The organism is Bradyrhizobium iriomotense, assembly GCF_030160715.1.
Classification (GTDB): Bacteria; Pseudomonadota; Alphaproteobacteria; order Rhizobiales; family Xanthobacteraceae; genus Bradyrhizobium; species Bradyrhizobium iriomotense.
In genome coordinates this window covers 1-56,276 of the sequence record NZ_BSOW01000019.1, presented here as the reverse complement: position 1 = coordinate 56,276, position 56,276 = coordinate 1, and the positions used below count along the sequence as shown (strand labels likewise).

Below are 56,276 nucleotides of genomic sequence, written 5' to 3'. Positions count from 1 at the left end.
TGCGAAATGCCGTGGTCCCGAGCACCCGCGCCATTTCCGCACCGGCGTGAGGGCGCTCTGCATTGGCCGGCGTGACTTGGCACGCCTCAGGCGCAACTGACGCGTCCTCCAAGGAATCGCGCGATATATGCTTGTTCATGAACGTATCCTCGCATTGGGGAGGCGATGCAGGTGGCGGGGCCGTGACCAGGCGCGGCCAGATTTGCTGCGTTGATTGCGAAGCTCAGCGCGCGTCGCGCGCCGGGCGGCGCCAGCCATTTCTCGAACCGGCTTGTTCCCGAAGGCTGAGAAAATGTGTACTGTTTCGGGCGGAAAAAACCTTGCAGTCGGCCTGAATTGCGATTGAGTTTTCCTTGGCTTCTTGTCCAAGAAGGATCAGAAGTGCCGTTTCTGTTCGAAGATTATTGCCTCGATGCTAATCGGCGCGAGCTCAAGCGAGGCTCCGAGCTCATCCCCATTGGACCGAAGGTGTTCGATCTGCTGCTCTTCCTGGTCCAGAACCGGGAACAGGTCGTGACAAGGGACGATCTTCTGGAGGCGGTGTGGCAAGGACGTATCGTGTCCGAATCCACGCTGACCAGCCACGTCAATGCCGTGCGCAAGGCAATCGGGGATACCGGCAAGGAGCAACGCCTGATCCGGACGGTTTCTCGCAGAGGCCTCCGGTTCGTTGGCAAGATCATCGAGGAAGAAATGCCCGCGCTAGCCTCGGTCACCGACCCAGGTACGGATCTTGGCGTTCAACATGGAAAGGACATTCAGGAGCCAATCAGGACCTTTGAGGTCGGTGCGCCTACTGAAACGCGAGAGGCTGCGCCAGTTCTTGCTGCCGAGGCCGAGAGCCCGCCTCCGCTGCCCGACAGGCCCTCCATTGCGGTGCTTCCGTTCCAGAATATGTCTGGCGATGTCGAACAGGAATACTTTGCCGATGGAATGGCCGAGGACATCATCACGGCGCTGTCCCGTTTCAAGGCGCCATTTGTCATCGCCCGAAACTCAAGCTTCACCTACAAGGCCCGCGCCGTCGACGTGAAGCAGGTGGGGCGTGAGCTTGGGGTGCGCTACGTGTTGGAAGGCAGCGTTCGCAAGGCGGCAAACCGAGTGCGCATTACGGGACAACTCGTCGATACCGCTACTGGAGCACATATTTGGGCCGATCGGTTTGATGGCGAGCTCGGCGACATCTTCGATTTGCAGGACCAGGTGACTGAGAGCGTTGTCGGGGCGATTGCGCCTGCGGTGGAAAAAGCTGAGATCGAGCGCGCCAAACGCAAGCCGACCACTAGTCTCGACGCCTATGCCCTCTATTTGCGCGGTCTGGCCCGGCTTCATCAGTTTGGGAACCGGCAAGCGAACGACGAGGCATTGCGTCTGTTCAACCGCGCGATCGAGCTCGACCCGGAATTTGCCACCGCCTACGGTCGCGCAGCCTCTTGCTACCTCATTGCTAGGATCAATGGCTGGATTCCGGACATAGCGAACGCGATTGCCGAAGTGAAGAAGCTCACCCAACGGGCAGTTGAGTTGGGCAAGGATGACGCGATCGCGCTCTCCGCCGGCGGGAATGCGTTAGCGTTTGTCGTTGGGGATCTCGGGGTAGGTGCCGGCTTAGTTGATCGTGCGCTCGCGCTTAATTCCAATTTGGCTGAGGCATGGAATTTCGGCGGCTGGGTAAAGCTCTGGCTCGGCGAGCCGGAATCGGCAATCGAGCGCTTCGCACGTGCCATTCGCCTGAGCCCACTTGATCCGTGGCTGATGGGCATGCGAGCCGGGACCGCGTATGCACATTTCTTTTTGGAGCGCTATGACGAAGCGGCATCATGGGCGGCAATGGCATTGCAGTGCAGTCCGGACTATCGACCTGGATTACGTATCACCGCCGCAAGCAACGCAATGGCCGGTCGACCGGAGCAAGCACGCAAGGCAGTGGCTCGGCTGCGAGAACTGAGCCCCACGCTGCGCCTTTCCAATCTCAAGGATGTGCTTGGCCCTTATCGACGTGCCGAGGACGTCGCGCGATATGAAGAAGGATTGCGGCAAGCAGGGCTGCCCGAATGACTATCTCGGCCAAGGTACTCGCCTTGGCAACGAGGTGATCTGCGCACAGGGGTAACCTTACCGGTATTGCATACGCCGAGATCCCGAAGGACAATTGATCGCGTAGGTCGAAGAGGTACGTCATGTTCGAAGGATGGGATGCGGTCGCGCTCGCCCGCGCACAATTCGCTTTCACGATGTCATTCCACATCGTGTTCCCCGCGTTCTCGATCGGGCTTGCGAGTTACCTTGCCGTGCTGGAAGCGCGGTGGCTTTTGACCGGTCGCGAGGTCTTCCTCAACCTGTTCAATTACTGGCTCAAGATCTTTGCGGTCGCCTTCGGTATGGGCGTAGTATCGGGCATCGTGATGGCCTACCAGTTCGGAACCAACTGGTCAGTCTTCGCCGACAGGACCGGTCCTGTGATCGGCCCGCTGATGGCCTATGAGGTGCTCACCGCGTTCTTCCTCGAGGCCGGCTTCCTCGGCGTGATGCTGTTCGGCCTCAAGCGCGTCGGCCCCCGGCTGCATTTCCTGGCCACGCTGATGGTCGCGATCGGCACGCTGATCTCGGCGTTCTGGATTCTCTCCTCCAATTCCTGGATGCAGACCCCGACTGGCTATGCGGTGAACGCCGATGGCCAGTTCGTTCCGGTGGATTGGCTCAAGGTGATCTTCAATCCGTCCTTTCCTTATCGCCTCGTGCATATGGTGCTGGCGGCCTACCTCACCACGGCGCTGGTGGTCGGCGCGGTCGGTGCGTTTCATCTGCTGCGCGACCCGCATCTCGCCGGCCCCCGCGTGATGTTCTCCATGGCAATGTGGATGGCCACCCTCGTGGCGCCGATCCAGATACTCGCCGGCGACCAGCACGGCCTCAACACGCTGGAGCACCAGCCCGTGAAGATCATGGGTATGGAGGGCCATTACCAGAGCCATCCCGATGGTGCGCCGTTGATCCTGTTCGGCCTGCCCGACCAGCAGGAAGGGAGAGTCAAATACGCCCTCGAAATTCCCAGGATGGGCTCGCTGATCCTGAAGCACTGGCCGTACGCTCCGATGCCGGGCCTCGACACAGTGCCACGCGAAAACTGGCCGCCGGTGCCGATCACCTTCTGGTCGTTCCGCATCATGGTCGGCATGGGCTTCCTGATGTTCGGCCTCGGCCTGTTCAGCCTCTGGTGCCGCTGGCGTCGAACGTTGTTCGACTCGCGGCTGCTGCATGTCTTTGCGGTTCTGATGGGACCGGCCGGCTTCATCGCCGTGCTCGCGGGCTGGATCACCACCGAGACCGGACGGCAACCGTTCACGGTGTATAATCTGCTACGGACTGCCGAATCCGCTTCGCCTCTGGCGGCCCCCGCCGTCGGCTCCTCACTGCTCGCCTTTGTCATCGCCTATTTCGTCGTGTATGCCGCCGGCCTGACCTATCTGTTGCGGCTGATGGCGCAGCCCCCGCATCCCGGTGAAGCCGGACCGCCGCACGAGATGCCGACACGTACGGCCGGCATCACGCCTGCGATCGAAGGGGTGATCCAATGAGCCTCGCCATCGACCTCGCGACGATTTGGGCGCTCATTATTGCCTTTGCCATTTTCGTCTATGTGGTGATGGATGGCTTTGACCTCGGGCTCGGCATTCTTTTTCCGCTGTTTCCGGCGAAAGCCGACCGCGACGTGATCATGAACAGCGTGGCGCCGGTGTGGGACGGCAATGAGACCTGGCTCGTGCTCGGCGGCGGCGGCGTGATGGCGGCATTTCCGCTCGCCTACGCCGTGCTGCTGCCCGCGCTCTACACGCCCATGATCGCGATGCTGATCGCGCTCGTCTTCCGCGGCGTCGCCTTCGAATTCCGCTGGCGCGCGCAGGCGGAACGCAACCCTTGGGACATTGCCTTTGCCGGCGGCTCGTGGCTTGCGGCGCTGGCGCAGGGCATCGCGCTCGGCGCCATCCTGCAGGGCGTCGACGTCGAGGCGCGGCAATATGCCGGCGGCTGGTGGGATTGGCTGACGCCGTTCTCGATCCTCACCGGCGTGTCGCTCGTGATCGGCTATTCGATGCTCGGCGCGACCTGGCTCGTCATGAAGACCGAAGGAACATTGCGCGACCGCGCCTATCGTCTGAGCTGGCTATTGTTGATCGCCATGCTGGGGGCGATCGTCGCGGTCAGCATCGCAACGCCGCTCCTGCATGTGCAATACGCGCAGCGCTGGTTCGCCTGGCCGAATATCATCTTCACCGCGCCGGTGCCGATCGCGGTCACCGCGATTGCCGTGCTGCTGCTCCGCGCGCTCGCCAACAAATACGACTACCAGCCATTCTTTCTGTCGCTTGCACTGTTTGCGTTGTCCTATGCCGGGCTGGGCATCAGCATGTATCCCTACATCGTGCCGCAGAGCATCACGATTTGGCAGGCAGCCGCGCCGGAAAAGAGCCAGATCTTCCTGCTGTTCGGCGTCTCCGTGCTCATCCCCCTGATCCTCGGCTATACCGCGTGGGCCTACTGGGTGTTTCGTGGCAAGGTACACCCTGGAAGCGGGTATCATTGATGCCGCCCGATCCGAATCCGCGCCCGCTCGCGCAACGGCTGTTGTGGTTCGCAGCGCTCTGGCTCGGGGGCGTCGGCACGGTGGCGCTGATTTCGTTCGCCTTGCGGCTCTGGATAGCCCCGAAATAATGCAGGTTCTGCGCGAGGGTTCCGGGGGCGAAAAATGCTGCGAGGTTTTCAAATGAGGCGGCGGCGTCACGGCGTCACGCCACCAAGTCCACGGGGACGCCGCCTTGCAAGGGGCACGGACGGCGCCGAAGCGCCCGCCTTCATTCCGCCTTCCCGCCCTTCAGCTTCGGCAGCGTCTCGACGATCTTCTGCTTGCCGTCGACGATCTCGGCCAGGAAGCTCGCGCGGTCGATGTCGCCATTCTGGTCCCAGGTCGCTTCCATCAGCATGCCGGGCGCCTTGTCCGGCGTCAGCGTCAGGCCTTTCATGGCCGCACCGAAGGCCTTGTTGTCGAACTTGCCGATCGTCTCGGTGACGTATTTGACGAGATAGACTGCGGTGTAGCCCTTGATGCCATTGTGGTCGGGCCAGTATTTGTAGCGCGCGCTGAATTTTTTCGCGAAGTCCTGGATCGCGGGGACCGGCGCATCGGCGGAAAGGCCGACATGGCCGCGCACGCCGTTGGCGGCGGGGCCGGCGAGCTCGACGACCTTCTGGCTGAGCAGCGTGGTCTCGCCGAACAGCGGCGTCGACAGGCCCTGCCGTCGCGCTTCGATCAGGAAGCGCGCGCTCTCCTCCTCGTTGGTGTAGACGAAGACGGCATCGGCCTTGGCACTCTTCAGCTTGATGACGTCGGAGCCGAAATCGACCTGGCCCTGCTCGGTCGAGATATCGGCCGCGACGTCGATATTGCGCGTCTTCATTTCCTTGACGAAATTGTCGCGGCCGCCCTTGCCGAAATCATTGTTGACCCAGACCACCGCGACCGACTTCACCTTGAGCTTGTCGTGCAGATAGTTGGCGATCTTCGGCATCGAGAACTGCTGACCGAAGGCGGTGCGGAACACCCAGGGATTGCCCTGCGTGGTGATGTCAGCAGCTTCCGCGCCGACGATCTGCGGAATCTCGGCCGCTTGCGTCAGCGCCATGTTGACCTTGACCGAGCCGGAGTAGATCGGGCCGAGCACCACATACGGGTCCTTGTCCAGGACCTTCTGCACCTGGGCGCGGGAGACGCCGGGATTGCTCTGGGTGTCGAGATGCTCGGTCGCGATCTTGCGGCCCAGGATGCCGCCGGAGGCGTTGATTTCGTCGATCGCCAGCGCAACGCCGTCGCGCCAATTGGTGCCGGAGACCGCGCCGGGGCCGGACAGCTCGACGACATCGGGGATGTAGACGGTCGTCTGCGCCTGCGCGAGACCTGCCCATAGCGACGCGGCGGCGACGATGCCGCTCCATTGTCCCAAAGCCTTCATGACGTTCTCCCTCCATTATTTGTTATGCTGATTGATCGGCGATGCTGTCGAAGCCGAGCAGTCGTGCCGGCGTTCGCCACAACAGGCGGTGCTGATCGGCCGGATCGGGAAAGAGCCGGCTCAGCACCGCGAGCAGCGGCCCATAATCCAGCCGCTCCGGGGCGCGCAGGAACGGATAGTCCGAGCCCCAGACGCAGCGATCGAGTGTGAAGGCCTCGACCAGCGCCGTGATGAACGGCCAGGCGTCTTCGTAGGGATGCGGCAGCTTCGAGAATTTGTAGTAGCCCGACAGCTTGATGTGCGCATCGCGCGTGCGGCCGATCGCCAGCAGCGCCTGGAAGGCTTTGCCGTTGAGGCCCTGCTCGACCGACGGCCGCCCGCAATGATCGATCACCAGCTTGACGTCGGACTTTTCGATCAGCGACAGCAAGGCGAGCAGTTGATCCTGCTCGACCTGGATCTGGAGGAACAGGCCGAAATCTGTCAGCTTCGCCAGGAGCGGCGCGGTGTTGCGATAATAATCGGTGCCGTGGAATGGAACGTTGAAGGCGACGCCGATCACACCGGCTGCCTTGAGCCGCTCCAGCTCCCTCACATCGACGTCGTTCTCGACGACCGCGACACCCCTGAAGCGGCCTTTCCCTTGCGCGAGCGTGTCGAGCAGGATGCGGCTGTCGCTGCCATAGCCGGTGTTGGTGGCGACGACGAGCGCGTGCCTGACATCGTAGACGTCGAGCACACGGAGCAGCTGTGCGGCCGGCGCGATCTCCTGCCCGCTTGGCCGATAGGGCGTGTCGGGCGCGTACCGAAACCGCGCGGGATCAATGGCGTGGATGTGGCAATCGATCTTGGGACACGCCGGCAGGGTCATGGCGAAGTGCTTCTAGAAGGTCGCTTCGATGGCCTTGATGAGCTCCGGTGTCACGTCGGGCATGACACCGAACCAGGCCTTGAAGGCGAGCCGCGCCTGGTTGAGCAGGAGGCCAAGCCCGTTCACGGTCTTGCAGCCGCGCGCGCGGGCCTCGGCCAAGAATGGGGTCTCGAGCGGCGTATAGATGAGATCCGCAACCAGCGTCGACGGCTTCAGCCGCGACAGGTCGATCTCGAGTGCGTCCTTGCCGACCATGCCGCGATCGGTGCAGTTGACGACCAGCGCCCTGTCCGCGACGGCGGCGCTGCGGTCGGCCCAGGCGAGAGTGCGGACATTTGCACCGAACTCTTTCGCCAAGGCTTCCGCCTTGTCCGCCGTGCGGTTGGCGATCAGGATCTCGCGCGCGCCGTTTTCGAGCAGCGCCACCACCACCGCACGCGAGGCACCGCCGGCGCCGAGCAGCAAAATCGGCCCCTCGTCGGCACGCCAGTCCGCACGCGCATCGCGCAGGCTCTGCACAAAGCCGTTGCCGTCATTATTGAAGCCGGAGAGCGTGCCGTCCTCTTCGACGACGATGGTGTTGACGGCCCCGATGCGGCGCGCGGTGTCGTTGACGCGCGTGAGCAGCGCCATCGCCGTCTGCTTGTGCGGCATGGTGACGTTGCAGCCGCGGAAGCCGAGGGCGACAAGGCCGGGCAGCGCGTCCTTCAGCCGCTCGGGCTGGACCGCGAGCGGCACATAGACGCCGCGGATGCCGTGGGCATTCAGCCAATGATTGTGAATCACCGGCGAGCGCGAATGCGCGACCGGCATTCCGATGATGCCGGCGAGTCCAAAGCCGCTTGCGGACATGCTTTCGATCCATCCTCCGTTGGCGCGACGCGCGCACTCATGGCCGCGCGTCGACCGGCCCTTACCTGCGCGAAAGGTGGCCGGCCGAACTTTATTCTTGGTCAACTGTACAAGACTATTAAGCGGAACGCCAATCGCAGGCAATATGAATCTCGGGCCCTACAAACGCGTCATGGCCGGGCTTGTTGTCCCGGGCATCCACGGTCTTCGTGCGGCGGAAAAGTTCGTGGATGGCCGGGAACAAGCCCGGCCATGACGATGTGGGATCATCTGCGCGAGCGCGCGAAGGTCGCGCGGCGGCACGCTCGCTCATTGCACCGGGTAGGCCTCGGTGCCGAGCTCCTTCAACAGCTGCACCCCCTGCGCCAGGTCCGGCGTCAGGAAGCCTTCGCTGAACTTGCCGACGATGAGACCAAGCAGCCGTTCGGCCTGCCCGGCCTTGCCGGCGTTCTTCCAAAGGCGCGCCAGGCTGATCGTGGTCCGGAGCTCCCAGGACAGAGCGCCCTGCTTGCGGGCGACGTCGAGCGAGATCTCATAGAGATCCTCGGCATCACGGGCCGAGGTCGGCCCGCCCTCGCTGAGCGTGATCTCGCCCTGCAACCGATAGACCTCGGCGAGGTAGAAGTGATCACCGGTGCGCCGCGCGGTTGCCAGCGCGCCGTCGAGCGCGCGCAAGGCCGCTTCGCGGAAACCGGCTGTCGCATAGGCCTCGGCCAACAGGCATCTGAACCAGCAGCCAGCGAGCCAGGAATCCATCGCCTCGTACTCGTCGAGGCCGACCCGCATCTGGCTCAGGCCGTCGTCGACCTCGCCGAGCTGCGTCAACGCCCAGCCGCGCAGGATCGCAGCCTGCTGCTTCCAGTGCAGGAAATTGTGCTCGGTGGCGATGATCATGGCGCGGTTGGCGTAATCGCGGGTGCCTTCGACGTCGCGCAGGTGCTGGCAGAGATAGGCGCCGAACACCAGCGCGAAGGCGAGCGTGAAGGGATGTCGCATCTTCTCGGCGTTGGCGATTGCCTGTTCGCTGTGCTGGCGGGCCGCATCGGAGCGGCCAAGGAACCACAGGAGATAGCCGAGATAGGACCGCGACACGACGCCGGGATCGGTGCCGTGCCGCACCACCAGGTCGGCGTGCAGATCCACGCTATAGAGGTTGATGCAGCGGTGCAGATGATGCTGGGACGCCGCGAAACGCCCGCGATAGAGCATGGTCATCGCGATGGCGCGATGGGCCTCCATGAGATAGCCGGTTTTCTGCGCGGGCTGCGCCCGCTCATTCCACCGCACGCGCTTGGCGAACTTCAACAGCTCGACGCTGAGATCGTGCGCGCGCGTCAGGTCGGCGCGGATGAAATGGCAGACCCAGAGGCCGCGCGTCGCCGCGAACGCCTTCTCCTCGTCGTCGAGCTGCCGGCCGAGCTCGAGCGCGCGGATGTAGTTCTCCTCGACCTCCTGCACCGCGTAGCCCTTGGCCGCGATCAGCGCGTTGCCGAGCGCGATGCGCAGATCGAGCTCGATCCGGTCGGCGCCCTGCATGCGCGCGTTGGCCTGCACGACGCTCAGGCCCCTGCGCAAGTGCCCGATCGCCTCCAGATTGGCGCCGGTCTTCGCCGCCTGCCTGCCGGCCTTCAGCCAGAAGTCCGCGGCGCCCTCGCTCTGGCCGGATTCGGTCAGATGATGGGCGAGAAGCTCGGGCTCGCGCGCGGTCTTCTCCGGATACATCTCGGCGAGCACCTGGGCGATCCGCGCATGCAGCTTGCGCCGCTCGCTGTGCAACAGGCTCGCATGCGCCGCGTTCTGGATCATCACGTGCTTGAACGCATAGAGCGCATCCGGCGGGTGGCCGTGGCGCACGATCAGGCCGGCTTCCTCCAGATGATCGAGCGCCGCCTCGATCTGGTCGGCCGGCGTGTTGGCGACGGCGTGCAGCGTCTCGTAGGAGAATTCGCGGCCGATGGTGGCGCCGATCTGCGCGATCTTCTTGAACGGGCCCATGCGGTCGAGGCGCGCCATCAGCGAATCCGTCAGCGTCGCCGGGATCGCGAGCTGCCGCCACTCGCCGGACAGCACGTAGCGGCCGTGCCGTTCGGTCAAAAGGTTGGATTCGAGGACGGTCTTGGTCAACTCCTCCAGGAACAGCGGCACGCCGTCGGTCTTGACGATGATCTCCTCGACGATCTCCTTGGGCAGCTCCCGGCCCGCGACGCGCTCGACCAGGGTCGTGCGCAATTGCCGGCTCAGGCGGTTCAAGACCAGCGTCGTGATGTGCGAATGCGCATTCCAGCTCGGCTGAAATTCCGACCGCGCGGTGATGACGACGAGGATCGGCTGGCCCTGCACCTTGTCGACCAGGAGATCGATGACCTCGCGCGAGGTCGGATCGATCCAGTGCAGGTCCTCGAAGGCGATCACCAGCGGCTGCTCGCGCGCGAGCCCGAGCACATGGCTGACGATGGCGGACACCGTCGCGTCCTTCTGCTGCTGCGGCGACAAATCGAGCGGCGGGTAACGATCTCCCGTCGCGATCGACAGCAGCGCGGCAAACAGCGGGGTCACCTGCGCGACGTCGCTTCCCGTGGCGGCCACTGCCGCCTCGAGATTGGCAAGTGATGTCGCGTTCGCATCCTCGCGGTCGAGCCCGAGCGCGAATTTGAGCTGCGCGCTGAACGGATGGAACGCGGTCGAAGTATAGTATGGAGAGCACTGGAACGAGACCTGCCCGTGCCGCTCGCCCGCGATGGCCGCAAAGATCTCCTGGACGATGCGGGACTTGCCGATGCCGGGCTCGCCGAACAGCACCACGACCTGTCCGTCGCCCTGTCTCGCCTGCTGCCAGCGCCCCGTCAGCAGCGAGACCTCCTCCTCGCGATTGACGCGCGGCGTCAGCCGCGCACCCATGGACGCGGCGAAGCGCGTCTCCACGCGCGAAGGCCGCACCACGTGCCAGGCCTGGACCTTCTCGGAAAGCCCTTTGAGCGCCTGGACGCCGAGATTGCGGTAGTCGAACTTGCCCTTGAGCAGCGACTGCGTGGAGGCGGAAATGACCACGCCGTTCGGCGGCGCCAATCCCTGGAGCCGCGCGGCGAGATTGACGGTTTCGCCGACTGCGGAATCGCGCTCCTCGGTGCCCTGCCCGACGAGATCGCCGACCACGACGAGACCGGTGGCGATGCCGATGCGCACCGCCGGCGCATGGCTGAGCGCGCCACGCGGCTCGATCGCGCGGGCCGACGACAGCACCCGCACGATCTCGAGCCCGGCGCGCACCGCGCGCTCGGCATCGTCCTCATGCGCGGTCGGATAGCCGAAATAGACCAAAATGCCGTCACCGACGAAGCGGGCGGCAAAACCTTCATAATGCTTGACCACGCGGACGCAGGTTTCGCGGAAGCTCGCGATCATGTCGCGCACGTCTTCGGGGTCGAACCGGGCCGAGAGCGGGGTCGAATCCACCATGTCGCAGAACATGGTGGTGAGCTGCCGCCGCTCGGCACCGACCTCGGCGCGCGCCGTGGGACGCGGGGCGGGCGGAGGCTCGGCCGGCTCGGGCGAGAGCAGCGTCGCCAATGCCCGGCGCAGCCGCTTGCGATCGCCGAGCGGCAGGCCGAGCTCCGCGAGATCGGCCTCCGTCAGATCGGGCAGCACGTCGAGATCGAGACGATGCTGTGCAAAAAGTTCGGTGTATTGGCCGAGCCCCGCGCCCTCGAGCCAGCCTTTCAAACCCGTTTCCGTCGCCGCGCCCGGCTCGGTCTCCAGCATGCTGCTTCCGTTCGACTGAACTCCGTCGAAGAGAATACGCCCTCAACTACAATTTTGAGAGCCAAAACTTCACCTCGGCCTGGATAGGTCTCACAGTTTTTTGAAGACTAGCTCAACTGGATCGAAAAGGCACGGCATCCACTCAGCCGGCATTTGCTCACGCAAAATCCGGTTTTTCACCGCGCGAGGCAGGCCTCACCGCGCCTCTTCAAACCCCGCGAGCACTGAGGTCAGATTCGCACCGAGGATATCGGAGAGATAGCCGCCCTCCTGCACGAACACGGTCGGCAATCCCATCCGCGCGATCGCCTGGCCGATACGGCGGAAGCCGGGCGTGGTGACGGCAAGCCCCTTCAGCGGATCGTGCTCGGAGGCGTCCAGGCCAAGCGCCACGACGAGCGCGCCGGGCGCGAACGCGTCGATCGCCGTCTTGGCGCGCGCGAGCGCCTGCATGTAGCCGTCGTCGCCCGTGCCGATCGGCAGCGGGATGTTGAGATTGGTGCCGAGCCCCGCGCCCTCGCCGCGCTCATGCGCATAGCCCCACACAAACGGATAGTACGCGACCGGATCGGCATGGATCGAGATCGTGTAGACGTCCGGCCGCGCATAGAAGATGCCTTGCGTGCCGTTGCCGTGATGCACGTCGACGTCGAGAATCACGACGCGCTCGTGCTTCAGCCGCAGATGCGCGGCCGCGACCGCGCTGTTGTTGAGGAAGCAGAAGCCGCCGGCCATGTCGCGATAGGCGTGATGGCCGGGCGGACGGCAGAGCGCGTAGGTCGCACCCTCGCCGTCCATCACGAGCTGCGCCGCGGTGGTCGCAACATCCGTCGCTGCGCAGGCTGCAGTCCAGGTGCCCGGCCCGATCGGCGCAGCGGTATCCGCGGTGTGCCAGCCGAGCTTGCCGACGATATGCGTCGGATAGGTCGCCGCATGCCGCACCGGATGGATGTTGCCGATCATCTCCGGACCGGAATCGCCGAGCGCGGTCCAGGCGTCCCAGGCCTCGGAGAGGAAGGCGAGATATTCCGGACTATGAACACGCGCGCGCGGCCCCTGCCCGAATGTGGTCGGCTCGACCAGTTGGTGCTTGCCGTCCTTCAAACCCTTGAGCAGCCGGTCCGCGCGCTCGGGCTGTTCGGTCGTGCGCTTGACGACCCCGCGCACAAGAAAGAATTGCGGATCGTGGCTGCGATGCAGTTCGGTGCAGACGGCTTTCACGTGGGCGGCTCCATTGCCTTGGGATCGCTGATGTCTCTTGATCCCGGCGGCGCTACGATGCAAGCAAGAACAATGCCGCATCTTGCGCACGTGCCTTGCGTGTAGCGCGGATCGTGGCTCAGCAACGGCCGCGTTGCAGGCAATGCTCGCGGCCCTGCTGATCGGTGCGGAAGGCCTCGATGAAGCCGCCCTGGCGCTGCGTGACGAAGACGGTCTTGCCATCGTCGCCGCCGAAGGCGAGGTTGGTCGGCTCCTTGCCTTTCAACGCGACCTCGCGCTGGACCGCGCCATTGGGCTTCATGACCGCGATCGTGCCCTTGAGAATGCGCGCGACATAGAGCCTGCCGCTGACGTCGGTGCGCAAGCCGTCGATGGTGTCGGGCTGGAACGTCTTGATCAGCTTCGCGTCGGTGAGCTCTGTACCGCGGATGGCGTAAGACCAGACCTCGCCGCTGTTGGATTCGCCGACATAAAGTGTCTTGCCGTCCGGGCTGAGATCGATGCCGTTGGTGGTGCCCATTGCGCGCGGCGCCGTCATGAGCTGGCCCTGCGCCGATCCGTCCGCAGCCTTGGCGATGCGCCAGACGTGCCCCTCGCGTCCCTTCCAGTTCGGATCGCTCGCATAGATCGTGCCGTCGCGCGCGATCGTGATGTCGTTGGGCTGCTTCATCTCGTCGGAATGAAACCAGAGTCGTGGCTCCGCGCTGCCCTTGGCAAGCGCGAAGATGTTGTGCCCCTTGTAGTCGGCGACGAACATGGTGCCGTCGCGATCGAAGCGGATGGAATTGCCGACGCTGCCTTGAGGCAGCTCCACGAACGCCTCGGAGGCCGCACCGCCCGCCGGCAACCTGCCGATCGTGCCGGGCTTGCCGAGATTGACCACAAACAGATTGCCGTCGAGATCGACGGCCGGCCCTTCGATGCCGAACGTGTATTCGCCCGCCGGCGTCACCTGCGCGCTTTCGAACAGTTTCGTCTGCGCAAGGGCCGGCGACGCCGCTGCGATCATGACAATGCTACTGCAAAGGCACCAGAAAGTTCTGCTGGATATAATAGCCATCGTCGTCGGTGCATTCGCCATTGAGATAGGGATCGGCCGGCCGGTAGAAGCGGCTGAAGCCGGCTTTGTCTACAGCGGTCCTTTGTGTCACGACGACGACCTTGGAGGCCGGTATTTCGCCGCATTCCTTGCCGCTGCGCGCTACGAATTTGCGCGTCGGCGGGCCGGGCTTGATGCGCATGCGCGCTCCCGGAACCATCTTCGCAACCAGCGAGTCCGCATAGTCGAGCAGCCGCGCGTAGCCCGGCTCGGTCCTCGCCAGCGCCTCGCCGCCCGGCGGCATCAATTTCTCCGCCCCGAGCCCGCGCAGGCGCGTGCGCAGCTTTCCGGACTCGGGATCGCCGGGATAGATCCAGCCGTCCTGCGACAGCATGAAGCGCAGCACGGCCTGATCCTTCTCAGCGTCGGGCTGGCCCTGCTTCAGCCCGAAATCCGAATGGCAGCCGACGCAGTGCTTTTCGACGAGCCCCTTGCGCAGCGCCGAGAGCCGGTCGCTGTTCTGCGCGTCCCGCGCAACGAAGGCGGCGAGCTGGTCGATCTGCGCCGCGCTGCGCATGTCGCAGGGGAGCGGCTCCGGCGCATTACCCTCGGCGCGATCGATGCGGATCACGGTCTGGTTCCTGTCCTCGACCAGCCAGATGGCGCCATCCTCCGCAACGGTGATGCCGACCGGCGCGCCCTGCGGCCGCGCGCCGTTGACGCGGTGCCAGCCGGAGATCAGCTCCGCGAAGGGCGCCGCCGCGACCTCGCCCGCCTCGGTCTGGAAGCTGCGCGTCGGCTCGGCGGCGCAGCTCGCATGGTAGCGGACCGGCGGCGGACTCATCTTGGGGAAGCCGTGATCGTCGACCTCATAGATCAGCAGGCGGCTGCCGGTCGGGCGATAGCCGTGAAGCGCGATCAGCAGCCTGCCCTCCAGCTCCGGAAATTTTTGGCCGTGATAGTAGAGCATGCCGAGCGGGGCGCCATGCGGCGGCAGAAGCGAGAACGGCTGCTTGTAGAGCGCGCCGTTGGTGCAGAGGTTCTTGTAAGGACCCGATTGCAGCACCAGCCTGAATTCCGGGCTCACCGTCGAGAGGTCGTAGCAATAGGGCCAGCCATAGTGCTTGCCCGGCTCGATCGCGTTGATTTCCTCGTTCGGCTTGAAGATGTCAGGCAGGTCGCGGCCGTTCTCGCCTTGCAGGAAGGCGTAGCCGGGATCGGGAAATTGCGGATGCAGTGTCAGCGCCATCGAGTTGCGCAAGCCGCGCGCATAGACCTGGTGCGGCGGATCGGGATCGGTGGGTTTCAATGCGGGGAAGATCCCGCCCGAGGGCGGCGTGAACATCCAGATCGCGGCGAGCGCCGAGGCGCCTTCCGCCGGAGCGCATGGCCGCGTGATCGGCGGGTGGGTGATGCAATCATCGCTGTGCGAACCGACATTGACGAACAGCCGCCCGGTGCGGTCGAACACGAACTGCTTGAGCGGGTGCGCGCTCTCCTCGAGCCTGGTGCCATCCGGCAATGTCAGCCGGCGGCCCGGCAGACGATGAAGGATGGTCTCGACCGTGCTGCGCGGATTGTCGGCCAGCGGATCGACGCGGAAGATCGTCTCGTCGGTGGAAGCATAGAGCTTCTTGTCGGGACCGATCACCAGACCAAAGGGATATTCGATCCCCGTGATGAGCTCCTTGATGCGCTTGCCCTCCGCCGCGCGGGGATCGAGCAGCAGCAGCCGGCCGTCGGTGTGGCCCCAGCCGCCCATGTCGGCGACCACGAACAGCTCATGACCGGGGATCTGGACGATCGATCGCGGGAACTTGAGGTGATCCTCTTCACTGGCGACGAGACCTGCGCAAAACCCCTGCTTCAGGTCGATCTTGAGTCTCGGGAAGGCGAGATCGCCGCTGCCGCAGGTTTCAGAGCCGATCGCATAGCCGCTTTTCCGGATCGGGTCGGAGAATGCCGGCGGCGCAAGGCCAAGGCCGGCGAGCAGAACGCCCGCGAACATGCACAGGCGACCACAGGTTGTTCTCGTGAAATGCAAGCTACCCCTCCCCCGACCCGGGCGAATCGAGAGTTCCACGCCGCATCAGCGCCGTCCAGCCGAAGGTGAAGGTTAATGATCCGTAACGCGCTCACCGTCCCGTGAAGCGAATCATCCGTAAATTCCCTTACCGGGTTGAACCCGAATATTTCGGCCATCGTCAGAATGATATTGGTGGTTGTATCGATTCGCTCTCCCAAGGAGGCGGCTGTGGTCCAAGTTTATTTTCACTGCTCGAATACTGAAGGCATGTTGATCGACCGGCGCGGCACAGCCGTGTCGAACCTGACCGAGGCGCGCGACCGCGCCGCGCAGATCATGCAATCGATGATCATGGTGCCCGGTGACGAAGACTGGCGCGACTGGATCCTGCATGTCAGCGACGATGACGGCGAGGAGATCTTCGACCTGCCGTTCATCTCCGTGCTCGGCAAGCCGCACTGAGGACGATGCCATGCTGATCGCTTCGCTCACGCTGCTTCGCCACCACGTCTCCGCGATCGCCACGCGGTGCCAGACGCTGGTGAAGCTCGCGGGCAATCCCTACCGTCCCGAGCTGCATTACATGCGCGGCCCGGGACCGAAATGGCATGCCAAGCACGGCAACCGCCGCGGGGACGGCCGGCTCTGAGCCCGACTCCGAGTCCTGGCTCACCGGACCGCAGCGCAAAATCCTTCCCATCACCACGATCCGATTTAAGGCTTTCACCAGGGAACAGCCTTGTCTACCCTGCCCGCCGTTTCAGGCCGCAGGGACCATTTGATGCCGAATGAATTGCACTTGGACAACTATCTGGCGCGCATCGGCCACAAGGGCGAGGTGAAGCCGGACCTCGCCACCCTCACCGCACTCCACAGCGCTCACGTCAATGCGATCCCGTTCGAGGGACTCAATCCGCTTCTGCGGCAGCCCGTCCTTCTCGATCTGCCGGCCGTGCAGGCCAAGCTCGTCGACTCCCGGCGTGGCGGCTATTGCTTCGAGCAGAATGCGCTGTTCAAGGCGGCGCTCGAGCGCATCGGCTTCACCGTGACGGGCCTTTGCGCGCGCGTGCGGTGGATGGCCGCGCCCGACAGTCCGCTCGGGCCGAAGACGCATATGCTGCTCAAGGTCGAGCTGCCCGAGGGGCCCTATATCGCCGATGTCGGCTTCGGCGCCTGCGTGCTCGACGCGCCCTTGCAGCTCAAGACGAACATCGAGCAGCGCACCGCGATGGGCATCTACCGGCTCGGCGAGGCTGGCGGCCTCTATTCGCTCAGCGCGCAACGGCCGCCGGGATGGCGGACCATGTATGTGTTCGACCTCGTGCCGCAGATCCAGTCCGACTTTGAGCTCGGCAACTATTTCACCGCGACCAGCTCTGCGACGCCCTTCACCAGCACGCTGATCATGGAGCGCGTCGCAGCCGATGCGCGCTACAAGCTCGCCAATCGCCGCCTGACGATTGAAGCGCGCGACGGCGAGGTACGCAGCGAGCGCGCGATCGATAGCGCCGACGAGCTCGGCCAGGTGCTGCGCGAGACCTTCAACGTCGAGCCGCCAGTGCCGGTCGAGGAGGTGTTTGCGAGGATCGGGGGGTAGTGCGGCTTTCCCCTCTCCCCTTGTGGGAGAGGGTGCCTCGCGAAGCGAGGCGGGTGAGGGGTCTCTCTCCGCAACTAAGACTGATGCAATTGAGTTCGCGGAAACAACCCTCATCCGGCGCCATCGCCGATGCAGAGCATCGGCGTTAAGAAACGGCGGCCGAAGGCCGCCTATGCCACCTTCTCCCGCAAGGGGAGAGGGAAGCGCGGCGCCATCTTGCGTCTCCTTCACACCTGCCATGTTGCGCTTCGGTCTGGATCGTCGGCCGCGATATGCCATTGTTCGGCTCTGCGCCGCTCCGGTGCAATTCCATCCAACGCAACAAAATCGGCCCCGAGACATGATGCCTCACCAGTTCAGCTATGCCCAAGAGCCCCGCAAGCCCGCCCGTCTCGCCAAGGGTGGCATCGTTGCGGCACAGTCGCGCCGGGCGGCTGAGATCGGGGCGGAGGTGCTGGCTGCGGGCGGTGACTGCGTCGATGCGGTGGTCGCCACCACCTTCGCGCTGAACGTGCTGGAGCCCTGGATGAGCGGCATCGGCGGCGGCGGCGTCATGGTGCTCTATCGCGCCAGCGATAACCGCTACGAGGTGATCGACTACAACATGCGTGCGCCGCAAAGCCTGCGCGTCGAGGATTATCCGATCACAGGCCAAGGCTCGGCCTCCGATCTCTTCCCCTGGGCACGCGTGAAGGACGACCGCAACATCCACGGCCCCGGTGCGATCGCCGTGCCCGGCGTCGTCGCCGGCATGGAGGAGGCGCATCGCCGCCACGCCAAGCTGCCGTGGAAGGACCTGGTCGCGCCGAGCGCAAAGCTCGCCGGAGAAGGCCTGCTGGTCGACTGGTGGACGACGCTGATGATCGCAAACTCGGCGGCCGACCTGCGGCGCTATCCCGCCAGCGCGGAGGCGTATCTTGTCGACGGCCTGCCGCCAAACGCGCCGTGGGGCATCAAGGCCGAGACGCGTCTGCCGCAGCAAAAATTGCAGGCGACGCTGGCGCATCTCGCCACCGCCGGTCCGCGCGACTTCTATCAGGGCGATCTCGCGAGGAGCATCGCGTCCGACATCAGGGCCGACGGCGGCGCCCTCTCGGTCGAAGACCTCGCCGCTTTCCGCGCCCATCTGCGCGAGCCACTCAACATCCCCTATCGCGGCGGCAAGGTGTTTGCGACACCCGAACTCACCGCCGGCCCGACGCTCGCGCATGCTCTGCGGCTCTTGCAGCAGAACCTCAGGCCGGAAGGCACACCGGATGCAACCGCCTACGGTGAATACGCGGCCGCCCTGCAAGCGGCCTATCGCGAACGACTCAAGGACATGGGCGATGCTGAGGGAAAACGCTCGCTCGGCGCCGAATATCTCGCGCCCGGCTGCACCACGCACTTCTCGGTGGTCGACCGCCAGGGCAACATGGCCGCGGTGACGCAGACGCTGCTCTCCACCTTCGGCTCGAAATATTTGACGCCGCACTCCGGCATTCCCATGAACAACGGCATCATGTGGTTCGATCCGACGCCCGGCACGACCAACTCGCTGGCGCCCGGCAAACGCTGCCTCACCAACATCACGCCGGTCATCGCCGAAACCAAGGACGGCAAACGCCTCGCCGTCGGCGCTTCCGGCGGCCGCCGCATCCTGCCTGCGGTGACGCAGCTTGTGTCGTTCGTCATGGACTACGGCATGGACCTTGATGCCGCGATCCACCAGCCGCGAATCGACGCCAGCGAAGGCGCCGTGGTGACCGGCGACCGCCGCCTGCCCGAGGACGCGCGCAAGGCGCTGGCCGCGCGCTTCGACTATGAGGAGACGCAGGTGCAGGCCGTGCCGATGAAGTTCGCCTGCCCGAGCGTGGTGATGCGCGAGGGCGAAACCAACAGCGGCGCAGTCGAGATCTTTCAACCCTGGAGTGACGCGGTCGCCGAATCCTGAGCGTCACGACTCCTCCACATTCGCGGGCGACTACCGCATCAATGTCAGTTCATTGAACGGACAGATGCGCACGCCCAAGAGGAGAGCTTTCGTATGAAGAAACTTGCGCTCGCCGCGACATTGATCATCGCGGCGGGCTTCGCCATGCCAAACGCGGCATCCGCCAAAGGCGGTCATGGCCATGGACACGGCCACGGCCACGGTGGGTTCCATGGACATCACCATGGCACGCCGCCGGGCTGGTATCACGGGCGCAAGGTCGGCTGGCGCGGCGGGGGATGCCCGCCCGGCCTGTGGAAGCAGGGCCGCTGCTGAATTCGCACGGACCCGCCAAGCGCCGCCCGAGATCGGGCGGCGCTTTTCTATATTCCCAAACGATCCCTCACCCGACCGGCGATCACCGCGCTCGTCACCCCGACCGGCCAGAACGCGTGCAGCGGGATCGGCTTGATGCCGGTGATCGGCATGTCGATCTCGGCACTCCGGCCGCCGATCAGGCGGCGTGCGAGCTGCGCGCCCATCGCGGTGGAGAGCGCGACGCCGCGGCCGTTGCAGCCGAGCGAGATCAGGATGTTCTCCGCTGGCTCGTGCACATGCGGGTAATGATCCCTGGTGATCGCAAGGCGGCTGTTCCAGCCGTGGGTCCAGCTTGTGCCCTTGAGCTGCGGCCACAGCCGCTCGGCATAGCGCATGAGATAGGCGACGTCGGACGGCGAATTGATCCAGCGCATCGGACCGCGACCGCCCATCAGCAGGCGGTTCTGCTGATCGATGCGGTAGTAGACCGTGATGTGCCCACTCTCGTAGAGCACGGGGCGTGTCGGCATGATCGAACGGGCGACCTCGTCGGAGAGCGGCGCGGTCGCGGCGATCGAGGAAAACACCGGCACGATGGTGCGGCGGAGCGCGGGCCAGAGATCATCCGTAAAGCCGTTGGTGGCGAGCAGCACCTTGTCGGCGCGCACCACCGCATGCGGAGTCTCGATGCGCCAATGCGTGCCCTCGCGACGCAGGGAGAGCGCCGGCGCCTCGCCGTGCACGCGCGCACCGGCCGAGATCGCGGCGCGTGCCAGGCCACGGGCGTAGCTGAGGGGATGCAGATCGCCGCCACGCGCATCCAGCATGGCGCAGACATAGCGGTCGGAGCCGGTCATCTCACGCAATTGCTCGCGACCCAGCAGCGTCACCGGCATGCCGCGGCGAATGCATTGCTTTGCGGTGCTTTCGATCGCCGCAGCGCTCGCCTCGTTGTAGGCCGCGCGCAGCGTGCCGCTCTGCCGCGCCTCGCAAGGAATCTGGTAGCGGCGGATCAGGTCGTGGGTAAAATTGGTCGTGCCGTAGGAGAATTCGATCATGCGGCGGCCGAGATCGGCGCCGAAATCGGCCTCGATCTGATCGGGGTCGTGCTTCAATCCAGGATTGGTGTGGCCACCATTGTTGCCGGATGCGCCCCAGCCCGGCTCCTGCGCCTCCAGCACCAGCGCGTCGACACCCTGCTCGGCCAGATGCAGCGCGGTGGAGAGGCCGGTGTAGCCGCCGCCGACGATCGCCACGGAGACGGTCTTGTCCGCATCGAGCGGCGGCGTGGCCACCGGCACAGCGGCGGTGTCGGCGTAGAGAGACGGAGGCAAAGGCAGGCGGGCAGGCGCGGTCATGTCGGACACCGGATCAGAGCGGATGCAGCACGCGGCGCAAGAAGTCCTGCGTCCGCGCATGCTGCGGTTGGTTGAGCACGCTTTTCGCGGGTCCCTGCTCGACGATGACGCCACCGTCGATGAACAGCACGCGGTCGGCGACGTCGCGGGCAAAGCCCATCTCATGGGTGACGACGACCATGGTCATGCCGTCGTCGGCGAGCTTGCGCATCACGGACAGCACCTCGCCGACGAGCTCGGGATCGAGCGCCGAGGTCGGCTCGTCGAACAGGATCGCCTTGGGCTGCATCGCGAGCGCGCGCGCGATCGCAACGCGCTGCTGCTGGCCGCCGGAAAGCTGAGGCGGATGCATGTCGGCCTTTTCGGCCAGCCCGACCTGCGCGAGCAGCGCGCGGCCGCGCTCCATCGCCTGCACGCGTGGCTCCTTCTTCACGTAGAGCGGCCCCTCGACGACGTTCTCAAGCGCGGTGCGATGCGGGAACAGGTTGAAGCGCTGGAACACCATCGAGACCTGGGTGCGGATCGAGACGATCGACGGCGCATTGCGATCGACGCGCGTGCCCTCGACGCTGATGCCGCCGCGGTCGTAGCTTTCGAGCCCGTTGATACAGCGCAGGATGGTCGACTTGCCGGAGCCGGACGGGCCGATGATGCAGACCACCTCGCCCTTCTCGACGGACGCGGTGATACCCTTGAGCACCTCGACCTTGCCAAAGCTCTTGTGGACGTCGTCGAGCTCGATCATCGCTTGCCGGCCCGCTTCTCGAAATGACGGACCAGAAGGATCAGCGGGATGCTCATGGTGAGATACATCAGCGCCACCAGCGTGAACACGCTGGTGTTCTTGAAGGTCGAGGACGCGATCAGCTTGCCCTGCAAGGCCAGCTCGGCGACCGTGATGGTCGAGGCTTGCGAGGAATCCTTCAGCATCATGATCATGACGTTGCCGTAGGGCGGCAGCACGATGCGCACCGCCTGCGGCAGCACCACGCGGCGCATGGTGAGCCACCAGCCCATGCCGATGGTCTGCGCCGCCTCGATCTGCCCCTTGTCGATCGCCTCGATGCCGGCGCGGAAGTTTTCCGCCTGATAGGCCGAATAGGCGATGCCGAGCCCGAGGATCGCGGCCTGCAAGGCGGTGAGCGTGACGCCGAGATCGGGCATCACGAAGTAGAGATAGAACAGCAGCACGATGATCGGGATGCCGCGGATCACGTTGATCACGCTGGCGCTCAGGCCTGCGAGGAAGCCGATGTCGGAGACCCGCATCAGGGCCCAGACCAGCCCGAGCAGCGTCGAGAGGATCAGCGAGCCGATGGTGACGACGATCGTGAGCGCGACGCCGTTCAGGAGGATCGGAAAGAACTCGACGGTGTCGCGCCAAAAGCCCTGCATCGGCGATCAGCCCTTCAGGCCCCATTTCTCGAGGATCTTGTCCACGGTGCCGTTCGCCTTCAGCCGGCCGAGCGAGGCGTTGATCTTGCCGAGCAGTTCGGTGTCGCTCTTGCGCACGCCGATGCCGACCGAGCCGACTGTCACGGGCTTGTAGCTTGCAACGAGGCGCACCTCGGGGAAGCCGCCCTGCTTGAGGTTGTAGGCAAGGATCGGATAGTCGGCGAAGCCGGCCTTGAGGCGGCCCGCGTTCACGTCGCGCAGGATGTCGGGAATGGTGTCGTAGGCCTTCACGTCGCTGAACAGGCCCGACTTCTTCAGCGCGTCGACGAAGGCGGTGCCGACCTGGGCGCCGACCACTTCACCTTTCAAATCCTCCTGCGAGGCATAAGCCTTGGTGTCGCCCTTCGGCACCACCAGGCCTTCGCCATAGGTGTAGATCGGATCGGAAAAGTCGATCACCTCCTTGCGCGGCGCGGTGATGAACATCGCGGCGGCAATGATGTCGATCTTGCTCGAGGTCAGCGAGGGGATTAGCGCCGAGAACTGCATCGGCTCGATCTGCACGGAAAGGCCCGCGTCCTTGCCGACCTCGGTGATGAGGTCGACCATGACGCCCTGGATGGTATTGGTCTTGGTGTCGAGGAAGGTGAAGGGGATGCCTGTCGGGGTCGAGCCGACCTTCAGCACCTGCTGCGCGGATGCCGGAACGCTGGCTGCAAGGGCGAGCGCCGCGACCGCGGCCTGAACGAAACGCTTCATCGCAATCCCCCTGTTGGGTTCGGCCGATGACGGCGCCCGCGCAGCCTGTGACGGCAGATGTTGCGGGTCGGGCCGTTTCGGCTTATTTTCACCAATATGAAAATTTGGTCACACTTTCGCGAGCGATGCAAGCGATTTTCATACACATGAAGGAAGCGGTTTGACGTGAGCGGTGGCAAAAGAATGCGCAAACCGGCCGCCGCAAAAGCGGTGAAGAAGGCAAAGGCCGTCGCCAAACCGGCTGCGAGGCCGGCCGAGCCGGCGATGGACGTCGCGGTCGGACGCCGCATCCGCGATCTCAGGCGGACACGGCAACTCTCGCTCGAGACGATTGCCGAGCGCACGTCGCTGTCGATCGGCTTCCTCAGCCAGATCGAGCGCGGCCTCTCCTCGCCCTCGCTCCGCGTGCTCGCGACACTCGCCGACGTGCTCGGCGTCGGCATCGCCGCGCTGTTCGGCGCGAGCCCGAGCACGGACAGCGCATCCGATTCCGTGGTGACGCGCGGGATGCAACGCCCCGAGCTAAAACTCTGGCGCACCGGCATTTCGAAACAGCTCCTGAGCGCCGCGGGTGCCGAGAACCGGCTCAACCTGTTCCTGGTGCATCTCGAGCCCGGCGGGTCGACCGGCGATGAGCTCTACACCCACGACGGCGAAGAGGCCGGCCTCGTGCTCGAAGGCGAGATGATGCTCACTGTCGATACCGAGACCTGGTCGCTGAAGACGGGCGACAGCTTTCGTTTCGCCAGCCGCAGGCCGCACCGGTTTTCCAACCCGGCCGATGATGCGAAGGCCGTGGTGCTGTGGGTGAACTGCGTGACGGGCGCGAGCTGACTTTTCTCCCTCTCCCTACGTTCGCAAGCGGGGAGAAGAAGAAGGCAGCGATGCTTCCCCAGTCGTCATTGCGAGCGAAGCGAAGCAATCCAGACTGTCTCCGCGGAGATAGTCTGGATTGCTTCGTCGCTTCGCTCCTCGCAATGACGGGCGGTGAGAATCTTAGCCAAACCTATGCGCGTAGCGATTCACCGTGAGATCGCTCGTATCGATCGCCGGCTTCTTGCCCGACAGCATGTCCGCAAGCACCTGTCCCGAACCACAGGACATGGTCCAGCCGAGCGTGCCGTGGCCGGTGTTGAGATGGAGATTTGCATAGCGGGTGGCGCCGATCACCGGCGGGCCGTCCGGCGTCATCGGCCGCAGACCGCTCCAGAACGTGGCCTTGGAGAGGTCGCCACCGCGCGGGAAGAGATCTGACACGGAGTGATCGAGCGTGGCGCGGCGCGCGGCGTAGAGCTTGTCGGAATAACCGGAGATTTCGGCGGTGCCGCCGACGCGGATACGATTGCCGAGCCGCGTGATCGCGACCTTGTAGCTTTCGTCCATCACGGTCGATTCCGGCGCACCGCTGGCGTCCTTGATCGGCACCGTGATCGAATAGCCCTTCACCGGAAAGACCGGCAGCGAGATGCCGAGCGGCGCAACAAGACGCGACGACCAGCTTCCGAGCGCGACGACGTAAGCATCCGCCCGCAACAGGCCGCCGCCGGTCGCAACGCCCGTGACGCGCGAAGCGTCCGTGACGATGCCGTCGATGGACATATTGAACATGAAGCGCACGCCGAGCTTCTCGGCCTCTTTGGCCAGCGCCTGCGTGAACATGTGGCAGTCGCCGGTCTCGTCCTCCGGCAGCCGCAGGCCGCCGACGAACTTTTCCTTCACGCTCGCGAGCGCGGGCTCTGCCGCGATACAGCCCTCGCGATTGAGCACCTCGTACGGCACGCCATATTGCTTGAGCACGGCGATGTCCTCGGCCGTGCCGTCGAGCTGCGCCTGATAGCGGAAGAGCTGGAGCGTGCCCTTGGAGCGCTCGTCATATTGAATGCCGATGTCCTGGCGCAAAGCGCGCAGGCAATCGCGGCTATATTCCGCGATCGGGATCATCCGGCTCTTGTTGACGGCGTAGCGCGCGGACGTGCAGTTGCGCAGCATCTTGAGCAGCCAGACCCACATCACGGGATCGACCTTGGGCCGGATCACCAGCGGGCCGTGCTTCATCAGAAGCCATTTGATCGCCTTCACCGGCACGCCGGGACCTGCCCAGGGCGAGGAATAGCCGGGCGAAACCTCGCCGGCATTGGCAAAGGACGTCTCGAGCGCCGGCTCCGGCTGACGGTCGACGACCGTCACCTCATGGCCGGCACGCGCAAGGTAGTAGGCAGAGGTGACACCGATGACACCGCTGCCGAGGATCAGGACTTTCACGTTTCGCACCACTCCCGCGGCGTTTGTCGCGCCGCTAGCAAGAACAACCGGTCAAGGACCGCGAGAGCAATTATCAGGCCACGCGCTTGATGGCCTCGCCGAGAATCGAGACGATCTGGTCGATGTGGCTCTTCTCCACGATCAGGGGCGGCGACATCGCAAAGGAGTCGCCGCTCATGCGCAGATAGAGTCCGGTGTTGAAGCAGTCGACCATGACGTCATAGCCGCGCGCACCGACCATGCCCTCGCGCGGCGCGAGCTCGACCGCGCCCATCAAGCCGCAATTTCTGATATCGACGACGTTCGGCAGGCCCTTGAGCTGATGCAGCGCATCGCGCCAGTAGTTGGCGATGTCAGCGCCACGGGTAAGCAGGCCCTCGTCCTTGTAGATGTCGAGAGTCGCGATGCCGGCGGCGCAGGCGACCGGATGGGCCGAATAGGTGTAGCCGTGGAACAGCTCGATCTGGCCCTCCGGGCCGGTCATCACGCCGTCATGCACCTTGCGGCTCGCGAACACGGCGCCGCAGGGCACGGTGCCGTTGGTGATGCCTTTCGCGGTCGTCATCAGGTCCGGCGTGACGCCGAAGAAATTGGCGGCGAACGGCGTACCGAGGCGACCGAAGCCGGTGATGACCTCGTCGAAGATCAGGAGGATGCCGTGCTTGTCGCAGATCTCGCGCAGGCGCTTCAGATAACCCTGCGGCGGCGGCAGCACCGCGGTCGAGCCCGGCACCGGCTCGACGATGACGGCGGCGATCGTCTCGGCGCCGTGCAGCGCGACAAGACGCTCGAGATCGTCGGCGAGCTCGGCGCCGTGCGCGGGCTGGTCCTTGGCAAAGGCGTTGCGGGTGAGATCATGGGTGTGGCGGATGTGATCGACGCCCGGCAGATGCGTCGCGAAGGCGCGGCGGTTCGCCACCATGCCGCCGACCGACATGCCGCCGAAGCCGACGCCGTGATAGCCGCGCTCGCGGCCGATCAGGCGGGTGCGGCTCGACTGGCCGGTGGCGCGATGATAGGCGAGCGCGATCTTGAGCGCAGTGTCGACCGACTCGGAGCCGGAGTTGGTGAAGAAGATGCGATCGAGCCCCTTCGGCGCGATCTCGGCGAGCCGCTCGGCGAAGTCGAACGACAGCGGATGACCCATGTTGAATGACGGCGCGAAGTCCAGCGTCATGAGCTGCTTCTCGACGGCGGCGGCAATCTGCTTGCGGCCGTGGCCGGCGTTGACGCACCAAAGGCCGGCGGAGCCGTCGATCACCTTGCGACCGTCAACGGACGTGTAGTGCATGCCCTCGGCCGAGGCGAACAGGCGCGGCTCCTTCTTGAACTGCCGGTTGGCCGTGAACGGCATCCAGTGCGAATCGGTCTTGATGGTGTTCGGAATCTGGTGAAGGGTCACAGGCCGCTCCTTTGCTGACCTGCTAGCAGAGCCACGGCTTTTAAAGTGCAACAAGTCCTTTTCTGCGCACCCACAACCCATTGATCTAGCTGGGGCGGCCGGTCCATATTTGCGCGATCCGCAACACCTGCAACAGGGATTTGGACCATGAGCGTCGACATCGGTGGACGGCTGCGATTCATCCGGGCCCGCCACAAGCTGTCGCAGCGCGAGCTCGCCAAACGCTCCGGCGTCACCAATTCGACGATCTCGCTGATCGAATCCAACCAGATGAACCCGTCCGTCGGCGCACTCAAGCGCATCCTCGACGGCATTCCGATGGGGCTCGCCGAGTTCTTCGCGCTCGAGCCGGAGACGCGGCGCAAGATCTTCTACCGCGCCGAGGAGCTGACCGAGGTCGGCAAGAAGCCGATCTCCTACCGCCAGGTCGGCGACAACCTGTTCGGCCGGAGCTTGCAGATCCTGAAAGAGCGTTACGAGCCCGGCAGCGACACCGGCCGCGTGCCGCTGGTGCATGATGGCGAGGAAGGCGGCGTGGTGATCTCCGGCAAGCTCGAGGTGACCGTCGAGGACGAGCGGCGCATCCTCAATCCCGGCGATGCCTATTATTTCGAAAGCCGCAGGCCGCACCGCTTCCGCTGCGTCGGCGGCAAGGCCTGCGAGGTCATCTCGGCCTGTACGCCGCCGACGTTCTGAGGCACGCCGGCGCACGGGTCCCGCCGCCACCCAGCTCGCCTGCAATGCCGTCATCAGGGGCGCGGTATCTTGCCTGTCAGGCCGACGTCAGCAGTTCCTCGATCCGGATCGGGAAACGGCGCACGCGCACGCCCGTCGCATGCCACACGGCGTTCGCCACCGCGCCGGCGCTGCCGGTGATGCCGATCTCGCCGACGCCCTTGATGCCGAGCGCGTTGACGTGCGGATCGTGCTCCTCGACCGTCAGCACATCCATCGGTGGCACGTCGGCGTTCACGGGAATGTGGTACTCGCCGAGATTGGCATTCATGATCCGGCCGCTACGCCGGTCGGTGATGGCTTCCTCGTGCAGCGCAAAGGACAGGCCCCAGATCATGCCGCCGAGGAGCTGGCTCCGCACCAGATGCGGATTGATGATGCGGCCCGCGGCGAACGCGCCGACCATGCGCGAGACGCGGATCTGGCCGAGCTCGGGATCGACCTTCACCTCGGCGAAGACGGCGCCATGTGCATGCATCGCATAGTCGGTTTGCGCCGTCGGGTTCGGCGCGCCGGTGCCACGCGCATCGATCTCGGCGAGGTCAGCGCGTGCGAGGATGTCGGCATAGGTTTCGCCGCGGCTCTCATCGTCGCGCCGGAACAACCTGCCGTCGCGCGCGATCACACCGGCATTGCCGGCCCCGAATAGCGGCGAGCGCTCGTCCCTGGTGGCGAGATCGGCAAGCTTCGCGATCACCGCCGCGCCGGCAGTGTGGATCGCATTGCCCGCGGTTGCGGTATGCGCCGAGCCGCCGGCAATGCCGGCATCGGGCAGATCGGACGTGCCGGAGCGAAACTCGACGCGATCGACGTCGAGGCCGAGGCTGTCAGCCGCGATCTGCGCGAGTGCGGTCCAGGCGCCCTGCCCCATGTCATGCGCGCCGGTCTCCATTACGCCGGTGCCGTCGCGGCGGATCACCGCACGCGCCTCGGCCTGGAACATCAGCGCCGGGAAGGTCGCGGTGCCCATGCCCCAGCCGACCAGGAGGCCGGAATCATCGCGCATCTGCCGTGGCGCAAGCGGCCGCTTCGTCCAGCCGAAGCGCGCCGCGCCCTGCTCGTAGCACGCACGCAGCGCCTTCGACGAGAACGGCTTGCCCGTTGTCGGCTCGACCTCGGCATAATTCTTCAGGCGGAACGCCAGCGGGTCCATGCCGCAGGCAAGCGCCATCTCGTCGATCGCGCTTTCGAGTGCGATCGATCCCGTTGCCTCGCCGGGCGCGCGCATGAACAGCGGCGTGCCGGTGTCGACGCGCGCGGCCTCATGCGTGGTCCTGATCGCAGGGCTCGAATAGAGCGTGTGCGAGGCGTCCGCGGCGGGCTCGTAGAAATCGTCGTAGCTGCTCGACACCGTCTTCGCATGGTGATCGATCGCGGTGAGGCGCCCGTCAGCGTCGACGCCCATCCGCAGGCGCTGCCGCGTCGGCGCACGATGGCCGACCGGTCCATACATCTGCTCACGGCGCAGCACGAGCTTCACCGGCCTGCCGACCAGCTTCGCCGCCATGACGCCGAGGATCTGCGGTCCCGTCAAAAACCCCTTCGAGCCAAAGCCGCCGCCGAGGAACGGGCTGCGGATCAGGATCTTTTCCGGCGCAAGGCCGAACAGCTCGGCAACACGGGCGCGCGCCATCACCATGGCCTGGCTCGGCGTATCGATCGAGAGCGTGTCGCCGTCCCAGCTAGCTACGATCGCGTGCGGCTCCATGGCGTTGTGATATTGCGGCGGCGTCTCGTAGGTCGCCTCGATCCGCTTTGCGGCCGAGGCGAGCCCGGCGTCGATATCGCCATGCTGCACTTGCGCAGGATTGCCGACGCCGACGACGGGCGGCGCGAACGTTTCGCCGGCATCGAGACCGACGCGGGGGCTGAGCGCCTCGTAGCGCGGCGCGAGCAGTGCTGCGCCTTCGGTCGCCGCCTCCAGCGTCTCCGCGATCACGACGGCGATCGGCTGATTGGCATAGCGGATCTCATCGCTCTGCAAGACTTCCATCCGGAATACGAACGGGTTGGTCTTGATGTCTGGGTCGATTGCGAGCTCAGGCTTGTGCTGCGACGTCATGACATCGACCACGCCCTTGTGGCTCCTGGCCGCCGCGACGTCGAGCGCCGCCACGCGGCCGCGCGCGATGCTGGACACCGCAATCACCGCAAACAACATGCGAGAGGGATGATGGTCCGCGGCGTAGGCGGCCTGCCCCTTGACCTTCGAGATCCCGTCGCGGCGGGTCAGTGGCTGGCCGATGTTCGAGCCGTGACGGATATGGGCAGGCGCGGAGGTGAGGCTGATCTCAGGCATGCAGGGCTCCGGAGGCAAAGGGAGAGGCCGGCAGCGCCGGAATGCGCGCGGGCGTTCCAGCGGCGGCAAGGGTGAGCGCGCGCACGACGATGCGGCGCGCGAGCTCGATCTTGAAGGCGTTGTCGCCAGACGGCTTTGCATCAGCGAGCGCAGCTTGCGCTGCTGCGCGGAAGCTCGCCGCGTCGGGCGTGACGCTTTTCAGCGCCGCTTCCGCAGCGCGGGCGCGCCAGGGCTTTGCGGCGACACCGCCGAGCGCAAGCCGGGCATCGCTGATCTTGCCGTTCTCGATCCTCAGCGCCGCCGCAGCGGACACTACGGCAAAGGCATAGGACGTGCGCTCGCGAACCTTGAGATATCGCGCGTGGCCTGCGAAATCGCGGGCAACGGCCGGCAGGCGCAGAGCCACGATCAGATCGCCGGGCTCGAGCGCCGTCTCGCGCTCGGGCGCCGCACCCGGCAGGCGATGCAGTTCGTCGAGGGGCAGCTCGCGCCGGCCGCTCCTGCCTTCGATCTCGACGATGGCGTCGAGCGCAACCAGCGGCACGCAGAAATCGGAGGGGTGCGTCGCAATGCAGCCCTCGCTCCAGCCGAGCACGGCGTGCAATCGATTCTCGCCGCCGTGCGCGTCGCATCCGCTGCCGGCCTCGCGCCGGTTGCAGCGGCTGGCGGGGTCATAGAAATACGCGCAGCGCGTCCGTTGCAGAAGGTTGCCGCCGACCGTTGCAGCATTGCGCAATTGCGCGGAGGCACCCGACAGCAGCGCTTCGGCAACCGCCGGATAAGCCTTTGCGAAGGCCATATCGTGGGCGAGATCGGCATTGCGCACCAGCGCGCCGATGCGCACGCTGCCGTCGGCGAGGTGCTCGATCCTATCAAGCCCCTTCAGGCGCGTGACGTCGACCAGACGATCCGGACGGCTGACGCCGCCCTTCATCAGGTCGAGCAGATTGGTGCCGGCGGCAAGATAGGTCGCGCCGGGCTGCGCGGCGGCGGTGACGGCCTCGGCGATGGTCGCGGGCCTGACGTAATCGAACGGCTTCATGCGGAGCGCCTCTGGCTGGCTTCATGGGTCTGTACCTCGAGCACGGCATCGACGATGCCGGCATAGGCGCCGCAGCGGCAGAGATTGCCGCTCATGCATTCCCTGATGCGCTCGGGATCATCGCCCGCCTGCGCTTCCCGCATCATTCCGATCGCGCTCATGATCTGGCCGGGCGTGCAGAAGCCGCATTGGAACCCGTCATGGGCAATAAAGGCGGCCTGTACCGGATGAAGCTGGTCGCCGCGCGCAACGCCTTCGATGGTGAGGATGTCGGCCCCGTCATGGCTGATGGCGAGTGCGAGGCAGGAGTTGATCCTTCTCCCGTCGACCAGGATGGTGCAGGCACCGCATTGGCCGCGGTCGCATCCCTTCTTGGTTCCGGTCAGTTGCAGACGCTCACGCAGGAGATCGAGCAGCGTGACGCGAGGATCGTCGAGTTGGAAATCGCGCCGCGCACCGTTCACGGTGAGGCTGATGGAGTGGGTCATACAGGGCTCCGATCAGATATGGACATGGGTCGATCGCATGCGCGCCACCGCCGTGGCCGCAGTCGATCTGTCGCCCGTGGCTCGCGAGCCGGGACGATATGAGATCGGATATACGGAGGCATCCTCCGTTTAGCAAGTGGCCGCCAAATTCCTGGAATTCGTCAAAACCCCGTGTGCAAACAACGCGCTGCGCCGCGCAAAGGGTTCAATCTAACCAGATCGTGATCTAGATTGGTCGCATGGACGATCTGGTCGACCCCATCCGAAAACCCCGCGCCGACGCCGTGCGCAATCGCGAGCGCGTGCTCGAGGCGGCCAAGGCCGTGTTCAGTGCCGGCGGGCCTGAGGCGAGCCTGGAAGCGGTGGCCAAGCGCGCCGGTGTCGGCATCGGCACGCTCTATCGTCACTTTCCGACGCGCGAGGCCTTGTTCGAGGCGGTGTATCGCCGCGAGGTCGAACAGCTCGGCGAGCTCGCCGAGCAACTCAGAAGCGCGAAGGATCCGGTCGACGCCTTGCGGCGCTGGCTGCGCTCCAACGTCGAGTTCGTCGCCACCAAGAAGGGCATGTCGGCGGCGCTGGCGCTCGCGGTGCAGAGCGGCTCCGAGCTGCACGCCTTTTCATTCGACCGCCTGACCAGAGCCGTCGGCACGTTGCTCGCGCGCGCGGTTGCGGCCGGCGAGGTCCGGGCCGACATCAGCCCCGAGGACCTGCTGCGCGCGCTGATCGGCATGTGCTACATGCACGATCAGCCCGGCTGGCAATCGACGACGCTGCGGCTCCTCGACGTGTTCGTCGACGGGCTTCGGGTGCAGCCCAAACGATCTGCGCGCGCGACCGCCAAGAAGACAACACCGGCGGCGAAGCGAAAACGATAGTACGGAGCCAGTGATGCGCATTGCGGTGTTGCTGATCACGTTCCTCCTGAGTTTTGCGGCCGCGCAGGCCGACGACATCGCAGCCGCCAAGAGTGTGATCCGCGCCCAGGAGCAGGCCTTTGCCCGCGGCGATGCGGCGGCCGCCTATTCCTACGCCGCGCCCTCGATCAAGAAGATCTTTCCGGCCGCCGACATCTTCATGGCGATGGTGGAGAATGCCTACGCGCCGGTCTACCGGCACAAGAGTTTCGAGTTCGGCGAGACCAAGGTCGAGGGCGACTGGATCGGCCAGCAGGTCCACATCATCGACACCGATGGCGAAGCCTGGGAAGCGCTCTACACGCTCGAGCAGCAATCCGACGGCAACTACAAGATCACGGGCTGCTCGCTGCAGAAAGCCGGGCAAGCGGTTTAGCGCGTGTACTGTTCATGTGCGCTACCTGGTTGGGTAGCAAAAGGTAGCAGGAAAGCAGGTCATGACTGACGATCAGACCAATCTCCTCGTTCAGCACCTTTGCGAGCATTTGCACTTGGCGCTCCGATTGAAGGGCAGCGAGGCACATCCACCAAACGCCAAGGATATTGGATTCGATCCAGCCTCGGTAAGAACGGTATTGCTGACCGGATTGCGTTCGGCGGGTATCACGATCCACCACGAGGCAGCCGGGCCGAGCGAAGAGCCGCCGTGGTCCTGAACGCAAAACGCGGATCAGGAGCCCCGTGCCAATGTCTCAGTTGGTCAAAACCGGCAATGCTCTGATTGAGCAAATTGCTGCTTAGCTCAAGCCGACGCCCAGGCTTTACGAGTGCACGCGATCTAAGTCGCAAACCCCGGCTCGGCCTTCGCCGCATTTAACCGCGAGCGGATCAGGAGCAGCACGACGATGCCGATGTTCAGCGCGTTCCACGCCACGCCGTTGACGAAGGCGGCGGCATAGGAACCGGTGGCATCAAAGATCACGCCCGAGATCCAGCCGCCAAAGGACATCCCGAACACGGAAGCGAAGATCACGATGCCGACGCGGGTCGCCGCCTCCTTTGCCGGCATCGCCTCGCGCACGATGATGGCGTAGCTCGGCACGATGCCGCCCTGGAACAGGCCGAACATCGCGGAGATCAAATAGAGCGAGGTCAGGCTGTCGAAGAACAAATAGAAGGCGAGCGCAAAGCCCTGCGCGAGCGAGCCGATCAGCAGCGTGCGGATGCCACCGATCTTGTCGGCGAGAAAGCCCGAGCCGATCCGGCTGACGATGCCGCAGCCCATCATCAGCGACAGCATCTCGGCACCGCGCGCCACGCCAAAGCCGAGATCGCCGCAATAGGCGACGATATGGACCTGGGGCATGGACATCGCCACGCAGCATGAGAAGGAGGCGAGCGAGAGCAGCACCGTCAGCGTGTTGGTGGAGAGCTTGAGATCGACGCGTGGCGGCGCGGCATTGGCGTGATTGCTGACCTTGTCGTCGCCCATCTGCGCGCGCAAAATCAGCACCAGAATGGTCATGAGGCTCGCGCAGACGATGCCGATCCCGATATGGGTCATGCGCCAGCCGACGGTCTGCAGGCCCCAATTCACGATCGGCGGCCACATCGCACCCGCGACATAATTGCCGCCTGCAACAATGGTCACGGCAAGTCCGCGATAGCGCTCGAACCAGTGCGAGGCTTCCGCCATCAGCGGCGCGAAGGTCGCGGACGTGCCGAGCCCGATCAGGAAATACACCGCCACAAACTGCCAGAGCATGGTCGACAGACCCGCCAGCACATTGGCAACGCCCAGGAACGCGATGCTGATCGCCATCGCCGGCACGATGCCGAAGCGATCGGTGATCTTGCCCGCGATGACGCCGCCAAGGCCGAAGCCGAACATCATGAGCGTGAAGGCAAGCGACACCGCGCCGCGCGTGGCTGCGAACTCGGCCTGCACGACGGGAATCACGACCACGACCGCCCACATGCCGACCGCGCCGATCGAGCCGATCACCAGCGCGATCACGAGCCGCACCCAGGCCTGACGCGAATCAGGGGTGAAGCCGGTCGGTCGTTGCGGGTGATTTGGCGCGTGCACGGCGGGACCTTCTTCGCTGACCGCCTTGCGGTCAAGCATCATGCCGCGATATTGGGCATGCGCGGTGCGCTGCGGTAAGAAGAGCTTGGCGGAACCGTGCTTTGCCATTAGTTTGCAATCTGCGTGTGCAACATTGCCGCGCAAAGGGCATGTCGACGGGATGTTGTTGCGATTGACGCGATCGATGCGGATCAGGGTGGGGCGGTTTGTCGCCCTCGCCTATCTGTTCTGCGTGCTTGCGCCGGCAGCAGCCCTTGCCTGGGGCAGCGGTCCCGCGCCATGCCTCGGCGATGATTTGCAGACGGTTGCTCTCGCGCATCAGCACGGTGAGAGCCACATGCACGCCGACGGCGGCCATGATCACGCCGCTGCGCATGCGCATCACCAGACCGCGGCGCAGGATGCACCCGCAAGACATCATCATGACGGCAAGGGCGCACCAGGCCCCTGCTGCGCGATGATGTGCGCGAGCGCGCTGCCTGCTGCCTTGCCGGACGTAGCCAAACCGGTCCAGCCGACCTCTGCCTGCGCGCCCGAGATCGCGGTGAGCCTGCACAGCGAGGCGCCACCCCTGCTCTACCGTCCTCCCATCGCCTGACCTGACGTCACGATTCGAGGCCTCGCGCATCTCTGCGCGCGCGGGCTCGTGGTCATCAGACAGTTCAGGGATTACCCATGCTTACGCTTCTCGGGGCGAAGTCTGCCGCCGCATCTGCGGCGCACGGACGACATTTTCGATTCATCTGGCCGATCCTGGCCGCGAGCGTGCTCGCGTTGTCCGGCTGCATGCCCGCGACGACCACGCCGCTGGCGAGCGCTGATCCCGCCGATCCCGCGGCCAAGGTCGCGCCCGCCCGCTACCGCTCGACGATCGCGCCCTACAACAGCCTCAGGCCGGCGGCGCCGGCGCCGTGGCGCGAACGCAACGACAGCGTCGCGCCCCGACCGAAATCGGACCAGTAGGAGCGCGCCATGGCACACCCATTCGCGCGCGGCCTGCTCGCATTCGCCGCGCTCGGCCTGTCCGGATGCGCAGCGTTCTCGCCGGACAGCGGCATGACCACAGTCGCGGACCTGACCAGCCGGACCATCAACAAGGATGTCGCTTTCGTGCGGACGGCTGAGGGCGCCGCCGCGGTCAACGACGGCGTTCGCCGCCTGCTGTCGCGGACGCTGAGCGCGGATGCCGCCGTGCAGGTCGCGCTGCTCAACAACAAGGGGCTGCAAGCTGCCTATAACGAGCTGGCGCTGGCCGAGACCGATCTCGTCGAGCAAAGCCTGCCGCCGAATCCAGTCTTCTCGGTCTCACGGATTGCCGGCGATGGCGCCAGCGAAGTCGAGCGCCAGGTCGTCGGCGATATCCTGGCGTTGGCGACGCTGCCGTTTCGCTCCGATATCGCCCGCGACCGTTTCCGCCAGGCGCAGTTGCGCGCGGCGCTGGCAACACTACGGCTCGCCGCGGACGTGCGGCGCGCCCATGTCCGCGCCGTTGCCGCCAACGAGATGGTCGTGCTGCTGACGGATGCGAAGTCGACGGCGGAGTCCACCGCGCAACTCGCCGTGAAGCTCGGTGAGACCGGATCGATCAACAAGCTCGATCAGGCCCGCGAGCAGGTGTTTTATGCCGAGACCACCGCCGATCTCGCCACCGCGCGGCAGGCGGCAACGAGTACGCGGGAGCGGCTCGCGCGACTGATGGGGCTGTGGGACGACGGCCTCGACTTCCGCCTGCCCAACGCGCTGCCGCCGCTGCCTCGCCGGCCGTCCGCGCTGCCCTCGATCGAGACGGATGCGGTGGCCCATCGCATCGACTTGCAGATCGCCCGGCTGGAACTGACGGCGCTCGCCAAGTCGCTGAACCTCACCGAGGCGACGCGCTTCGTCACGCTGCTCGATCTCGCCGGCATCTCCCGCCGCACCCAGGATCCGGAAGGTGCGCCATTTCGCGAGCGCGGCTTCGACGTGCAGTTCCAGATCCCGATCTTCGACGGCGGCGAGGTGCGCGTGCGGCAGGCGACCGAGACCTACAATCTCGCCTTCAATCGCCTGACCGAGCGGGCCGTCAACGTGCGCTCGGAAGCGCGCGATGCCTACCGGGCCTATCGCTCAAGCTACGACATCGCGAGCCACTATCAGCGCGAGATCCTGCCGCTGCGAAAAATCATCACCGAGGAGATGCAGCTCCGCTTCTCCAGCATGCAGGTCGACATCTTCGCGCTTCTGACCGAAGCACGGCAGCGCCTCGCCTCGCTGCGCGGCGCGATCGACGCCAGGCAAAGATTCTTCCTCGCGCAGTCCGAGTTGCAGACCGCCGTCAATGGCGGCGCGCTTGCGGGCGGCACCGACAATTCGACGACCATCGCCGCGGCAGCGCCTGCCGATGGCGGGCACTGAGATGGAGGCCGACATGTTTTCCCGCCGAGGATTTTTGGGCACGGCCGCGCTTGCAAGCGCGTCGGTGGTCAGCGGCCGCGTCCAGGCCGCATCGATTCCGGAAGCCCCGCACATGGATAAGGTGGTGATGCAGCCGCCGCTGCATCCGAGTAGCGGGCCGGACTATCGCCCCGTCGTCACGCTCAACGGCTGGACGCTGCCGTTCCGCATGAACGGCGACTGGAAGGAATTCCATCTCGTCGCCGAGCCCGTTGTGCGCGAATTCGCCGAAGGCATGATGGTCAACCTCTGGGGCTATAACGGCCAGTCGCCGGGCCCGACGATCGAGGCGGTGGAAGGCGACAAGGTCCGCATCTTCGTCACCAACCGCTTGCCCGAATACACCACCGTGCACTGGCACGGCATGATCATTCCCAGCGGCATGGACGGCGTCGGCGGGCTCAACCAGCCGCACATCCCGCCCGGCAAAACCTTCGTCTACGAGTTCGAGATGAAGAAGAGCGGGACCTTCATGTACCACCCGCATTCCGACGAGATGGTGCAGATGGCGATGGGCATGATGGGCATGGTCGTCGTGCATCCGCGCGATCAAAGCTTCCGCCCCGTCGACCGCGACTTCGTCTTCGTGATGAGCACCTATCGCGTCGACCCCGGCACCTATTTGCCGAAGGTCAACGAGATGACCGATTTCAACATGTGGACCTGGAATTCGCGGGTCTTTCCCGGCATCGACCCCTTGCCGGTGCGGCTCGACGACAAGGTGCGCGTGCGCATCGGCAATCTCAGCATGACCAACCACCCGATCCATCTGCACGGCCACAGCTTCGCGGTGACCTGCACCGACGGCGGCTGGATTCCGGAGAGCGCGCAATATCCGGAGACGACGACCGATGTGCCGGTCGGCGCCGTGCGCGTGTTCGACGTTCTCGCAGACAATCCCGGCGACTGGGCGTTCCACTGCCACAAGTCGCATCACACCATGAACGCGATGGGCCACGACATGCGCAATCTCATCGGCGTGTCGCGCAAGGACCTCGCGCGTGCGGTCGGCAAGCTCGCGCCCGACGCCATGGTGATGGGCCAGTCAGGCATGGCGATGGGCAACATGGAGATGCCCGCGCCCGACAACACGCTGCCGATGATGACGGGCTCAGGCCAGTTCGGCCCGATCGAGATGGGCGGCATGTTCACGGTGATGAAGATCCGCGACGGCATGGCACGCGGCGATTACAGCGACCCCGGCCCCTACCAATTCCCGCAAGGCACCGTCGCCTATGAGGTCGCATCGCCTGCCGCGGAGCCGGCACGGCAGAGCGCGCCGACGACGAAAATGAAGATGTGAACGAGCGTTTCGACGAACCACCAACTGGAGAACAAAGATGAAGAAGACTGCAATGATCACACTGGCGGCACTTTCGCTTTTGGCCGCGCCCGCGCTCGCACACGAGCATCACGCCCACGAGACCTTCTCGGCCGGTGAGCCCGGCGATCCCAACAAGCCGGCGCGCACCATCGAGATCGCGCTAAGCGAGATGGCCTATGAGCCCTCGCGCATCACCGTCAAGCGCGGCGAGCAAATCCGCTTCGTGCTGCGCAATGTCGGCAAGGAGGACCACGAATTCCTGCTCGCCACCACGAAGGAGAATCTCGCCCATGCCGAGGTGATGAAGAAGCACCCGCACATGGAGCATGACGATCCGAACGGCGCGCGGCTGGCGCCGGGCAAGACGACCGAGATCGTGTGGAAATTCACCAAGGCTGGCACGTTCGAATTTTCCTGCCTGATCCCCGACCACCGCGAATACGGCATGGTCGGCCACGTCACCGTGAAGTGAGCAATGGAGACTCCCATGAGCAAGATCATCCGCATCACCGCCGCGCTGGCGCTGACCGTAGGCCTGTCTATCGGCGCCCTCGCGGCCGAGGGCGCCACAATCAGCGGCGAGGTCAAGAAGATCGACGAGGGCGCGGGTAAAATCACGCTCAAGCACGGTCCCGCCAAGAGCCTCGGCATGGATGAGCCGATGACCATGGTCTACCGCGTCAAGGACCCGGCGATGCTGAAGCAGGTCAAGGTCGGCGACAAGGTGAGCTTCGAGGCCGAGGAGGCGGCGTCGGGGTACACGGTGACGAAGATGCAGAAGGCGAAGTAGGATCGTCGGCCTTCCACCATGGTCATTCCGGGGCGCGCCCCTCTTGGCGCGAGCTATGATGCGCAATTGCGCATCAGAGAATCCATGTCTCCGCATTGCTTGCGGCACGATGGATTCCGGGCTCGCCCTTCGGGCGCCCCGGAATGACGGCTAAAAACCCCCTCCCCGTACTCCTGCCGCACCCTCCGTTAACCCTTTGCTAACCATACACCGGGCAAAAATTGCCGGGTGAAGTCGAGTGTCGTCGGCCGCGTAAGACGGGAGATCCCCCGTGGACGCCAGTGCGGTGCCTCACTTTCGGAACGGTGGCCCATCGGCCGCCGCGCAGACGTTTGGCGCGCGTGGGCGGCAATCACGCGGGGAGGCAGCAACCATGGTCGACGTCACCGCGGGTCAAGGGGTCGGCGGCCCGAAGCCGAGCATCCCCTCCCTCACTGAAATCGGCAACATCCTCAAGCGCGGCGATATCGCTCTGGCGCTCGGCATCCTCACCATCCTGGTGGTGTTGATCCTGCCGCTGCCTGCGATCGTGCTGGACCTCTTCCTGGCCATCTCGATCACGCTCTCGATCCTGATCCTGATGACGTCGCTGTTCATCCAGGCGCCGCTGGAATTCTCTGCCTTCCCGACCATCCTGCTGATCTCGACCATGTTGAGGCTGTCGCTCAACATGGCTTCCACCCGCCTGATCCTGTCGCACGGGCACGAGGGCACGGATGCAGCCGGCCACGTCATCGAAGCCTTCGGCAGCTTCGTGATGGGCGGCAATTTCGTCATCGGCATCATCGTCTTTGCCATCCTGATCATCGTCAACTTCGTCGTCATCACCAAGGGTTCGGGCCGCATCGCCGAGGTCGCAGCGCGCTTCCACCTCGACGCCATGCCCGGCAAGCAGATGGCGATCGACGCCGATCTGTCCGCCGGCCTGATCGACGAGAAGGTCGCCAAGGAGCGCCGCAAGGCGCTGGAGGACGAGAGCGGCTTCTTCGGCGCCATGGACGGTGCCTCCAAATTCGTCCGCGGCGACGCCATCGCCGGCCTCTTGATCGTCTTTATCAACGTCGTCGGCGGCATGATCATCGGCGTCGCGCAGCAGGGCCTGTCCTTCGCCGACGCCGGGCGCAGCTACACGCTGCTGACCGTCGGCGACGGCCTCGTCACCCAGGTGCCGGCGCTGATCGTCTCGACCGCGGCCGGCCTGCTCGTCTCCAAGGCCGGCGTCTCCGGAGCCGCCGACAAGGCGCTGATGAAGCAGTTCTCCGGCTATCCCCAGGCGCTCGCAATGTCGTCGGCGGTGATGCTCGTGCTGGCGATCCTGCCGGGCATCCCGACCATCCCCTTCCTTGCGCTCGGCGCCGGCGCCGGCGCGCTGGCCTGGTCGGCGCGCAACCACAAGCGGACCACGGCCAGGGCCGAGGAAGCCGCCAAGGCCGCGCCCGCGGCAGGTCAGCCCGGTGCGCCGGGCGCCGCCGCCGCGGAAGAGCCGATCTCGGCGGCGCTGAAGATCGACGACCTCAAGATCGAGCTCGGCTATGCGCTGCTGCCGCTGGTCAACGGACCCGACGGCACCGACCGCCTCACCGAGCAGATCAAGGCGCTGCGCCGCTCGCTCGCCATCGAGATGGGCTTTGTGATGCCGGCCGTCCGCATCCTCGACAACGTCCAGCTCGAGGCCAACACCTACATCATCAAGATCAAGGAGGTCGACGCCGGCACCGGCAAGATCTGGCCGAACCAGTTCATGGTGATGGACCCCGCCGGCAACCAGGTGCAGGTGCCCGGCATCCACACCACCGAGCCGACCTTCGGCCTGCCCGCGACCTGGATCGATGCCAGCCTCAAGGAGGAGGCCTCGCTCAAGGGCTACACCGTCGTCGACGCCGCGACCGTGCTCTCCACCCATCTCACCGAGCTGCTCAAGACGAATATGTCCGATCTCTTGTCCTACGGTGAGGTGCAGAAGCTGCTCAAGGAGCTGCCGAAGGAGCAGGGCGAGCTGGTCAAGGACATCGTGCCGGGCCAGGTCACCATCTCCGGCATCCAGCGCGTGCTCCAGCTCCTGCTCGCCGAACGCATCTCGATCCGGGATCTCTCGACCATTTTGGAAGGCATCGCCGATTCGCTCGCCTTCTCGCGCAATCCCTCGACCATGGTCGAGCATGTCCGCGCTCGCCTGGCGAGGCAGATCTGCGCGCAGAACACCTCCTACAATGGCTACCTGCCGCTGATCGCGCTGTCGGCGCGATGGGAGCAGGCTTTTGCCGAATCCATCATCGGCCAGGGCGAGGAGCGCAGCCTCGCCATGCAACCCTCGAAACTTTCGGAGTTCATGACTGCCGTGCGCGAGGCCTTCGAGCGCGCCGCACGCGAGGGCGAGGCGCCGGTGCTGGTCACCTCTGCGGCAATTCGTCCCTTCGTGCGTTCCCTGGTGGAGCGGTTCCGCGCCCAAACCACCGTGCTGTCGCAGGCGGAAATCCATCCGCGGGCGCGGCTGAAAACGGTTGGAAGCATCTGATTTGCTTCTGATTTGCCCGAGTTTCATCCGTGTTTTTTCGCCACAGGCAAATGGTTTTTGCAGTTTTGGGGCAACCCGCTGATTTGGCTCAGGAACTCGCGGTAGCCAGCTAACAGACTGAGTTACCTGAATAAATATTCACGATCGCGACTTTTCGATCGCGGCTGTTCACGTCTATTCACGCCCTTGTGATCGCCTCTTGGGAACGAATCTTCCGATTACTACGTTGTTGGGCACCGAAGGCATGAACCTCGCCGATGAAGCCGGCGACTACTTCGGTAGATGGCGGCAGGAGGCTTCCATGAACCACTCGATCTACAGCGCGGATCGGTCGACCCACCTCAAGATCGTGGTCGTCGCCCTCGTTGCTGGCATCGCGGTGGCGGGCCTCGGCATCACGGCGCGATCGGGTTCCGATGACGGCACGACCCAGACCGCCCGCGTCATCAAGGCCGGCAAGCCGGTTGCAATCACCAGTTCGAACGCTTCACTGGTTCGCTGAGGAGATTTGACGGAATTCAAGAATTCACGTGGCTCTTTACCAGCCCCCCAAAGTCGCCATGTGGATATGTAGACGACCCCAACCCCAAGTCGACTACAGAAAGCGCCCGCCCCCCACGGGCGCTTTCTCATTTCTGGGGTCGCGATTTTCCTACGGTTGACGATCGCCGCCGAGACAGCGCACCAGCTCTCTCCACCCAAGGCTACGACGCCAGAATGAGGCGCGGCATGCTCGCGCCGCCCACTCGGAGTCGTCCTGGCGAAAGCCAGGACCCATGCTTTCGCGAGGACGACTCCGAGGAGACCACGGCGCGCGCCGTCATTTCCTTGGCGGCGGCGCCTGCACTGTCGGGGCAGCAGCGGCGAACAAATCTTCTTTCTTGCCGGTAAGCGGCGGATAGATGCGCTGGTGATTGATGATCTGCTTGGTCGCTTTCGCCGCGGCTCCTGTCGTGCGCACCTCGCGGTCCCAGCCTTCAGTATAGAGCGCGCCCCAAGAGCCGAGATCAAGCACCGTCACGTACCAGTCGATCCGCAGCGGCAGCATCGGCTGGCCTGCGAGGTCGGCGATAACATTGTGGCCGGCGAAGCGGCCCATGGGGCGCGCGAACTGGCAGGACATCACGGTCGGATGCAACCCGTCGACCACGCTGGACGCGACGTCACCGGCCGCGAAGACGTGGGCGAGATCAGCAACGCGCATGAAGGGATCGACCAGGATGCGGCCCAGACGGTCCCGTTCGACCGGCAACGTCGCGGTTAGCGGGCTTGCGCGCATGCCGGCACACCAGATCACCGTCTGGGTCGGAATGACTTCGCGGGAGCTCAAGCGGACGCTTGCCGCATCCATCGCCTCGATGCGCACGCCGAGGTGCGTCTCGACATCGAGCGCTGCGAGCGCCTCGTTGATAACCGGACGGGCGCGCTCGCCGATGGTCGCGCCGACCACCGGGTTTGGATCGATCAGGATGACGCGACCACCGGCGATGCCCGCGCGCGCGAGCCGGCTCGGCATCTCGGCCGCGGCCTCGATCCCGGTGAAGCCCGCGCCGACCACCACGACCGTCGTTCGCCCCGGTGCAGGCGCGCTGCGGCCGAGCGTTGTCAGATGGTTCTCGAGCCTGAGGGCAGCGGCATAAGTGTCAACATCGAACGCGTGCTCGCCGAGACCCGGAATATCCGGCCGCGGCACCTCGCTGCCGAGCGCCAGCACCAGCCGGTCATAGTCGAGGTTCTCGCTCGTGCCATTCGCGGTGATGGTGACGCTGCCCTTCGCAACGTCGATGGCCTCGACGTCGCCGAGCCTGTGACCGACACCAACGGGATCGAGAAGCTGTGACAGCGGAAGTGCGACCTCGCTGAGATCCACCTCGTAGTTGCGCACGCGGATGTTGTGGTACGGGTTGCGGTCGATGACGAGGATCTCGATGTCGCTGCCAGCCGCGCCGATCTCGTCGCGCTTGCGGGCAGCACCGATGGCGGCCCAAAGCCCCGCGAACCCGGCACCGAGCACTACGACGCGCGCCATTCCAAGTCCTGCTTCGCGCTTCCTACGGCCCCATCGACCGTGCCACGCGTACACTCATATAGCTCATCCGGTTCGGGGGACCAAACCAGAGACGCGCAGCGGAGCGGCGGGTCTGGAGCGCACGGCTGAAGGCGCCGCCGCGCAGGACGTGGCCCTTGCAATCATCCGCGATCCACGCCGATCCGTCATTCGGCGCGCCGACATAGTTGTCGTGCCAGCAATCCTCGACCCAGTCATAGACGCCGCCATGGACCTCAAAGAGGCCGAACGGGTTGGCCGAGGGCGGCGGGGATGCCGTGGTCGCGATCGTCACGATGCCGATATCGGCGACCAGATTGGCGGCCGCGATGTCGGCGAGATGCGGATCGGCGCCATCGCCCCACCAGAAGGCGGTGGTCGTGCCGGCGCGCGCGACGTATTCGCGCTCGGCTTCGCTGAGGAGCCTGTAGGGACGCCCCGTCAATCGCGACAGCCACTGCACGTAGTGGCTGGCCTCCTGCCAGAGGATGCCGGTCACGGGATCGCGCACGTGCTCGGCCGGCTCGGTCGGATGAGGGCTGCACGCTCTTGCGGCCACGCAGGCGCTCCATTCGTCGAAGCTGACGGGCCAACGTCCCGCAGCGAAGCGCTGCACCGTCACCTGGTGCTGCGGCCGCTCGTCCTCGGTGCTGCCCACCTCGCTCGCGCTAGCGCCCATCATGAAGCTGCCGTCGGGGACGACCACCATCTCGGGACAGTGTGCGCATTCCCTGAAGCGATCCTTGGGCCTGAGCGCCGCTTCCTCGCTACGCGACAGCGGCTTCGATAGACGCATATCGAGTATTGCTGCATCAGTGCTCGCCAATGCCAGGCTGGTCGGAGCCTGCTCAATGGTTTGCGCCGACGCGAGCTGCGCCGAAAGAGCAGACATCAGCAACGCAAACAGGGCAAACGGCCGGTCAATGAAGCGGCCCATGAGACCCTCCCGGTCACGTCAGTGTGACCTTCAAAAAATGACTTCTTCAAAAAGGGTGCTTCCGATACCGGCAAAGCTCGCCGGCGATCAGCACCATTGCGCGCGAAAAGCGCCGCCGCGGTTCTCGTCAATCCGATGATGGTGCGAGGCGAATGTTTCAGGCGTGTTTCGCGACGCGTGAAAACAGTTTCGCCGTGGCACACTTTGCGGCTTCTGGCAGCGACAAAACGCCTCGATTTCGCCCGTCGCGCGCCACCACGCTTCTGCTCAATGGGAAATTGAGCTCCCTATCCCTGCGCGTCACTCCAGTCGTTTCGGATGCGGGAAGCGGGACAACAGGTCAGCCTTCACGGATCTTAGATCCGCGATCGTAGCTGCCAACTCATCGAGCTGCCGATGGCCATTGGAAATGTCGACCGCAAGGCGGTGCTGGTTCTCATTGTCCAGCGGCTCTCGCTCGAGATATTCGTCCGTCCCGTTCCCCAACGTGATGGCGGAACGCGCCAGAGCATCCTCGATGCTTCCGTTGACTCTTGTCTGCTCGCTTTCCGCTTCCGACAGAGCGGTGTCGATCGCCAACATGATCGGCGCGATCCACGCACTGCGCCCGCGATGCGCGGTGCCGCCCACCCTGACCACTCTCTTGATCCATTCGTTCAACATGCTGCGCCAGCGCATGCCAACGAATTGCATCGGACGGCGTGAATCGTCTTGGGCAAGCGCGCCAACCATTCGGCGTGCGGCGACTGTCAACTGAATCTCCATGCGGGTCTTCCGAAGCAGCGAGATTGAGCGTGTCACGCCTCGCGCAATTCCGACGGCGTCGAGCCGAACCGCTTGCGGAAGGCGCGGTTGAAATAGGACAGATCCGCAAAGCCCGAGGAATGCGCGATGTCGCTGATCTTGCGTGCGCGCGATCGCGGATCCTGCAGCAGCTTTCGCGCGAGCAACAGGCGCTGCTCGAGCACGAATTCGGTGAAGGTGGTGCCCGCCTGCTCGAACAGCCGCTGCGCCTGGCGCGGGCTCAGACCGGAGCGTCCGGCGACTTCCGACAGGCTGAGATCGTTGCGGCCGAGCGCCGACATCACGTCGGCGCGCATCAGATCGAGACGCGCGGCGGCGTGGCCGCGGCCGCGGGCAAGCGCTGCGTGCTCGGCATCGGTGCCGAGCAGGAGACCGACGAGATCGACCATGTGCTGTGCGGTGAGGCGCTGGCCGACCGCATCGAGATGCGGCGCGTGATTGGCGGCGAGCGCATGGTAGCGCGTGATGGTTTCGGCGACCGCGCCGTCGGAGAGGAGTTGCGAGATCTTCTCCTCGGCGCGTGGATTGATCTCGAGCAGCGCGCGGCGCGGCATGCGGATGGTGGTGAAACGATCCTGCTCGGTGTGGCCGACGGAGCCGGTGATGCTGAGATCAGCGAGCACCATCTGCGATGGCGCGAGATCGATCGTGTGGCCATTCTGCTGGACGCGAACGAGACCCGAATGCGCCGCAATCAGCACGAGATCGTCGCAGCCGTCGGCAAGACCGCCTTGCGTGCGCGAGAACTGCGCGGAGGCACCTTCGGGAATCCCGAGCACGATGTTGCCGACCAGGCTGACCTGGAGGCGGCAATCGATGCTGTCGCCGTGGCTCGGCGCGACGTCGAGCCCGCACGATCCGAAAGCCCGCTCACGCCAATGCTCGAACGCCGGGCCGCGCGGCAGCCCCGTATATTGATGAATGAAGATGCCCGGCGGCTTCGCTGGATCCAGCATTCGATGTCTCTCGCCCCTTCACTCCGGCGCGAACCGCGCCGGTACAGCCAAATTGCGCGAATTTGACGCAGTGAAACGGAAGGAGGTTCAAATGGGGCGCCACAGTCCGCCGGGATTGTCGGGATGCGACGGATAAATGGACCAGGGCGACATGCGAGATCGACCAGTCCCGGGTATCGCTCCGCTCACCCGGGCTACGCGATCTACTTCTTGGCGCCTGGGGGGGCCTGCGGCTCGGACGGCGGCACGGTCTCGATCAGCTTGCCGGAAAATACCGGCGCGGATGTCGGCTGGCCGCTGGGCGAGCCGCCGGCGGGCTCGACGGTGACGGCGTAGGTGGCGGCATTGATGAGGTCGGCATCATAGCCGGCGAGCACCGGGCGCGCGGTAAAGTCGCCATTGTTGATCACGCCGAGCGAGCGCGGGCGCGGCAGCTTGTCGGAGATCAGCCAGAGCTCAAAGCTCTTGCCCGGCTCCGGCGTGGCGCCCACTTTGCGCACCGTGAAATTCTTGGTCGCGCCGTCGATGGTGAGGATGAAGGCGGGACCGCCGCCCTGTCCCTGCAGCAGCGCGACATATTGCGATGACGGCGTCAGCGGCGCGGCAGGCGTCTTCACCTCGACGGTCTGAATCCGCGGCGCGGGACGGAGCGCGCCAGGCAGCGCATCGGGCCGCAGGATCTGAAGCGACAGCACCACGAACAGCGCAGCGGCAAGCGCACCGACGGCGGACGCGATGCTGCGCCAGCGCTTCACGCGGCCTTCGAGATAGATCACGTTGGTGTCGTCGACGATCGGCACCTGCGAGACGGTGAAATCGGGCGCGTGCACTTGCGGCACGAATTGCGGCGCGGTGTCGGGCGCAGCTTGCGGCTCGGCCGGCGGCTCCGACACCGGAGGCGGCGGCGCCTCAGGCAGCGCCTGCGGCTCCTCTGTTGCCCTGATGGGTCCGATCGCAGCCTTGATGTTCTCCCACACGATCGGCCGCGGCTCGACCGAGCCGACCATCTGGTTCAACACGCCCAGCCGCAATTGCCAGGCCTGCACGAGGCCGGCGAACTCGTTGTCCACCGCCATCATGGTCTCGACCTGCGTGCGCTCGTCGGCATCGAGTGTGCCGAGCGCATATTCCGCGGCGAGCGCGATATGGTCCTCAGTGTAGGCCATCAATTACAACCCAAGGCACTCCCGGATATCCATCATGCTGCGCCTCAGCCACGTCTTCACCGTGTTGACGGGCGCGGAAAACTTCTCTGCCAGCTGCTCGCGGCTCCAGCCGTTGTAATAGGCGAGAAGCACGAGCTTCTGGCGGTCCGGCTCGAGCCTGCCGACGCATTCCAGGAGCCGCTTCAACTCCTCCGTCATCTCGCGCCGCGCGAGCGGATCGGGGCTGTCGGCGGCAACCTCCATCGCCTGAGGCTCCTCCTCGATGGAGGCTTCGGTCTTCTTGCGCACCAGGTCGATGGCACGGTTGCGCGCGATCGACGCCATCCACGTGATCGGCGAGGACAACGCCGGATTGAACTGGCCGGCGCTGTTCCAGATCTTGACGTAGGTCTCCTGAATGACCTCCTCTGCGAGATCCTGTCGGCGCAAGATACGGAGCACGACGCCATAGAGTTTCGCGCGCGTGGCGCCGTAGAGGCGCTCGAAAGCTGCCTCGTCGCCTTTCGCCACCGCTGCGATCAGCCAGACCAGATCTGCTGGCGTCAGCATTCAGTCCCCCAACGCGCACCGCCCCGTCGCTTTCCCGCGAGGCCCTTTCAACCCCACTACCATAGCGCGCGGCAAAGCCCGCCACCACGGGGCCGGGCGCTACGCTGTGGACATCGCACGCGAAAAACCCGGACCCTTTGGGGGCCGGGCTCACGCAATTCCTTTGCCGTTCCTTGGCTGTGGTGCTCTGAGAGCGCTTTAAGCGATGGCGCCCATGCGGGCGCGCATCAGGCCGATGCTGTCGAGGTCGGCCTGCTCGCGGGCGCTCTCCTCGGCGCGCTCGCGCGCCTGGTCGCGCTCGTCCAGGAGCTCGACCTTCTTCAATTCCTCAAAAGCCTCGGCCAGCGCGCCCTTGGCCTCCTCGAGCTGGCCCTTCAGCTCGTCGGCCGAGCGGGTCAGGTTCTCGCGGCGCTGGATTGCGGCCTTGGCATAGGTCGGATAGGCGAAATGCGAGGGATCGTTGATCCCGGCGCGTTCCTGCTCGGTCAGGATCTCGCGCTCGAGATCGACGGACATGCGCTGGAAGTCCGCGATCATGCTCTCGATCTGGGTGACCCTGCGGCGCTTCTCGTCGACCTGAAATTTCTTCAGGCGAATGAGCGTTTCACGTGACTTCATCGACTCGTACTCCCCAGAAGTCCCCTAGCTGCACGTGGGACAACACCGGTCTCCCCGATCCCGAAATTGGGCCCCGACCGGCTCTGCTACTCTGTGGAGCGGATGATGGCCTGACAAAGTTAGCGTTCCGTTTCCAAATTCTGGAGGATTTGCGCCAACTGGCGGTAGCCGTCCGCCAAACCGGCACTTTCGTCCTTGCGCTGCCGCAGAAAGGCCTCCAGCGGCTCATGGAGCCGGATCGCCTCGTCGACCTCGGGGCTGGACCCCGCCCGGTAGGCGCCCAGCCGGATCAGTTCCTCCATGTCCGCATAGGTCGCCATCACCTGGCGGGCCTTCTGAATGGTCGGCCAGAACTGCGGGTCGGCCGATTTCGGCATCGTGCGGGAGACGGATTTGAGGATGTTGATGGCGGGGTAGCGCCCCCGCTCGGCGATCGAGCGTTGCATCACGATGTGCCCGTCGAGGATGCCGCGGACGGCGTCCGCGATCGGCTCGTTATGGTCGTCGCCGTCAACCAGCACCGTGAAGATCGCGGTAATGGCGCCGACCCCCATGCCGGGGCCTGCGCGCTCCAGGAGCTTCGGCAATTCGGTGAAGACGGTCGGTGTATAGCCCTTGGCGGTCGGCGGTTCGCCGGCCGAGAGGCCGATCTCACGCTGGGCCATGGCAAAGCGCGTCACCGAGTCCATCAGGCAGAGCACGTCCTGGTCCTCGTCGCGGAAATATTCGGCGATGGCAAGCGTCAGATACGCCGCCTGCCGCCGCATCAGCGCCGGCTCGTCGGAGGTCGCGACCACGACGACCGAGCGCGCCAGGCCCTCTTCACCAAGGTCGTCCTGCAAGAATTCCTGCACCTCGCGGCCGCGTTCGCCGATCAGCCCGATGACGCTGACATCGGCGTCGACGTTGCGCGCGAGCATCGACAGCAGCACGGACTTGCCGACGCCGGAGCCGGCAAAAATGCCCATGCGCTGGCCACGGCAGCAGGTCAGGAACGTGTTGAGCGCGCGCACACCGAGATCGAGCGGGCTGCCTACGCGCTTCCGCGAATGCGCAGGCGGCGGCGAATTGCGGAACGGCATCGGCGATGAGCCCTGGAGCAGCGGCCCCTTGCCGTCGATCGGCTCGCCCAGCGCGTTGACGACGCGGCCGAGCCAGGCCGCCGACGGCCGCACCTGATTGGCGGCATTCGCGATCACAGCCTTGCAGCCGCGACGCACGCCCTCGAGTCCGGCGAACGGCATCACCACAGCGTTGTTGCCGGAAAAGCCGATCACCTCGCAGGGAATGAAACGGTTCGCACCGGTCTCGATCACGAGCCGCGCGCCAACCGACATCGCGTGAATGGGACCTGCGACCTCGACCATCAGGCCGCGCACGCCGACGACGCGGCCATATATATTGACGCCGTCGATGTCCCCGATCTGCTCGGCCAGCGCCTTCATGATCCGGCCTTCATCCGCGACCCTTCATGACGAAACCCTTAAATTTCGCCACATTTCTGAACGGCGCTTAACTTCGTGTTTACCCGCATCATTAATCATTGCGTCACTGTCTTTGTGACTGAGCGCCTGCCCGACAGAAGAAGGGGAGTCGCGAGAGTCGGTTAGGCCCGTCTCTTAAAGTGGAACTTGAACGGAACCAGGTGACGAAAACTGCTTCTGCGCAACATCTTAGGGCGATTCGACGAAAATTGCACCGTGAGGTCTTGCGTTCCAGAATCAGACTTTGTTAACCATGTGACGTCAGGATCCGAATCAGTTGTTCAAAGGCGTTTTGTTGAGTGCCGCGAATGCGGCCGACCTGACGCCCGGAGCGGCGACTATGGGGAACTGGCATGCGCGTTTTGCTGATAGAAGATGACAGCGCCGTCGCGCAGTCGATCGAGCTGATGCTGAAGTCGGAAAGCTTCAACGTCTATACGACCGACCTGGGGGAAGAGGGCGTCGATCTCGGTAAGCTATACGATTACGACATTATTCTTCTCGACCTCAACCTGCCCGACATGTCCGGCTACGACGTGCTCAAGCAGCTCCGGGTCTCCAAGATCAAGACACCGATTCTGATCCTCTCCGGCCTCGCCGGCATCGAGGACAAGGTCAAGGGTCTCGGCGTCGGCGCCGACGACTACATGACCAAGCCCTTCCACAAGGACGAGCTGGTGGCCCGCATCCACGCCATCGTGCGCCGCTCCAAGGGCCATGCCCAGTCGGTCATCCAGACCGGCGACCTCGTCGTCAACCTCGACACCAAGACGGTGGAGGTCGGCGGCCAGCGCGTGCATCTGACCGGCAAGGAATACCAGATGCTGGAGCTCCTCTCGCTCCGCAAGGGCACGACCCTCACCAAGGAAATGTTCCTCAACCACCTCTATGGCGGCATGGACGAGCCCGAGCTGAAGATCATCGACGTCTTCATCTGCAAGCTCCGCAAGAAGCTCGCCAACGCCTCCGAGGGCCGCAACTTCATCGAGACCGTGTGGGGCCGCGGCTACGTGCTGCGCGAGCCGCACGAGGCCGACGAGCGGATCCCGGCCTGAGCCTTCCTTCTGCCGCGAGCCTCATTGGCTCGCTCATCCCCGACTGGACCCCGCCGCAAATGGCGGGGTTTTCGTTTTTTGGGGACACGAACAGAGCTTCATCCCCCTCTAACCGTTGAACCGGTATCCTCCACCTGCCGACGAATGGTGGCGTGACACCCGGGGGAACGATGATCCTGCAATCGCTTGCTGGCCTGCCGGCCTTTCTGGTCTATTTCTGCACCGGGCTGGTGGCGATCGTGGCCTATCTGTTCGTCTACACCCGCATCACCCCGCACAACGAATTCCAGCTCATCCGCGACAATGATCCGGCCGCCGCGATCGCGCTGGGGCTGAGCCTGCTCGGCTTCGTCGCGCCGCTGTTCAGTGCCATCGCACACTCGGCCAATGTGGTGGACTGCCTGATCTGGGCGTTCATCGCGCTGATCGTCCAGGTCGTCGTGTTCTATGTCGTGAAGATCCCGGTGCCGAATTTGTCGGCGCGGATCGCTGCGGGCGACATGGCGCCCGCGATCTGGCTCGGCCTTTCCTCGCTCGCCGCAGGCCTGCTCAATGCCGCCTGCATGATCTACTGACCATGGCCGCGAAGCGCCCCAACAAGGAGTTCGGCAAGCGCCAGCCACAGCCTTTGCCGCTGCCGCCGAAGGAGCCGGTCAAGCGCTCCGGCCATGTCGCGCTGCTGGTGATGGGCACGATCGCGGTCGGCACCACCGCCTACACGCTGATGCCGCGGCAGAACTGCGATCCGCCCGCGCCCGGCATGGCGGCGCCGGCCCAGCCCGATACGGGCTGCACCAGCCGAGGCTCGTCCGGCGGAAGCGGCGGCCGCTGGTCATCGCGCTCGAGCTTCTTCAGCAGCGACTCCTCGAGCCATTCCTCAACCGGAGGCTCGTCCGACTCTGGGTCCGGCGGAGTGACACGAGGTGGCTTCGGCTCGTTCGCGCATGCCTTCGGCTTCTCGGGGAGCGGCTAAGCCTACCCGAGTTTTGAATTCACCGCTCTTGGCCGGTCTGCTTAACTGGCGCAGGGAGGAAGCAACATGAAGCGTTCACGACGGGTCGTGCTCACGCTGATGGGCAGCGCCACGGTCAGCGCGGTCTCGATGGGATTCGTGCGGCGGCCCTACGACTGTGGACCCGGAATGACAGCCGTTCCCGGCATCGACGGACAACCCTATTGCCGCCCCGCCACCTATGGCGGCTTCGGCGGCACGCTGCATGTCGTTCATGGACACGGCCATGCCGGCCATGGTCATGGCCACGGTCATGGCGGCGGCTAGCGCATGCAGCGTATCATTTGTCCCGAGCGTGACGACTGGCGGCAAACCGCCGAACAATGCGGCTTCGACTTCCATACCATCGATGGCGAACGCTACTGGGATGAGCGGGCCTACTACGCCTTCACGCTCGACGAGATCGAACGCGCCATCGAGACGCCGACCGGCGAGATCGACGCGATGTGCATCGAGCTCGCCGGCCGCATCATCACTGATGAACGGCTGCTGGAGCGGTTGAAGATCCCGGAAGCCTTCTGGGACCTGATCGCCGAGAGCTGGGAACGTGACGATCGCAGCCTCTACGGCCGGCTCGACCTGAAGTTCGACGGCGAGTCTCCGGCCAAGCTGCTCGAATACAACGCGGATACCCCGACCTCGATCTTCGAGGCCGCGGTGTTTCAATGGACCTGGCTCGAACAGGCGATCGAGCGGCGCATCATCCCGGCGCGCGCCGACCAGTTCAACTCCATCCATGAACAGCTGATCGAGGCCTGGAAGACGATCGCGGCAGGCCAGCATCTGCATCTGACCGGCACGACCGGTAATGAAGAAGACACCGGCACGCTCGCTTATCTCGAAGACACCGCGCGCCAGGCGGGGCTATCGACCACGCTGCTCGACATCGAGGAGATCGGCTGGCGCGAGGCGGGCGGCGGCTTCGTCGATCTCGACGACCGCGACATCGCGCTCGCCTTCAAGCTCTATCCCTGGGAATGGATGTTCCACGACGCCTTCGGCGCCAAGCTCAAGGAGGCGCCGACACGCTGGATCGAGCCGCCGTGGAAGGCGGTGCTCTCCAACAAGGGCATCCTGCCGCTGCTGTGGGAGATGTTTCCGAACCATCCCAACCTGCTGCCGGCGTTCTTCGAGGATGATCCGCGCGCGACCGAGCTCGGCAGCTCCTATGTGCGCAAGCCGCTGCTGTCGCGCGAAGGCGCCAACGTCACGCTGGTCTCGGGCGGCGTGCCGCTCGACGAGCACGCGGGCCCCTACGGCGCCGAAGGCTTCGTCCGTCAGGCACTCTCGCCGCTCCCGAATTTTTCCGGCTTCTATCCCGTGGTCGGAAGCTGGCTCGTCAACCACGAGCCCTGCGGCCTGTCGATCCGCGAGGACGAAAGCCCGATCACCGGCAACAGGTCGCGATTTTTGCCACACGCGATTTTGTAGAGCGTGCGTCATTCCGCGGCGTGACTAACGGGTCCACGCAAACCGCGGCCCGATGACAGGCTCCATCGCGAGCCCGGAATGACGAGAGCAGATCACCGCGCCGCGGCGATCCTCATGCCTGCGAGCATCGGCGCGCCGGCCGGACGTGCTCCGCGCGCCGGATTGATCTGGTATAGGCCGCGGCGGTCGGCGACGGGACGGAAGGCGTCGGTGATGCCGACGACGGACTCGGCCGCACCAAGCAGCAGGGTGCCATCCGCCTCGAGGCTCTTCGCCATGCGTTCGAAGATCACCGCCTTGGTGTCCTGGTCGAAATAGATCAGCACGTTGCGGCAGAAGATGACGTCGAAGGTGCCAAGATGCGAGAAATCCTGGAGCAGGTTGAGCTGGCGGAATTGCACCATGGAGCGGACGTCGGCGTTGAGCTGCCAGATGTCGCCGGACTGGGTGAAGTATTTCACCAGCAACTGGATCGGCAGGCCGCGCTGCACCTCGAACTGGCTGTAGACGCCGGCCTTGGATTTCTCCAGCACCTCCTGCGACAGATCGGTGGCGACGATATCGATGCGCCAGCCGGCGAGCGCGGCGCCCTTCTCCTTCAGGCACATCGCGATCGAATAGGGCTCCTGCCCGGTCGACGATGCCGCCGACCAGATGCGCAGGCTTTTGCGCGCCGCGCGCGCCTGGATCAGGCCCGGCAGAATGGTGTCGCGCAGATGATCGAACGGAACCTTGTCGCGGAAGAAGAAGGTCTCGTTGGTGGTCATCGCCTCGACCACGTCGGTCGCAAGCTTGCCGTCACCAGTCTTGATCTTCTGCACCAGATCGGGAATGGCGGCGAGGCCGGCCTTGCGCGCGAGCGGCAGCAGCCGGCTTTCGACCAGGTAGGTCTTGTCGGCGGAGAGATCGAGGCCCGAACGTTCCTTCAGGAACTTGCGCAGATATTCATAGTCCATCGGCGTCACGAGCGGTCTCCCGAGAACAGCCGATTGACCTTCGACGCAATCTGATTGAGCGGCAGGATCGCGGCGCAGATGCCGGCATTCGCGGCCGCACCGGGCATGCCCCACACCACGCTGGTGGCTTCGTCTTGTGCGATCACGCTGCCGCCGGCGGCGACGATGTCCTTGCCGCCGCGCATGCCATCCGAGCCCATGCCGGTCAGGATCACAGCCAGAATGGCGCCGTGCCAGAGGTCGATGGCGGAGGTGAAGAGCGGATCGACCGCGGGTTTGCAGAAGTTCACCGCAGGTCCGTCGTCGAGCGCGATCGCGGCATCCGTGCCGCTCCGCACCACGCGCATGTGCCTTCCGCCTGGCGCGAGATAGATCTGGCCCGGCTTCACCGCCTCGCCGTCGATCGCCTCATGGGCGGGCCTGCGGCTCGACCGCGCCAGATGCTCGGCGAGAATGGTGGTGAAGGTCGGCGGCATGTGCTGGGTGATCAGCACCGGGAAGCGATCGATCACCGGACCGAGATCAGTCACCACCGACATCAGCGCCTGCGGCCCACCGGTCGAGGAGCCGATCAACAGCACCTTCGGGGTCTGCGTCGAGAACGAGCGTTTGACGAGCGAGGCGGCGGAGGCTGCTGGTGCGGCCGGCGCCGGTGCCGCAGGACGCGCGACGGGCTCGCGCGCAAGCGGAGCCGGGCTCGCGGGCGCGAGCGACGGGCTTGCGACCGCCGACTTCCTGCGCAGCCGCGCGCCGAGATGACGGATCTTCTGGATCAGGTCGTGATGGAAGATGTCGGCGGCGGAGGCCTCGCGGGTCGATTCCGGCTTCGGAATGTAGTCGGCCGCGCCCAGCGACAGCGCCTTGAAGCTGATCTCCGCGTTGCGGCGGGTCAGCGTGGAGGCCATGATGATGACGAGGTCGCGCTTCTTGGCCAGAAGCTGCGGCAGCGCGCTGAGGCCGTCGAGTTCGGGCATTTCGATGTCGAGCACGGCGACATCGGGATTGATGCGTTCGAGCTGATTGACCGCCTCTAGCCCGGTGCGCAAGGAAGCCACCACCTCCATGTCATGCTCGGCGCCGATCCAGCGCGAGATCAGACCGCGGATGACGACGGAATCGTCGACGATCATCACGCGCAGTGGCCCTTCCCGCGACGGACTGACAGTCGAACTTCCAGCGAACGCAACACTCATTACTCACCAACTCAGACTGGAACTGTTCAGTTGAAACAAACGCCGAAGGATCCGTTCAGCCCTCGGGCAGCACGGTCAGATCAGGCCGACTTCCTGGAACTTCGCCGTCACGATATCCTTGTCGAACGGCTTCATGATGTACTCGTTGGCACCGGCATGCAGCGCGCGCGCGATATGCGCGACGTCGTTCTCGGTGGTGCAGAACACCACCTTGGGCTGGTCGCCACCGGGCATGCGACGGAGATGGCCGAGGAATTCGTAGCCATCCATGACCGGCATGTTCCAGTCGAGCAGCACGGCGTCGGGCAGCCCGCGCTTGCAGGCTTCCAGCGCCTTCTCGCCATCCTCGGCTTCGAGGATCTGGAAGTCGAGGCCTTCCAGGATGCGGCGCGCAACCTTGCGGATGACACTGGAGTCATCAACGACGAGACAAGTTCTCATGTGAACCTCTACTTCCTGTCCCCGGCGGGACACTTCCAATTGCTGGTCGGTCGGCGGGCCGACCGTCGTCTCAGGCCGCCATCATCTCGGGCGCGAGCTCGAGGACGCGATCGACGTCGAGGACGACCATGAGCTGGCCGTCGAGGCGGTGAACGCCGCCGGCGAGCTTGGCCATGCGGGGATCGAGGTTGACGGGGTTTTCCTCCTTGCCGTCCTCGGGCAGGCGCAGCACCTCGCCGATCGTGTCGATGAGGAGGCCATAGGATTCACCGCGCAGGT

At 65.0% G+C, this 56,276-nt stretch carries 57 protein-coding genes (1 of these 57 running past the window's edge); 27 read left to right on the top strand and 30 right to left on the bottom strand.

From position 1 onward, the window contains the following. On the bottom strand, positions 1-139 hold the 5' portion of the coding sequence (locus QQL28_RS25860; protein ID WP_284270024.1) for a helix-turn-helix domain-containing protein. The gene continues 812 nt to the left of window position 1, outside the view; 139 of the gene's 951 nt are visible here — the first part of the coding sequence; its start codon is at positions 137-139; the stop codon falls past the left edge of the window. Positions 140-381: 242 nt separating this feature from the next. Here QQL28_RS25860 and QQL28_RS25855 point away from each other — a divergent pair, with 242 nt between their 5' ends. The 4 genes from QQL28_RS25855 (at position 382) to QQL28_RS25840 (ending at position 4,713) form a co-directional block, all read left to right on the top strand. Continuing rightward, positions 382-2,058, top strand: a complete 1,677-nt coding sequence (locus QQL28_RS25855; RefSeq protein WP_284270023.1) for a winged helix-turn-helix domain-containing protein — start codon at positions 382-384, stop codon at positions 2,056-2,058. A 122-nt stretch (positions 2,059-2,180) separates the two neighbouring features. After that, on the top strand, positions 2,181-3,578 hold the full coding sequence (locus QQL28_RS25850; RefSeq protein ID WP_284270022.1) for a cytochrome ubiquinol oxidase subunit I: 1,398 nt from the start codon (positions 2,181-2,183) through the stop codon (positions 3,576-3,578). Further along, positions 3,575-4,585, top strand: coding sequence for a cytochrome d ubiquinol oxidase subunit II (gene cydB, locus QQL28_RS25845; RefSeq protein WP_284270021.1), 1,011 nt, complete (start codon positions 3,575-3,577; stop codon positions 4,583-4,585). The genes QQL28_RS25850 and cydB overlap by 4 nt, the downstream gene beginning before the upstream one ends. After that, the gene (locus QQL28_RS25840; protein ID WP_284270020.1) at positions 4,585-4,713 is read left to right on the top strand and encodes a DUF2474 domain-containing protein; all 129 of its coding nucleotides are present in this window, start codon (positions 4,585-4,587) and stop codon (positions 4,711-4,713) included. Before cydB ends, QQL28_RS25840 begins: the two co-directional genes overlap by 1 nt. A gap of 140 nt (positions 4,714-4,853) precedes the next feature. Here QQL28_RS25840 and QQL28_RS25835 read toward each other — a convergent pair whose 3' ends face one another. The 7 genes from QQL28_RS25835 to QQL28_RS25805 form a co-directional block, all read right to left on the bottom strand. Further along, complete coding sequence (locus QQL28_RS25835) at positions 4,854-6,008, bottom strand: ABC transporter substrate-binding protein (protein ID WP_284270019.1); 1,155 nt, start codon at positions 6,006-6,008, stop codon at positions 4,854-4,856. A gap of 22 nt (positions 6,009-6,030) precedes the next feature. Beyond that, positions 6,031-6,879, bottom strand: a complete 849-nt coding sequence (locus QQL28_RS25830) for an amidohydrolase family protein (protein ID WP_284270018.1) — start codon at positions 6,877-6,879, stop codon at positions 6,031-6,033. Between the two features lie 12 nt (positions 6,880-6,891). Next, complete coding sequence (locus QQL28_RS25825) at positions 6,892-7,731, bottom strand: shikimate dehydrogenase (protein WP_284270016.1); 840 nt, start codon at positions 7,729-7,731, stop codon at positions 6,892-6,894. A 309-nt stretch (positions 7,732-8,040) separates the two neighbouring features. Continuing rightward, on the bottom strand, positions 8,041-11,490 hold the full coding sequence (locus QQL28_RS25820; protein ID WP_284270015.1) for an AAA family ATPase: 3,450 nt from the start codon (positions 11,488-11,490) through the stop codon (positions 8,041-8,043). A 195-nt stretch (positions 11,491-11,685) separates the two neighbouring features. Then, a complete protein-coding gene (locus QQL28_RS25815) occupies positions 11,686-12,711 on the bottom strand; it encodes a histone deacetylase family protein (RefSeq protein WP_284270013.1) in 1,026 nt (341 codons plus the stop codon). Positions 12,712-12,829: 118 nt separating this feature from the next. After that, positions 12,830-13,720: an SMP-30/gluconolactonase/LRE family protein gene (locus tag QQL28_RS25810; RefSeq protein ID WP_284270011.1), complete on the bottom strand. Its 891-nt coding sequence runs from the start codon at positions 13,718-13,720 to the stop codon at positions 12,830-12,832. 7 nt (positions 13,721-13,727) lie between these two features. Further along, positions 13,728-15,758: a PQQ-dependent sugar dehydrogenase gene (locus QQL28_RS25805; RefSeq protein ID WP_284270009.1), complete on the bottom strand. Its 2,031-nt coding sequence runs from the start codon at positions 15,756-15,758 to the stop codon at positions 13,728-13,730. A gap of 246 nt (positions 15,759-16,004) precedes the next feature. Between QQL28_RS25805 and QQL28_RS25800 the strand changes: the two genes are divergently transcribed. The 5 genes from QQL28_RS25800 to QQL28_RS25780 all read left to right on the top strand — a co-directional run bounded on the left by QQL28_RS25800 (position 16,005) and on the right by QQL28_RS25780 (position 19,621). Beyond that, positions 16,005-16,238, top strand: a complete 234-nt coding sequence (locus tag QQL28_RS25800; RefSeq protein WP_284270008.1) for a DUF6894 family protein — start codon at positions 16,005-16,007, stop codon at positions 16,236-16,238. A gap of 10 nt (positions 16,239-16,248) precedes the next feature. Continuing rightward, positions 16,249-16,425 (top strand): hypothetical protein, encoded by a 177-nt coding sequence (locus tag QQL28_RS25795; RefSeq protein WP_284270006.1) that lies wholly within the window; start codon positions 16,249-16,251, stop codon positions 16,423-16,425. Between the two features lie 132 nt (positions 16,426-16,557). After that, positions 16,558-17,373 carry an arylamine N-acetyltransferase family protein gene (locus tag QQL28_RS25790; RefSeq protein ID WP_284270004.1) on the top strand — a complete coding sequence of 272 codons (816 nt, stop codon included), beginning with the start codon at positions 16,558-16,560 and terminating at the stop codon, positions 17,371-17,373. Between the two features lie 343 nt (positions 17,374-17,716). Continuing rightward, positions 17,717-19,306: a gamma-glutamyltransferase family protein gene (locus QQL28_RS25785; RefSeq protein ID WP_284270003.1), complete on the top strand. Its 1,590-nt coding sequence runs from the start codon at positions 17,717-17,719 to the stop codon at positions 19,304-19,306. Positions 19,307-19,399: 93 nt separating this feature from the next. Then, positions 19,400-19,621: a hypothetical protein gene (locus QQL28_RS25780; protein WP_284270002.1), complete on the top strand. Its 222-nt coding sequence runs from the start codon at positions 19,400-19,402 to the stop codon at positions 19,619-19,621. Between the two features lie 47 nt (positions 19,622-19,668). On the opposite strand, the gene QQL28_RS25775 is transcribed toward QQL28_RS25780, so the two are convergent. From QQL28_RS25775 to QQL28_RS25760, 4 genes are read right to left on the bottom strand one after another with little or no spacing between them, the layout of a single operon-like run. After that, entirely contained in the window at positions 19,669-20,961 is a 1,293-nt protein-coding gene (locus tag QQL28_RS25775; RefSeq protein WP_284270001.1) for an NAD(P)/FAD-dependent oxidoreductase, read from the bottom strand. 13 nt (positions 20,962-20,974) lie between these two features. Next, positions 20,975-21,706, bottom strand: a complete 732-nt coding sequence (locus tag QQL28_RS25770) for an amino acid ABC transporter ATP-binding protein (RefSeq protein ID WP_284270000.1) — start codon at positions 21,704-21,706, stop codon at positions 20,975-20,977. Then, on the bottom strand, positions 21,703-22,356 hold the full coding sequence (locus QQL28_RS25765) for an amino acid ABC transporter permease (protein WP_284269999.1): 654 nt from the start codon (positions 22,354-22,356) through the stop codon (positions 21,703-21,705). The genes QQL28_RS25770 and QQL28_RS25765 overlap by 4 nt, the downstream gene beginning before the upstream one ends. 6 nt (positions 22,357-22,362) lie before the next feature. Then, positions 22,363-23,115, bottom strand: coding sequence for an ABC transporter substrate-binding protein (locus QQL28_RS25760; RefSeq protein ID WP_284269998.1), 753 nt, complete (start codon positions 23,113-23,115; stop codon positions 22,363-22,365). A gap of 183 nt (positions 23,116-23,298) precedes the next feature. On the opposite strand from QQL28_RS25760, the gene QQL28_RS25755 reads away from it, so the two are divergent. Continuing rightward, complete coding sequence (locus tag QQL28_RS25755; protein WP_284269997.1) at positions 23,299-23,949, top strand: helix-turn-helix domain-containing protein; 651 nt, start codon at positions 23,299-23,301, stop codon at positions 23,947-23,949. 162 nt (positions 23,950-24,111) lie between these two features. Here QQL28_RS25755 and QQL28_RS25750 read toward each other — a convergent pair whose 3' ends face one another. Both QQL28_RS25750 and aptA read right to left on the bottom strand, forming a co-directional pair. Further along, entirely contained in the window at positions 24,112-25,377 is a 1,266-nt protein-coding gene (locus tag QQL28_RS25750; protein ID WP_284269996.1) for a D-amino acid dehydrogenase, read from the bottom strand. A gap of 73 nt (positions 25,378-25,450) precedes the next feature. Then, positions 25,451-26,779, bottom strand: a complete 1,329-nt coding sequence (aptA, locus tag QQL28_RS25745; protein WP_284269995.1) for an omega-aminotransferase AptA — start codon at positions 26,777-26,779, stop codon at positions 25,451-25,453. 147 nt (positions 26,780-26,926) lie between these two features. On the opposite strand from aptA, the gene QQL28_RS25740 reads away from it, so the two are divergent. Beyond that, positions 26,927-27,475, top strand: a complete 549-nt coding sequence (locus tag QQL28_RS25740) for a cupin domain-containing protein (protein WP_284269993.1) — start codon at positions 26,927-26,929, stop codon at positions 27,473-27,475. 76 nt (positions 27,476-27,551) lie between these two features. Here the strand turns inward: QQL28_RS25740 and QQL28_RS25735 are convergent, their stop codons facing one another. Genes QQL28_RS25735 through QQL28_RS25725 form a run of 3 tightly spaced genes read right to left on the bottom strand, consistent with a single transcriptional unit; the run spans position 27,552 to position 31,343 of the window. Then, positions 27,552-29,813 carry a xanthine dehydrogenase family protein molybdopterin-binding subunit gene (locus tag QQL28_RS25735; protein WP_284269991.1) on the bottom strand — a complete coding sequence of 754 codons (2,262 nt, stop codon included), beginning with the start codon at positions 29,811-29,813 and terminating at the stop codon, positions 27,552-27,554. Further along, positions 29,806-30,855 (bottom strand): FAD binding domain-containing protein, encoded by a 1,050-nt coding sequence (locus QQL28_RS25730; RefSeq protein WP_284269988.1) that lies wholly within the window; start codon positions 30,853-30,855, stop codon positions 29,806-29,808. The genes QQL28_RS25735 and QQL28_RS25730 overlap by 8 nt, the downstream gene beginning before the upstream one ends. Next, the gene (locus QQL28_RS25725) at positions 30,852-31,343 is read right to left on the bottom strand and encodes a (2Fe-2S)-binding protein (RefSeq protein WP_284269986.1); all 492 of its coding nucleotides are present in this window, start codon (positions 31,341-31,343) and stop codon (positions 30,852-30,854) included. The genes QQL28_RS25730 and QQL28_RS25725 overlap by 4 nt, the downstream gene beginning before the upstream one ends. Positions 31,344-31,582: 239 nt before the next feature. Here QQL28_RS25725 and QQL28_RS25720 point away from each other — a divergent pair, with 239 nt between their 5' ends. From QQL28_RS25720 to QQL28_RS25710, 3 genes are all read left to right on the top strand, one after another. Further along, positions 31,583-32,218 carry a TetR/AcrR family transcriptional regulator gene (locus QQL28_RS25720; RefSeq protein ID WP_284269984.1) on the top strand — a complete coding sequence of 212 codons (636 nt, stop codon included), beginning with the start codon at positions 31,583-31,585 and terminating at the stop codon, positions 32,216-32,218. Between the two features lie 13 nt (positions 32,219-32,231). Continuing rightward, positions 32,232-32,633, top strand: coding sequence for a DUF4864 domain-containing protein (locus tag QQL28_RS25715; protein WP_284269982.1), 402 nt, complete (start codon positions 32,232-32,234; stop codon positions 32,631-32,633). 61 nt (positions 32,634-32,694) lie between these two features. Then, positions 32,695-32,913 (top strand): hypothetical protein, encoded by a 219-nt coding sequence (locus QQL28_RS25710; protein ID WP_284269981.1) that lies wholly within the window; start codon positions 32,695-32,697, stop codon positions 32,911-32,913. 122 nt (positions 32,914-33,035) lie between these two features. Here QQL28_RS25710 and QQL28_RS25705 read toward each other — a convergent pair whose 3' ends face one another. Then, on the bottom strand, positions 33,036-34,325 hold the full coding sequence (locus QQL28_RS25705; RefSeq protein WP_431309644.1) for an MFS transporter: 1,290 nt from the start codon (positions 34,323-34,325) through the stop codon (positions 33,036-33,038). 145 nt (positions 34,326-34,470) lie between these two features. On the opposite strand from QQL28_RS25705, the gene QQL28_RS25700 reads away from it, so the two are divergent. From QQL28_RS25700 to QQL28_RS25665, 8 genes are all read left to right on the top strand, one after another. Then, positions 34,471-34,884 (top strand): hypothetical protein, encoded by a 414-nt coding sequence (locus QQL28_RS25700; RefSeq protein WP_284269979.1) that lies wholly within the window; start codon positions 34,471-34,473, stop codon positions 34,882-34,884. Positions 34,885-34,961: 77 nt separating this feature from the next. Then, positions 34,962-35,249 carry a hypothetical protein gene (locus tag QQL28_RS25695; RefSeq protein ID WP_284269977.1) on the top strand — a complete coding sequence of 96 codons (288 nt, stop codon included), beginning with the start codon at positions 34,962-34,964 and terminating at the stop codon, positions 35,247-35,249. Between the two features lie 9 nt (positions 35,250-35,258). Beyond that, on the top strand, positions 35,259-36,680 hold the full coding sequence (locus tag QQL28_RS25690) for a TolC family protein (RefSeq protein ID WP_284269975.1): 1,422 nt from the start codon (positions 35,259-35,261) through the stop codon (positions 36,678-36,680). Positions 36,681-36,693: 13 nt separating this feature from the next. Then, positions 36,694-38,022: a copper oxidase gene (locus QQL28_RS25685; protein ID WP_284269973.1), complete on the top strand. Its 1,329-nt coding sequence runs from the start codon at positions 36,694-36,696 to the stop codon at positions 38,020-38,022. Between the two features lie 37 nt (positions 38,023-38,059). Beyond that, positions 38,060-38,515: a cupredoxin domain-containing protein gene (locus QQL28_RS25680; RefSeq protein WP_284269971.1), complete on the top strand. Its 456-nt coding sequence runs from the start codon at positions 38,060-38,062 to the stop codon at positions 38,513-38,515. 15 nt (positions 38,516-38,530) lie between these two features. After that, complete coding sequence (locus QQL28_RS25675; RefSeq protein WP_284269969.1) at positions 38,531-38,833, top strand: copper-binding protein; 303 nt, start codon at positions 38,531-38,533, stop codon at positions 38,831-38,833. Between the two features lie 373 nt (positions 38,834-39,206). Continuing rightward, entirely contained in the window at positions 39,207-41,348 is a 2,142-nt protein-coding gene (flhA, locus tag QQL28_RS25670; RefSeq protein WP_284269967.1) for a flagellar biosynthesis protein FlhA, read from the top strand. 301 nt (positions 41,349-41,649) lie between these two features. After that, a complete protein-coding gene (locus QQL28_RS25665; protein ID WP_284269965.1) occupies positions 41,650-41,850 on the top strand; it encodes a hypothetical protein in 201 nt (66 codons plus the stop codon). Positions 41,851-42,168: 318 nt separating this feature from the next. On the opposite strand, the gene QQL28_RS25660 is transcribed toward QQL28_RS25665, so the two are convergent. The 8 genes from QQL28_RS25660 to fliI form a co-directional block, all read right to left on the bottom strand. Continuing rightward, positions 42,169-43,377 (bottom strand): NAD(P)/FAD-dependent oxidoreductase, encoded by a 1,209-nt coding sequence (locus QQL28_RS25660; protein WP_284269963.1) that lies wholly within the window; start codon positions 43,375-43,377, stop codon positions 42,169-42,171. 22 nt (positions 43,378-43,399) lie between these two features. Continuing rightward, a complete protein-coding gene (locus tag QQL28_RS25655) occupies positions 43,400-44,332 on the bottom strand; it encodes a formylglycine-generating enzyme family protein (RefSeq protein WP_284269962.1) in 933 nt (310 codons plus the stop codon). A 300-nt stretch (positions 44,333-44,632) separates the two neighbouring features. After that, the gene (locus QQL28_RS25650; RefSeq protein ID WP_284269960.1) at positions 44,633-45,097 is read right to left on the bottom strand and encodes a hypothetical protein; all 465 of its coding nucleotides are present in this window, start codon (positions 45,095-45,097) and stop codon (positions 44,633-44,635) included. Between the two features lie 32 nt (positions 45,098-45,129). Continuing rightward, on the bottom strand, positions 45,130-46,089 hold the full coding sequence (locus tag QQL28_RS25645) for a helix-turn-helix transcriptional regulator (RefSeq protein WP_348522524.1): 960 nt from the start codon (positions 46,087-46,089) through the stop codon (positions 45,130-45,132). Between the two features lie 206 nt (positions 46,090-46,295). Beyond that, positions 46,296-47,258, bottom strand: a complete 963-nt coding sequence (locus QQL28_RS25640) for an anti-sigma factor (RefSeq protein WP_284269956.1) — start codon at positions 47,256-47,258, stop codon at positions 46,296-46,298. A 3-nt stretch (positions 47,259-47,261) separates the two neighbouring features. Next, the gene (locus QQL28_RS25635; RefSeq protein ID WP_027527632.1) at positions 47,262-47,807 is read right to left on the bottom strand and encodes a sigma-70 family RNA polymerase sigma factor; all 546 of its coding nucleotides are present in this window, start codon (positions 47,805-47,807) and stop codon (positions 47,262-47,264) included. Between the two features lie 198 nt (positions 47,808-48,005). Continuing rightward, complete coding sequence (gene fliJ, locus QQL28_RS25630; RefSeq protein ID WP_027527631.1) at positions 48,006-48,425, bottom strand: flagellar export protein FliJ; 420 nt, start codon at positions 48,423-48,425, stop codon at positions 48,006-48,008. Between the two features lie 119 nt (positions 48,426-48,544). Further along, positions 48,545-49,870 carry a flagellar protein export ATPase FliI gene (gene fliI / locus QQL28_RS25625; protein ID WP_284269950.1) on the bottom strand — a complete coding sequence of 442 codons (1,326 nt, stop codon included), beginning with the start codon at positions 49,868-49,870 and terminating at the stop codon, positions 48,545-48,547. Positions 49,871-50,262: 392 nt separating this feature from the next. On the opposite strand from fliI, the gene ctrA reads away from it, so the two are divergent. The 5 genes from ctrA (at position 50,263) to QQL28_RS25600 (ending at position 53,407) form a co-directional block, all read left to right on the top strand. Continuing rightward, positions 50,263-50,964 (top strand): response regulator transcription factor CtrA, encoded by a 702-nt coding sequence (ctrA, locus tag QQL28_RS25620; RefSeq protein ID WP_016848562.1) that lies wholly within the window; start codon positions 50,263-50,265, stop codon positions 50,962-50,964. 170 nt (positions 50,965-51,134) lie between these two features. Next, entirely contained in the window at positions 51,135-51,539 is a 405-nt protein-coding gene (locus tag QQL28_RS25615; protein ID WP_284269902.1) for a DUF350 domain-containing protein, read from the top strand. 2 nt (positions 51,540-51,541) lie between these two features. Next, positions 51,542-51,937 (top strand): hypothetical protein, encoded by a 396-nt coding sequence (locus QQL28_RS25610; RefSeq protein ID WP_284269900.1) that lies wholly within the window; start codon positions 51,542-51,544, stop codon positions 51,935-51,937. 66 nt (positions 51,938-52,003) lie between these two features. Beyond that, positions 52,004-52,243, top strand: a complete 240-nt coding sequence (locus QQL28_RS25605) for a hypothetical protein (protein ID WP_284269898.1) — start codon at positions 52,004-52,006, stop codon at positions 52,241-52,243. Positions 52,244-52,246: 3 nt separating this feature from the next. Then, entirely contained in the window at positions 52,247-53,407 is a 1,161-nt protein-coding gene (locus tag QQL28_RS25600) for a glutathionylspermidine synthase family protein (protein WP_284269896.1), read from the top strand. 92 nt (positions 53,408-53,499) lie between these two features. On the opposite strand, the gene QQL28_RS25595 is transcribed toward QQL28_RS25600, so the two are convergent. The 4 genes from QQL28_RS25595 to QQL28_RS25580 form a co-directional block, all read right to left on the bottom strand. Further along, the gene (locus tag QQL28_RS25595) at positions 53,500-54,372 is read right to left on the bottom strand and encodes a CheR family methyltransferase (protein WP_284269894.1); all 873 of its coding nucleotides are present in this window, start codon (positions 54,370-54,372) and stop codon (positions 53,500-53,502) included. After that, the gene (locus tag QQL28_RS25590; protein ID WP_284269893.1) at positions 54,369-55,556 is read right to left on the bottom strand and encodes a protein-glutamate methylesterase/protein-glutamine glutaminase; all 1,188 of its coding nucleotides are present in this window, start codon (positions 55,554-55,556) and stop codon (positions 54,369-54,371) included. The genes QQL28_RS25595 and QQL28_RS25590 overlap by 4 nt, the downstream gene beginning before the upstream one ends. A 75-nt stretch (positions 55,557-55,631) precedes the next feature. Beyond that, positions 55,632-55,997 carry a response regulator gene (locus QQL28_RS25585; protein WP_007600538.1) on the bottom strand — a complete coding sequence of 122 codons (366 nt, stop codon included), beginning with the start codon at positions 55,995-55,997 and terminating at the stop codon, positions 55,632-55,634. A gap of 70 nt (positions 55,998-56,067) precedes the next feature. Further along, on the bottom strand, positions 56,068-56,276 hold a 209-nt coding region (locus QQL28_RS25580), incomplete at its 5' end, for a chemotaxis protein CheW (protein WP_284269783.1).

Coding starts and splice junctions, on each gene's coding strand:
- QQL28_RS25850 (WP_284270022.1), top strand. CDS start 2,181: ATGTTCGAAGGATGGGATGCGGTCGCGCTCGCCCGCGCACAATTCGCT.
- cydB (WP_284270021.1), top strand. CDS start 3,575: ATGAGCCTCGCCATCGACCTCGCGACGATTTGGGCGCTCATTATTGCC.
- QQL28_RS25840 (WP_284270020.1), top strand. CDS start 4,585: ATGCCGCCCGATCCGAATCCGCGCCCGCTCGCGCAACGGCTGTTGTGG.
- QQL28_RS25835 (WP_284270019.1), bottom strand. CDS start 6,008: ATGAAGGCTTTGGGACAATGGAGCGGCATCGTCGCCGCCGCGTCGCTA.
- QQL28_RS25830 (WP_284270018.1), bottom strand. CDS start 6,879: ATGACCCTGCCGGCGTGTCCCAAGATCGATTGCCACATCCACGCCATT.
- QQL28_RS25825 (WP_284270016.1), bottom strand. CDS start 7,731: ATGTCCGCAAGCGGCTTTGGACTCGCCGGCATCATCGGAATGCCGGTC.
- QQL28_RS25820 (WP_284270015.1), bottom strand. CDS start 11,490: ATGCTGGAGACCGAGCCGGGCGCGGCGACGGAAACGGGTTTGAAAGGC.
- QQL28_RS25810 (WP_284270011.1), bottom strand. CDS start 13,720: ATGATCGCAGCGGCGTCGCCGGCCCTTGCGCAGACGAAACTGTTCGAA.
- QQL28_RS25805 (WP_284270009.1), bottom strand. CDS start 15,758: ATGTTCGCGGGCGTTCTGCTCGCCGGCCTTGGCCTTGCGCCGCCGGCA.
- QQL28_RS25795 (WP_284270006.1), top strand. CDS start 16,249: ATGCTGATCGCTTCGCTCACGCTGCTTCGCCACCACGTCTCCGCGATC.
- QQL28_RS25790 (WP_284270004.1), top strand. CDS start 16,558: ATGCCGAATGAATTGCACTTGGACAACTATCTGGCGCGCATCGGCCAC.
- QQL28_RS25785 (WP_284270003.1), top strand. CDS start 17,717: ATGCCTCACCAGTTCAGCTATGCCCAAGAGCCCCGCAAGCCCGCCCGT.
- QQL28_RS25780 (WP_284270002.1), top strand. CDS start 19,400: ATGAAGAAACTTGCGCTCGCCGCGACATTGATCATCGCGGCGGGCTTC.
- QQL28_RS25775 (WP_284270001.1), bottom strand. CDS start 20,961: ATGACCGCGCCTGCCCGCCTGCCTTTGCCTCCGTCTCTCTACGCCGAC.
- QQL28_RS25770 (WP_284270000.1), bottom strand. CDS start 21,706: ATGATCGAGCTCGACGACGTCCACAAGAGCTTTGGCAAGGTCGAGGTG.
- QQL28_RS25765 (WP_284269999.1), bottom strand. CDS start 22,356: ATGCAGGGCTTTTGGCGCGACACCGTCGAGTTCTTTCCGATCCTCCTG.
- QQL28_RS25760 (WP_284269998.1), bottom strand. CDS start 23,115: ATGAAGCGTTTCGTTCAGGCCGCGGTCGCGGCGCTCGCCCTTGCAGCC.
- QQL28_RS25755 (WP_284269997.1), top strand. CDS start 23,299: ATGCGCAAACCGGCCGCCGCAAAAGCGGTGAAGAAGGCAAAGGCCGTC.
- QQL28_RS25740 (WP_284269993.1), top strand. CDS start 26,927: ATGAGCGTCGACATCGGTGGACGGCTGCGATTCATCCGGGCCCGCCAC.
- QQL28_RS25735 (WP_284269991.1), bottom strand. CDS start 29,813: ATGCCTGAGATCAGCCTCACCTCCGCGCCTGCCCATATCCGTCACGGC.
- QQL28_RS25730 (WP_284269988.1), bottom strand. CDS start 30,855: ATGAAGCCGTTCGATTACGTCAGGCCCGCGACCATCGCCGAGGCCGTC.
- QQL28_RS25725 (WP_284269986.1), bottom strand. CDS start 31,343: ATGACCCACTCCATCAGCCTCACCGTGAACGGTGCGCGGCGCGATTTC.
- QQL28_RS25720 (WP_284269984.1), top strand. CDS start 31,583: ATGGACGATCTGGTCGACCCCATCCGAAAACCCCGCGCCGACGCCGTG.
- QQL28_RS25715 (WP_284269982.1), top strand. CDS start 32,232: ATGCGCATTGCGGTGTTGCTGATCACGTTCCTCCTGAGTTTTGCGGCC.
- QQL28_RS25710 (WP_284269981.1), top strand. CDS start 32,695: ATGACTGACGATCAGACCAATCTCCTCGTTCAGCACCTTTGCGAGCAT.
- QQL28_RS25705 (WP_431309644.1), bottom strand. CDS start 34,325: ATGCTTGACCGCAAGGCGGTCAGCGAAGAAGGTCCCGCCGTGCACGCG.
- QQL28_RS25700 (WP_284269979.1), top strand. CDS start 34,471: ATGCGGATCAGGGTGGGGCGGTTTGTCGCCCTCGCCTATCTGTTCTGC.
- QQL28_RS25695 (WP_284269977.1), top strand. CDS start 34,962: ATGCTTACGCTTCTCGGGGCGAAGTCTGCCGCCGCATCTGCGGCGCAC.
- QQL28_RS25690 (WP_284269975.1), top strand. CDS start 35,259: ATGGCACACCCATTCGCGCGCGGCCTGCTCGCATTCGCCGCGCTCGGC.
- QQL28_RS25685 (WP_284269973.1), top strand. CDS start 36,694: ATGTTTTCCCGCCGAGGATTTTTGGGCACGGCCGCGCTTGCAAGCGCG.
- QQL28_RS25680 (WP_284269971.1), top strand. CDS start 38,060: ATGAAGAAGACTGCAATGATCACACTGGCGGCACTTTCGCTTTTGGCC.
- QQL28_RS25675 (WP_284269969.1), top strand. CDS start 38,531: ATGAGCAAGATCATCCGCATCACCGCCGCGCTGGCGCTGACCGTAGGC.
- flhA (WP_284269967.1), top strand. CDS start 39,207: ATGGTCGACGTCACCGCGGGTCAAGGGGTCGGCGGCCCGAAGCCGAGC.
- QQL28_RS25665 (WP_284269965.1), top strand. CDS start 41,650: ATGAACCACTCGATCTACAGCGCGGATCGGTCGACCCACCTCAAGATC.
- QQL28_RS25660 (WP_284269963.1), bottom strand. CDS start 43,377: ATGGCGCGCGTCGTAGTGCTCGGTGCCGGGTTCGCGGGGCTTTGGGCC.
- QQL28_RS25655 (WP_284269962.1), bottom strand. CDS start 44,332: ATGGGCCGCTTCATTGACCGGCCGTTTGCCCTGTTTGCGTTGCTGATG.
- QQL28_RS25650 (WP_284269960.1), bottom strand. CDS start 45,097: ATGGAGATTCAGTTGACAGTCGCCGCACGCCGAATGGTTGGCGCGCTT.
- QQL28_RS25640 (WP_284269956.1), bottom strand. CDS start 47,258: ATGGCCTACACTGAGGACCATATCGCGCTCGCCGCGGAATATGCGCTC.
- QQL28_RS25635 (WP_027527632.1), bottom strand. CDS start 47,807: ATGCTGACGCCAGCAGATCTGGTCTGGCTGATCGCAGCGGTGGCGAAA.
- fliJ (WP_027527631.1), bottom strand. CDS start 48,425: ATGAAGTCACGTGAAACGCTCATTCGCCTGAAGAAATTTCAGGTCGAC.
- fliI (WP_284269950.1), bottom strand. CDS start 49,870: ATGAAGGCGCTGGCCGAGCAGATCGGGGACATCGACGGCGTCAATATA.
- ctrA (WP_016848562.1), top strand. CDS start 50,263: ATGCGCGTTTTGCTGATAGAAGATGACAGCGCCGTCGCGCAGTCGATC.
- QQL28_RS25615 (WP_284269902.1), top strand. CDS start 51,135: ATGATCCTGCAATCGCTTGCTGGCCTGCCGGCCTTTCTGGTCTATTTC.
- QQL28_RS25610 (WP_284269900.1), top strand. CDS start 51,542: ATGGCCGCGAAGCGCCCCAACAAGGAGTTCGGCAAGCGCCAGCCACAG.
- QQL28_RS25605 (WP_284269898.1), top strand. CDS start 52,004: ATGAAGCGTTCACGACGGGTCGTGCTCACGCTGATGGGCAGCGCCACG.
- QQL28_RS25600 (WP_284269896.1), top strand. CDS start 52,247: ATGCAGCGTATCATTTGTCCCGAGCGTGACGACTGGCGGCAAACCGCC.
- QQL28_RS25590 (WP_284269893.1), bottom strand. CDS start 55,556: ATGAGTGTTGCGTTCGCTGGAAGTTCGACTGTCAGTCCGTCGCGGGAA.
- QQL28_RS25585 (WP_007600538.1), bottom strand. CDS start 55,997: ATGAGAACTTGTCTCGTCGTTGATGACTCCAGTGTCATCCGCAAGGTT.